Here is a 55,863-nt window from a genome sequence, read left to right on the forward strand (position 1 = left end):
CGATCCTGCATTCTTCCTCCAGACATCTCCGCGCCAGGTCCGGTTCCCGCTGGTCCCGCTCCGTCTCTCGACGGCTCGCGGGGATAGGTCTGGCTTTCCTCCATCTCAGGCATCGGCGACCTTATGACGGCCTTCATGGTTCAAATAGGCGGGTGATGGAACGTCCGGATCAGGATTCGGGAAATCTTCTCGAGTGGCGGCTCGCAATTACAACACAGCGCCCGGACAGCCATTGCCTCCGGGCATAGTCCGTTTCCGGAGCCGTGTGTCAGAACTGAAGAATAAGCTCACGCGTGATGCCGATGCGGACGCGGACCTGGTCTTCGCTCCCCATATCGGTAATCGGCGAGTCTGCGGCAGAGTTCAGGATTCGGTCCGCCCGGATACCCGCTTCAACGCCCCAAAGATCATTGAAACGGTATCGCGCCGTGGCCTCTAGCCCGGCCCCAAGAAGCCCGCCCTCCGCGTTATAGGCAGCCAGGCCGCTCTCGCTGGACTCACTGTCGTCCACGCCGAAATACGCGTCGGTAAACTTGTCATCGCCAAAGACCATGCGCGGGCCGGCCCGCAGTTCCCAGCGATCGTTCGGGAAGGCGATCGCGTCCGCGCCGAGTTCGCCAACAAACCCGTTATGACCGATGGCACCGTAGCGGATATCGCCATAAGCTTCGAAATTCCTCTGGCGATAGACTACGCCGATACCGAGCTCGAGCGAAGCATCGACATCCTCCAGACCTTTGAGTTCTTCGTAGTCGTCCGCTGAACGCTCGCCGATGAAACGCAGCGAGCCGCGCAGGCCAAAGGCACGGGGAGGTCCGGCAGAGCCATCCGGACTGCCATATTGGCCGAGCCCCTTCAGACGGGCATAGTCGAAGTTCAGGCGAAAATCAGGCGAGGTCACCATTTCGTCAGAGCCGAAATAAGCCGGGCGGGTCTGTGCACCAACGCGGACATCATATCTCAGCACAAAGCGCTTGGTCGGATCGATCTGGAAAGGACCATCTGTCAGGATTGGCTGCACCGCTTCAGGCTCCGCAGCGGCGTCCTGCGCAATCGCAAAGCCAGGAACCAAAAGAGCCACGATGGTGGCGATATGTGTAATTCCGGGCAGTTCCATCAATCATCCTCGAATCGGTGCCATATGCAGCCTGTGTCGACGCAGCGTAGCTTCAGTGGGTTAACAATCAAGTAACCACCCCATGGCAACGATCACGTGTCGTTGATTGGCCACAAGTTGCGTCTACTCAACCTGAATCGCCTCAAGGTAGCGCGCGATGGCCAGAACCGGTGGGCTGACCTCGATCTGCCCCTGCGGTGTCTCGACATCGAGCCATCGCTCGCCTTCAAAAAAAGCGCCGTAGATCGGCATCGGGCTGCCATGCGCGATCAACGCGTCACGTCCGTCGATCCGCCGGACAACCCGTTCCAGCGGAAAGGTGCCACCATTTGCAGCGGACAGATCGGCCAGGTCCATCGGTGGAATCGAGATGATGCGGCTGGTCGGCCCGTCCCCCGCGCCCTGTGGCCCGTGACATGTCGCACAGTAGCGTCCGTAGAGAGCGCGCCCTTCCTCGACGCCCCCCGCGCCGAGGGCCGGTCCGGCGAGCGCTCCCAGAATGCAGAGACTGATCGTTCCAAGGTGTCCGATCATGGTGCTATTCCTCCTGGATCGTTTCGAGCCAGTCGACGATGGAAAGGATTGGCGCCGTCGTCGAAATGGGCGAGCCATCCGGCCCGTCGATCACCACCGATGGGCCTGTCAGCAACCCGCCGAACATCGGCATCGGACCACCATGCGCGGCCAGACCATCACGGCCATCGATCATACGGATCACGCGTGCGGGATCGAAGACCCCGTCATTCTGCCGTGCAATCCGCGTAAGATCCGGCACCGGAACGCTCAACAGCGCTGCGGTAGGCCCATCGCCAAGGGCTCCGGGTCCGTGGCAGCCGGCGCAGGTCTCGAAGAAATAGACCTCACCCTGCCGGGGCTCCGCCGCCACTGCCAGGGCGCAGCTTGTGAAAGCGAGTCCGGACAGGGCACCTGCAATCCATCTCATGGCCAACTCCTTTGGAAACAGGATCCCGCGTCTGAGCCGCGCTGTCCATGATCTTCGTCATTCGCAGCCCTTGCCTCGCACACGCCACTCCAGCAGGCTCGCCCAAAGCGCAACAGGAGCTCGGAATGCCAAATCACGTCTATGCATCGATCATGCTGCTGGCCGGGATAGGCATTCCGCTGCTCGCCGCGCTGAACGCAGCCCTTGGGCAGCGCCTGGGCTCGCCGGCGGCGGCGGCAACGATCCTGTTCTGCGTCGCCCTCGCCGTGGCCACGCTGGCAACGCTTGCCACCGGGCCGGGTGCCCTTGCCCGCGCCGCCGGCGCGCCGCCGCATCTCTTCCTCGCAGGCGCGCTCGTGGCTTTCTACATCCTGTCGGTCACAGCCATCGCCCCGCGTTTCGGCGTCGGCAACGCTGTCTTCTTTGTCCTTGTCGGGCAATTGATCTCGGCCGCGATCATCGACCATTTCGGCCTGTTCGGCGCTCCGGTCAAACCATTGACCATTTCACGCGCGGCCGGTCTTGCACTCATGGCGAGCGGCGTCGTGCTGACGCAGCGCGCTTGAGACGAGCCACGGCCAAAACGCCCTCAGGCGGCGGCGATCCGGCCTCCATCGAGGCGCACGACGCGATCCATCCGCTTTGCCAGTTCGAGGTTGTGGGTTGCGATAAGCGCCGCCATGCCGGTCTCGCGCACGAGCTGCATGAGGGCCGCGAAGACCGTCTCGGACGTGCCGGGGTCGAGATTGCCGGTCGGCTCGTCGGCCAGCAGTAGGTGCGGGCTGTTGGCCAGCGCCCGGCAGAAGGCGACGCGCTGTTGCTCGCCGCCAGAGAGCTGGGCCGGACGATGCACTGCGCGTTCCGTCAGCCCGACGGTCGAAAGTAGCTCCGCCGCGCGCGCCTCGGCCTCGGTCGCTGCGATCCCGTTGGCCAGCTGTGGCAGGACGATGTTCTCCGTCGCGCTGAACTCTGGCAGGAGGTGATGGAACTGATAGACGAAGCCCACCTCGCGGCGCCGTGCGATGGTGCGTGCGGCATCGCCCTTCCCGGTCATGACCTGCCCATTCAGCGCCACCTCGCCGGTATCCGGCGTGTCCAGCAGGCCGGCAATATGCAGCAGCGTCGACTTGCCCGCCCCGGAGGGCGCCACCAGCGCCACGATCTCGCCCGCATCCACGCTGAGCTCGCAGGCATCCAGCACCCGGACCTCGCCCGGTTGGCCGGGATTGTAGCTCTTGGCGATGCTGCGGAGTTCCAGGACCTTACTCATAGCGCAGCGCCTCCACGGGGTTCATCCGTGCCGCCCGTCGCGCCGGGAAGATCGTCACACCGAAGGACAACCCCAGCGACAGGATCACGGCCGAGAGCACGTCCCCTGTCTCCAGCTTCGCCGGCAGGTCATAGATCCCCCGGATCGAGGGGTCCCAGACCCCGCCGCCGGCGACATAGTTCACAAAGGAGAAGATCGGATCGATATAGAACGCGAAGAGACAGCCGAGGATGACACCCGCCAGCGTGCCGATGGTTCCCACGGCCGCGCCGCAGATGAAGAAGACCCGCATCACCGAGCCTTCCGTCAGCCCCATCGTGCGCAGGATGCCGATATCGCGGCCCTTGTTCTTCACCAGCATGATCAAGCCGGAGATGATGTTCATCGCCGCGATCAGGACGAGAATGGAGAGGATCACGAACATCACGTTGTCCTCGACCTCCAGCGCCCGGAGAAAGGCGCCCGAGGCGTCGCGCCAGGTCCAGAGCAATACCCGCTCGCCACCAGCGCGCAGCAGCTCCAGTGTCATGGTGTCAACCATGTCCGGTTCTGCGACCATGACTTCCAACTCGTCGGCAACGCCTTCGCGGTTGAAATAGATCTGCGCCTCGTCGAAGGGCATGTAGACCCGCGTGCGGTCGATATCGTATCGCCCGGCCTGGAAGACATAGACGACCTCGAAAACACTTACGCGCGGCGAGGTGCCGAAAGGCGTCCTGGCGCCATCCGGCGAGATCAGCTTGACCCGATCGCCCGCCGAAACGTTGAGCTGTTGAGCCACGCCCCAGCCGATGGCGATCCCGTCTTCGAAACGGGCGATATCGCCGACGCTCTTCTCCGGCGCGGCGATGCGCGGGATGGTCGCGAGATCCGCAGCAGAGATCCCGAAGACCTCGACACCGGCATTGCGGCCCTGAACGCTCGCCATGACCTGTCCCTTGACCAGCGGCGCGACCCGCGTGACACCGTCGACTTCGCGCAAACGTTCGGCCATCGCGTCATAGTCGTCGATCACCCGGCTGGACTGCCCGGCCTCGGTCACCGCGACCGACTGGTAGACCGTCACATGCGCGTTCGCGCCGAGGATCGTGTCGACGAATTCCGCCCGGAAGCCGGAGCGCACGGCCAGCGTCGCCACCAGCGCGAACACAGCCAGCGTTATGCCGATCAGGCTGATCCAGGTCATGACAGAGACGCCGCCTTCGGCCCGCCGCGCCCGCAGGTAGCGCCAGGCGATCATCCATTCGAACGCGGCAAAGGGCGGTGGGCTCTGGGCCAAGATTCTGCTCCTATGATCTTTGGGACTGAATGGCGGGGAACGTCCGAAGGGTCAACTGCAAGAGGCGCCTGCGACGGACCATGTTCCGACCACATTTCGGCAGGTGATTCGTGGCCTCCGCACCGAAAAGATCGAACAATAGGCCGGGTGCCCGGGAATCGTTTTCCGGACGGAAACCCAAATCAAACGCTCGACAAGCTCAACCTGTTGTAATAAAACAGTTTTGAAAATTTATGATGATTAACGGAAGCTTCGCCTAAAAGTCGCGCCTTTTTTGTGGCAAGAATAAGTTCTGGGTTGGGGCGCCTTTGAATGCCGGGGGGCAGGGTGCCGAAAATGATGCTTGATTTGTATTCGTTACTTCGCCGCGTGCGGAAGAGGTCTGTTATGTCTGCACCTATGCGCCGGTTTGCGCGCGAAGAAGATGGCGGTATGATCATCTTCACTCTTTTCATTCTCGTTTGCATGCTTCTGGCCGTCGGTATGGCGATCGATACCGTGCGCACCGAATTTGCCCGCATCAAAATCCAGAACACCATTGATTCCGCTATTCTCGCGGCTGCCGACCTGGACCAGACGCTGGACCCCCAAAGCGTCGTCGAGGATTACCTGGCACGGGCCGGGATCGATCCGGGCGTTGTCGATATCGATGTCACAAGCGCGCTGGATGCGAGCAAGATCTCCGTAACATCAACCGTGAACGTCAAGACCATGTTCATGGACATGATCGGGATCGAGACGTTGGCCGCGCCTGCTACCGGGACCGCCGAGGAATCGGTGACCGAACTGGAAATCGTCCTGGTGCTCGACAATTCCGGCTCCATGGCCAACAACAACAACTTCAGGCTGAACCTGCTCAAGGAGGCGGCGAGCAATTTCGTCGACCAGATCCTCGAGAACGAGAACGCCGACGGAGAGGTCGCGATCTCGATCGTGCCGTTCGCCACCCAGGTGAATGCCGGTCCGGATCTGTTGAGCCATTACACGGTCTCCAATGAGCACAACTATTCCAACTGCATCACCTTCGAGGCAGATGATTTCCTCACCACCGCGATGTCGACGACCCAGCTATACAACCGGACAGCGCATTTCGACCCAAGCCAGAGCCGCCTTCCCCCGCGGGACAAGTACCGCGTTTGCCGCACGGACACGAGCCGCCAGATAACCCCCTGGTCGGATAATGCCGACTATCTCAAGCAGCAGATCAACGACATGGTCGGTTTCGGATGGACGTCGATCGAGCTTGGCACGAAATGGGGTGCCGCCCTGCTCGACCCATCGGCCCAACCCGTGCTGAGCGCGATGATCGATGACGGGCTTGTGGACGAGAAATTCCGCGGCCAACCCTTCGACTATGGCGACTCCGAAGAAGGCATCTCCCGGAAGAAATACCTCATCGTGATGTCGGATGGCGCAAATACCAACCAGTGGGAGATCAAGGATCCCTACCGCTCCGGGCTCTCGCCGATTTTCATTGATGGCGGGCTTCAGAATGTCGATGTCAACAGTGACGCCGACAGCTCGATCATCAACAAGATGTCTTTCTATGACGAGGATCGCGACAGCCCCAACCAGTATTACAGCTTCATCACCGATACGTGGATCCTGAAGCCCGAGGGCGAGGACAGCGCGGTGCAGCTCACCTGGCCCGAGGTCTGGGACATGATGAGCGTGGAGTTCTACACCGACACGATCTATGCCGTGGCTCTCGGTGAAAATGGCTCGACGGAGTTCAACAATATCGTTGAAAGCTGGAGTTCCACGACCAAGAAGAACCGGACCTGGGATATTTGCGGCAAGGCTGCCGAAACCGACGGCGTTCTTGTCTTCACGATCGGTATGGACACCTATGGCGAGGGCGACGAGACATTGTTGAACTGCTCGACCGACCCCGAGAACAGAAAGTATTTCTATGATGTCGAGACCAGCACCGATGTCGATGCGCTGAACCAGGCTTTCACCTCCATCGCCCGGACGATCAACCAGCTTCGCCTGACCAACTGATCCACCGGACAGAAAAGCGTCCCGTGGGGAGCCTCCCCACGGACATCGTCATGATCTCCAGCAAAGGATGATCGCTGACCCTACGGGGGTGCCGCTAGCCGCTTTCCTTTCGCGCCAAAGCGGGTATTGGACAGGCATGAGCCATCCCGACAGCCAAATCCGCCAGATCTTCGAACGGACCCGCGTTATCGCCTGTATCGGGGCCTCGCCGAAGTCGGCGCGACCGAGCCACTACGTGTCGCTCTTTCTCAAGGAATGCGGCTACCGGGTGATCCCCGTAAACCCGGTTCAGGCGGGGAACAGGATCTTCGGGGAAACCACCGTCGCCGCCCTCTCCGAGATAGATGCGCCGGTCGACATGATCGACATCTTCCGCCGTTCCGAGGACGTCCTTCCCGTGGTCGAAGAGGCCATCGCGGCGCTGCCAACCTTGCGAACTATCTGGATGCAGATCGGCATCGCCAATGCGGAAGCCGCGATGCTTGGACAGGGACACGGGCTCGACGTGATCCAGAACCGCTGTCCGAAGGTCGAGATTCCCCGACTGTTCGGCCCGGGCTGGCGGGTCGGCGGACGCGCCTAGCTGCGGGCAGATTTCTCGGCAATCCCGGACGTGCCCTCACGCCGCGCCAGTTCCGCCTCGACATCGGCCAGCGAGACATCCCGCGCCGCCAGCATGACCAGCATGTGATAGAGCACATCGGCGGCCTCGGAAGCGAGCTTCTCGCGGTCGCCCTTCACGGCCTCGATGATCGCCTCCACGGCCTCCTCGCCGAATTTCTCGGCGCATTTCTCCGGCCCCTTGGCAAACAGCTTCGCTGTCCACGAGCTTTCCGGGTCTGCCCCCTTGCGGGCTTCGATAGTTTCGGCGAGCCGGTCCAATGCGCTCATGACACTCTCTCAGTTCAGGCGGACGGGAATACCCGCCGACGCCATGTGTTCCTTGGCCTCACGGATCGTGAAATCGCCGAAATGGAAGATCGAGGCGGCCAGCACCGCGCTCGCGCCGCCTTCCGTCACGCCCTCGACGAGGTGGTCCAGCGTGCCGACGCCGCCCGAGGCGATCACCGGAACGCTCACGGCATCCGAAATCGCACGTGTGAGCGGCAGGTTGAACCCGGCCCGCGTGCCGTCGCGATCCATCGAGGTGAGCAGGATTTCCCCCGCGCCCTTGGCCACAACCGTCTTCGCAAATTCCACCGCGTCGATCCCCGTCGGGCGTCGTCCTCCATGGGTGAAGATTTCCCACTTGCCGAGGCTCACGGTCTTGGCGTCGATGGCGACCACGATGCACTGGCTGCCGAAGCGCTCGGCGGCATGGCCGACGACATCCGGGTTGGCGACGGCGGCCGAGTTGAAGCTGACCTTGTCGGCCCCCGCCAGCAACAGATTGCGAACGTCCTCCGGTGTGCGGACACCGCCACCGATTGTCAGCGGCATGAAGCATTGCTCCGCCGTCCGGGTCGCGAGGTCATACATCGTGCCGCGGTTCTCATGGGTGGCGTTGATGTCGAGAAAGCAAAGCTCGTCCGCGCCGGCGGCGTCATAGGCCTTGGCAGCCTCGACCGGGTCGCCGGCATCTATCAGGTCGACGAAATTGACGCCCTTTACGACGCGGCCTTCCTTGACGTCCAGGCAGGGGATGATGCGGGTCTTGAGCATGGGATACCTCTTCGTCAGTCGAGCGCAGACCTGCCATGAATGCGGAACGAAGGCCAGAGGGGAGATTGACGGCGCCACGCTCAGCGGGCGCGTGCGAGGCTCAGCCACGGCCCGAAGGCGGGTCAGGCTGGCTGCCGCGAGAGGCCCTGCTCACGTCGACGCAGATCAGTTATTGTAGCAATGCTCGTCGTCGCCACTGTCGTTCAGGAACTTCATTTGTCCCGGCATACGCGGTGCGGTGAAGATGGTGTTCTCGAGAATCTGCCCATCCAGCCCGACGTTGAAGGCCGGGTTATACGCCATGAAGGTCTCGGCAACGATCAATTCATCGCCCTTGGGGAAGAGCGGAACAACGTTCGACCTTTCGACCAGCTCATCTGTTGTCAACAGGTCGCGACCGGTCGACGCCTTGGACCAGCAGACCTCCAGCACACGGGCCGCCTCGTTACCGCATTCATCGGTACATTCGATGATGGACAGGCGCATCTGTGTCGCGTGATCCCCGTAGGTCAGGTAGTCGTAGATCGTCTCCATCGCGTCGACATAGTCCTGATCGATGCCGTCCGATTCCCGACTGATCATGTCGGCGATGGTATAGGTGGCCTTGAGATTGATATTCTGAATCCGGAACGCATCGAACCATACAAATGAGCCAACATAGACCATGCAGAGCAGCGGCATGATGATGGCCGTCTCAACCGAAAGCGAGCCGTCGCTGCGGCGCTGGAAGCGGCGCAGGGCGCGTCCGGCATGGCGGTGGAGAGAGGAAATCAAACGCATTGCAAGCTCCTCATCCCGGTTCGTTGACAAAAGCGGACTGGGTCATCAGTGCGTAGTGGTCTTCGCTCACCCGCTCGAGCTGGAGACCAAGCCCGGTCAGCGGGAAGAAGGGTTCCTGCAACACGCAGACCTGCACCAGCATCATCTCGTGCTGGATACCAAGCGTGAAGCTCACCGCAGGCTGGATCTCTTTTTCCTTGTCAACGCAAAGCGCCGCGTCCGTACCAAAATCCCAGGTTTCCTGATCGACCGAGGTCAGGTTGAGGCGAAGATTGTCATAGCAATCTGGCAGGATCAGCGCCTGGTCGCAGATCGCCTCCTTGACCTCGTCATATTCGGGATTGTCCCATTCGCCGATCCTAAGAGCGCGGACGACGACATCGGTGGCGCGATCAAGCATGACCTGGCGAACCATCAGCATGCCGATTTCGAAGGCGGACATGAAGATGACCATGAAGATCGGGAAGAGGATGACGAACTCGATGGTCGAGTTCCCATCCTCTCGGCGTAGACGGCTGAGCCAGCGGCCCAATGTCGAACGCGATTTGCTCTTCATCTTCAAAACCCTCGACAGATCAGGGATGCTTCGATCCCCAAAAGTCCTAATTACACCGACGCTTTCAGGCGCCTTTTTCCCATGGTTAATGAATACGAATTCTGTGGCGGAAATGGGGCATGGTACGGCCGAAGCTGCGGTTTGTCCGCGGATTTCGCACAGTTTCCGGCGCCCCGAGGTATCATTGGGTAAGTCGCAACTGGTTTATCTGCAGCGCAATGGAGGCAAAGGCGTTCGAGATATCCACGCTCTGCACGTCGTAATAGTAAGTCGGGAGCGAAGCGCAATCTTCCAGGGTCATGTCCGCGGTGCTGTCATTGGTGTCCATGCCGATGCTGAAGATCAGGATACCCTTGTCCTTGGCCGCCGAGCAGATATCGGACGTGTTGGGGTTCTTCTCGTTGCCCGACCAGGAGGTGGACCCGGTCTCGCCGATGCCGCGGATGATCTTGTCGTAGTAATAGTCTCCGTAGGACGACGAACCGCTATGCAGGGCGCGGGACATCAGCTCTGACGCGAAATTGTCGACCGTCATGTCGGCCCAGACTTCGGGCCAGGTCAGGCGGCGCGCATTCGATCCGCCAATAGGGCTGGTCTCGCGCTTTTTGTCATACCTGCTATAGCGGTTGTAATACATCGTCTTGCCGTCATCGTCGTACTCGTAGGAGTAATCGCCGTTATAGATGTAGAGCGGCGAATTCCCAGACCGGTATCCAGAAGCAATGTCGCGTTGGTAAGTGTTGGCACCATCCGACATGACCACGAGGATCTTCATCGTATTGTCGCGCGAATAGTCGAAGGGCTGGCCGGCCAGTTCGGCATCGACATCGCCGGACGCGATCAGCTTGGTGAGAACCGGTTGCGAGGAGGGGTCGAGCATGGTCACGCCCCATTTCGTCCCGACATCGATCGACGTCCAGCCGGAGTGATACATATCGTCGATCCGCAGCTTGAGAGCCTCGGCATCGGTCGACCAGGGCGCGATCTCGCGATTGCCCGTCGTGTCGCAGATGCCGGAATCATAGGCCGTCCAGCCGCTATTGTACGGATCGAAATAGGCCATCCGGTTGAGTTCCTGCGTCTGGGTCAGGGTCGTCGAGCGGAAATCGGCATCCTCGAAGGTCACGCAATGGGTTTTGTCATGTTCATCGGATGCATTGTAATGCTGCAGGATAGTCTCGCCCACCGTGACCTGTTCGGCGAAGGGGATGATGGAAATGGATGTGGTGCCGTCATCGGTGCTGTCGCTGCCGTCCCGGGCGACGGATTCGACGAACTCCTTGGCGGCTTCCTGGAGCCGGGCCAGACGCGTCTGGCCATCGGTCACGGTCCGCATCGAACCCGAGTTGTCGAGCACCAGCGCCACTTCGATATCGGCCAGCGTCTCGTTGGCCTCTCCTACGGCCGGGACACTCAGTGTCTCAATACCAACCATGTCCATGAACATTGTGTCGATCTGGGCTTCGGAGACGGCGGAGACAGTGCGGTAGTTCACGCCCTGCGAGACCGTGACGGAAATGAGCTGGTCGCTCAGCCCGGCCTTGGCAAAATAGTCTTCGACCACTTCCTGCGGGTCGAGCACCTGCTCGAGGTTGGCCGCGGCCAATACCGCGCGGTCGAGCGTGTGTTGCAGCTTTGAGCGCGTGTATTCGAACCGGGCCGTGTCCAGAGAGGCGCCGACTGCCAACAACATGCAGACAACGATGAACAGGGAGAAGACGATCATGCCACCATCTTCTTCCCGGCCAAAGGCGCGGATTTCCCGGGATAGGTCTGATCCCGAACGCGGGAAAATCTTGAAAGGCATCGTCGTCACCTCGCGGTTTGCTGCACGTGCGAAGGGCGGAACTGCCCGATCCCTCCAATGGACCCTGCGATGGCGACGATAGTTGGACGACGAAACGGCGTATTTGCGCACGAAATGAGGCGCGCATGTGGCTCTTGCCGCCAATCCGCGTCAATTGCCACTCGAATACGATGATTTCCTTAATGAATCCTTGAGGACCGCCCCGACAAACCTATTGGGTCAGGCGCAATTGGTTGATCTGGAGCGCGATGGACTGAAAGGCATTGGAGATGTCGACGCTCTCCACATCGTAGAAATAGGTTGATTCGGTGGCACAATCCTTCAGCGTAGCGTCGCCGTCGCCATACGTATCCATGCCGATGGTGAAGACGAGGATACCGGCATCCTTGGCGGCCTGGCAGACAGTTGAGGTGCGGGATTGCTTGGTGTCGGAGCCCGTCACGTCAACGATGTCGTAGTAGTAATCCATGTAGTTGCCGCCATACATGTTCCTCAGGAAGTTGTAGGTGTAGTAGGTCACGCTGATGTCTTCCCAGACGTCCGGCCAGGACAATTGGTCGGCTTTGTCGCCGCCATAGGGCGAGTAGCTCCAGTAGCTGTCGCGGGATTTCTTGATGTAGTAATAAGTCTTCGAGCCGCTGGTATATTCATGCGAATAGGTGCCGTCGTAGAGGTAAAGCGGCGAGTCACCGGAGCGATATTCGTCATGGATATCATAGCTCGACGTGTTTTCGCCATCTGACATCACCACCAACACCTTGCGGGTGTTTTCGCGGTCATAGTCGAAGGGTTGTCCGACAAGATCGCTGTCGACGAGACCGTCATCGGCAAGCTCCACCAGCACGTCCTGCATCCCCGGATCGAGCATGGTCAGGCCCCATTTCGTCCCGATCTCGATGGAGGTTGCACCTTCGGCGGTCATGTCCCCGATCTTGCCCTTGAGATCGTCCGCATTGCTGGACCACAGGGTGATTTCCCGGTTCTCATCCGTCGGGCAGACAGGGGTCTTGATGTAGCTGTTGTAGTAATAGGGGTCGAAATGCGCGACCTGCTGTAGCGCGGTCCTGGTGTCCAGCTCGGTTTCGCCATACTGGCTCGTTTCGAAATTCACGCAGTAGGACGATGTGTGATCCTGCGTCGTGGTGAATTGCGCGAACAGGTCCTCGCCCACATTCACCTGGGTGGCAAATGGCACAATGGCAACCATTGTCGATCCGACCGTGTCGTCGCCATCTTCATCCTCGACAATGATCGTGTCGATGAATTCCTGAGCCGCCGGGATCAGCAGGTCCATGCGCTCGTCGTTGTTCTGCCCCATGGAGCCGGAATTATCGAGCACGAGCGCGATTTCCATGTCCCCGAGAGTCTCGTTGGCTTCGCCTGTCGCCGGCACCGAGAAGCGATTGAGGCCGATCATGTTGACCATCATCGTATCGATCGCCGCCTCCGCCTCAGCGGCCACTGTCCGGTAATTCACGCCTTCGCTGACGGTGACGGAGACGAGTTGCTCGCTCAGGCCAGCCTTCTCGAAATAGTCGGTCACCACATCCTCGGGGTCGAGCACCTGGTCGAGGTCGGCGGCGGCCAGCACGGCGCGGTCGAGCGTGGCCTGGAGCTTTGCGCGGGTATATTCGAAGCGTGCCGTGTCCAGCGAGATTCCTATCGCGAGCATCATGCAGACAAGGACGTAGAGGGAGAAGATGATCAAGCTGCCATCTTCGCGGTGCCGGAAGCCGAGAAGTTGCTCCAGGCGCCTCGGCCTGCTGCTGGTTGCGATCCGGTATACCATCTTCTTCACCTTGTTGGGCCGTCCATGCGGTCACCCCCTCGGCAGCCGCGCGACTACCAAAACGTAAGAAGTTGGTTAATTTTCGACGCGGGCCATAGGAAAAGGGGCATTGGCGAGGCATGTTCAGGGAAGTTTTTCGACGGCCAAAAAAAAAACTAACAGTGCGAATGCGATACCCGGCCTCGTTCCAGTCACCCTCTGGTCGGCGGGCTGGCAACCGGCAGTCGTCCCTATCATTTTTTGAGTAAAGACCAGACATCGGGACCAGCCCCGCCTTGTCCCGACAGCAAGTCGGGGACTGTCCGCCCCGGCCCCTTCAAACCTCGAGCGGCAGGGCCGTGGTCGCCTTGATCTCTTCCATCGACAGCAACGCCGTCACGTTGTGAATGCGAACCTCGGATATCAGCGCCTGGTAGAAGCGATCATAGGCACGCGCATTGGCCACCTGCACCTTGAGGATATAGTCGATATCCCCGGCCAGCCGATGTGCCTCCAGCACCTCCGGCCGGGCATTCAGCGCCTCGAGGAAGCGCTGCTGCCAGCCCTCCTCATGCTCGCTGGTCCGGATCAGCACGAAGAAACAGGCCTCGAGCCCGAGCGCCTCCGCATCAAGCAGCGCGATCGTCCGGCGGATCACCCCGGCCTCACGCATCTTGCGAACGCGATTCCAGACCGGCGTCTTCGAAGAGCCGACCGCGCGGGCGATTTCGTCCAACGACTGGTCGGCATCGCGTTGCAGTTCCGAAAGGATCTTCCGATCCAGCGCATCCAGACGGACGGACATTCCGGGATTCCTCCATTTCCACAAAAAACGACTTCCTCAGCCGCGAGGCTTAGAACATATGTCCTTCTTTTTGCCAATCCCTAGCGGAATACCGGGACAAAATTCTATATTGCACTGCAGAAACACGATCACGGAGCTCGTTCATGCAACATTTCCCGATCTTCCTGGATGTCGCCGATAAGGCGATTGTCCTGTCGGGCGGTGGCGAGGCCGCGATCGCGAAACTGCGCCTGCTTCTCAAGACGGAGGCGCAGATCCACGTCTACGCCCCCCACCCCGCTCCGGAGATCGAAGCCTGGGCCGCCGAGGCCCGCCTGACCCTGACCCTGCGCCCCCTCGGCGCCGAGGACCTCTCCGGCGCCACCCTCGTCTATGCCGCCAACGAGGACACCGTCGAAGACGCGCGGGTGGCCGGCATGACTACGGAGGCGGGTATCCTGATCAATGTGGTCGACAATCTGGAGGCCTCTGCCTTCATCACCCCGGCCATTGTCGACCGTGACCCGGTCACCGTCGCCATCGGCACGGAAGGCGCAGCCCCCGTGCTCGCCCGCGCCATCAAACGCGACCTCGAGGAGCGCCTGCCGCAATCGCTGGGCCTGCTGGCGCGGCTCGGCAAGAGGTTCCGGTCTCACGCGGACGCGCTGCCCATGGGGCGCATCCGCCGCGATTTCTGGTCTGCCTTCTATTTCCGCTCCGGCCCGCGCGCCGCGGCCTCCGGCCGGGAGGCGATCAACGCCGCGCTGGAGACCGAGCTTCAGGCCCATCTGGGCGCGGAAGCCCGTCCCGGCCATGTCAGCTTCGTGGGCGCCGGCCCCGGCGATCCCGAACTTCTCACACTCAAGGCCCGTCGCGCGCTGGACGAGGCCGATGTGATCATCCATGACCGTCTCGTTCCCGCCGAGATCCTCGAACTGGCCCGCCGCGAGGCCATCATCCTCGAGGCCGGCAAGGAAGGCTTCGGCCCCTCCACGCCGCAGGAGCGCATCAACGCGATGCTGGTCGAGCATGGTCACTCCGGCGCCCAGGTTGTCCGGCTGAAATCCGGCGATGCCGTCATTTTTGGCCGGCTCGAAGAGGAAATCGGCGCTCTGGACGCCGCTGGCATCGCCCATACGACCGTCCCCGGCATCACCGCCGCCTCGGCTGCCGCCGCCCAGATCGGTCGCAGCCTGACCGCGCGCGGGCGCAATTCCGAGCTACGGCTCATCACCGGACATGACGTCGAAGGTCTCGCCGAGCAGGACTGGCAGGCGCTGGCCCGCCCCGGCGCCGTGACCGGCATCTACATGGGCAAGCGTGCCGCGCGTTTCCTGCAGGGCCGCCTTCTCATGCACGGCGCCAGCCCCGAGACCCCCGTCACGATCGTCGAGAGCGCCGGACGCCCAAACTCCCGGGTCATCCCCAGCCGGCTCTGTCGGTTGGCCGAGGACATGACCGCGCATTCCCCCTCCGGACCAGCGGTCATGCTCCTCGGCCTCGCCCCCTCGCACGAGACGGCCTCCGTCGCCGCCCGGATCGAAACAAAGCTCAAGGAACACGCCTGATGCCCCGCCCTTTCACACCGAAGATCGTCACAGCCAACCACCTGCTCGAGGGAGACGTCGTCTATCTCACCGAGGACGGGCGTTGGTCGCGCCAGATGCAGGATGCCGAACTGATCGACGAAGAAGCCCATGCCACCATTCGCCTGCTCGATGCGGAGAGGCAGGGCAACGTTGTCGTCGGCGCCTATCTGGCCGACGCGAAAGCGGGCGCAAACGGCCCTGAGCCTGTGCATTTTCGCGAGGCCTTCCGGTCGCGCGGCCCGTCCAACTATCACCATGGCAAGCAGGCCGACAGCTTCGCTGTGGCCGCGGAATAACGACGGAAATTGAAAACGTCCCTGGATGGTCCTGAAGCCCCGCTTCAGATTGATCCAGGGCCGTGATCGGAGAGCCAAGATGTATCGCTACGACGAATTCGACACCGCCTTCCTTGCCAAGCGCAATTCCCAGTTCCGCGCCCAGGTCGAGCGCCGGATAGCCGGGAGCCTCACCGAGGACGAGTTCAAGCCGTTGCGGCTCATGAACGGGCTCTACCTGCAATTGCATGCCTATATGCTCCGTGTCGCGATCCCCTATGGCTCTCTGGACGCGCAAAAGATGCGCAAGCTGGCGGAATTGGCCGAGCGGTGGGACAAGGGCTATGGCCACTTCACCACGCGCCAGAACATCCAGTATAACTGGCCCAAGCTGCGCGACGTGCCGGACATGCTGGACGCGCTGGCCGAGGTCGGCATGCATGCGATCCAGACCTCCGGCAACACGATCCGCAACGTGACCTCGGACCATTTCGCCGGTGCCTCCGCCGACGAGATCGCCGATCCGCGCCCCTATGCGGAGCTGATCCGGCAATGGTCCACCGACCACCCGGAATTCCAGTTCCTGCCGCGGAAGTTCAAGATCGCCATCACCGGATCGCCCAATGACCGTGCCGTCACCCGCGCCCATGATATCGGGCTGCGCATGGTCGAACGCGATGGACAGCCGGGCTTCGAGGTGATCGTCGGCGGCGGTCTCGGCCGGACGCCGATGGTTGGCAAGGTGATCCGCGATTTCGTGCCCGAGAACGAGCTGCTGCCCTACCTGGAAGCGGTCGTCCATGTCTACAACCAGCACGGGCGGCGCGATAACAAGTACAAGGCGCGGATCAAGATCACCGTGCATGAAAACGGAATCGACACCATCCGTGACGAGGTCGAGGCCGCATTCCAGCGCACCCGAACTGAGTTCGAGGGCGTGGACGAGCGCGTCATCGCGCGCATCCGTGACCGTTTCCGTGCGCCGGCCCTCGTGGGCGGCGGCGCGGAGGCCTATGAGGCCGCGCGCCAGAATCCGGTTTTCCGCGCCTGGGCCGACACCAACCTCTCCGAGCATCGCGACCCGGATCACGCCATCGTCACCATCTCGATCAAGGCGCATGGCCAGACCCCGGGCGACGCTACGGCGGTTCAGATGCGCGTCATGGCGGATCTGGCCGAGAAATTCGGCTATGACGAGCTGCGCATCAGCCACCAGCAGAACGTGATCCTGCCGCATGTCCGCAAGGCGGATCTCGCGGCGGTGCACGAGGAACTGAAGGCAGCCGGACTTGCGACCGCCAATGTCGGGCTTGCGTCGGACATCATCGCCTGCCCCGGCATGGATTACTGCGCGCTGGCCACGGCCCGCGCGATTCCCGTCGCCCAGCAACTCGCCACCCGGATCGAGGATCTGCGTATCGAGCATGAGGTCGGGCCGCTACAGATCAAGATCTCCGGCTGCATCAATGCCTGCGGACATCACCATGTCGGTCATATCGGCATTCTCGGCCTCGACCGGGGCGGGGTGGAAACCTATCAGATCACGCTCGGCGGCGACGCCACCGAGACCGCCGCGATCGGTCAGCGTACGGGCCCCGGCTTCTCCTACGAGGAGATCGTGCCGGCTATCGAACGGCTCATGCTGGCCTATCTGGAAGCGCGTGAAGACGAGACCGAGATTTTCCTTCAGGCCTATCGCCGCCTTGGCGCAGGCCCGTTCAAGGAGGCTCTCTACGGACCGGAGAAAAATCGCGATGCAGCCTGACCTGATCCAATCCGTCCCGGCCAACCGCGCCGAACTCCTCGCCAGCTCTGTCGAGGGGTTGCAGGGCTCCGAGCGACTCGCGGCACTGCTGGAGCATGATCTGACGGGGAAAGTGGCGATGGTCTCCTCCTTCGGTGCCGACTCGGTGGTGCTGCTGCATCAGCTCTCCCTGGTCGCCCCTGCCCTGCCCGTCCTGTTCATCGACACGCAGATGCTCTTCCCTGAAACGCTGGACTATCAGCGCGACCTTGCCCGCGCGCTCGGCCTGAGCGGCATCCGCGTGATCCGGGCCCGCGCCATGCATCTCGCCCAGGAAGACCCGGCCAACGCGCTGCACTTGCGCGACACGGATGCCTGCTGCGACCTGCGCAAGACCCGGCCGCTGGAGCGCGCCCTGCGCCCCTTCGACAGCTGGATCTCGGGGCGCAAACGTTACCAGTCCGGCACCCGTGCTCAGCTTCCGCTGGCCGAGGAAGAAGACGCCAAGCTGAAGCTCAACCCGATGGCCGACTGGTCCGCCAGCGACATCTCCGACTATATCCGCCGCCACGACCTGCCCCGCCACCCGCTGGTGTCCAAGGGCTACCCGTCCCTCGGCTGCGCCCCCTGCACCTCGCCCGTCGCCGAGGGCGAGGACCCGCGCTCTGGGCGCTGGCGGGGCCAGGACAAGGACGAATGCGGCATCCATTTCGTGAACGGCAAGATGGTCCGCACCGGACCGGCCGCGACAGAACAAGGAGCGTGACAATGACTGTCATCGTGACCGATACGGGGTTTGGCCCCGAAAACTTCGAAGGCCCCTATGCCACGCCCGAAACCCGCACGCCGGAGAGCCGCGCGCTGGATCTGACCTCCGACACGGATGTGAGCACGCTGGAGGGCGGCCTCGACGGGATCGTGCTGATCCGGGTCGACTTCCCCAGCTTCGCTGACGGGCGCGGATTTTCCATCGCCCGCGCGCTGCGCCGACTGGGCTATGCCCGCCGGCTGCGCGCCAAGGGACATGTGCTGGCCGATCAGTATGCGATGGCGCGTCGCTCGGGCTTCGACGAGGTCGAAATCGACGCCGCACTGGCCGCGCGGCAGCCCGAACCGGACTGGCGGGCCCGTGCAGATTGGCGCGAGCATGACTATCGGTCGCGGCTCGCCAGTTGAGCTGCCCCCTTTACATAAATTCAACACCTCGCATACACGCACAGGAACGGCGCTCGTCCGGGCGTCGGAATGGATGACATGACCGAGCAAAGACCCGTGACCGACGCAAACCCGATCAAGGCCGTTCCCACGCTGCCCGACGCGCAGACCGTGACCTATGTGAAGCACTGGACGGACCGGCTGTTCCACTTCCGCTGCACGCGTCCGCAAACGCTGCGCTTCCGGTCGGGCGAATTCGTCATGATCGGGCTGATGGGCGATCCGGACCCGAAGACCGGCAAGGCAAAGCCGATCCTGCGGGCCTATTCCATTGCCTCGCCCAACTGGGACGAGGAACTGGAATTCTACTCGATCAAGGTGCCGGACGGCCCGCTGACCTCGAAGCTGCAGAAAATCGAGGTGGGCGACGAGATCATCCTGCGGCCCAAGCCGGTGGGCACCCTGGTCCATGACGCGATCCTGCCCGGAAAACGGCTGTGGTTCTTCGCCACCGGCACCGGCTTTGCGCCCTTCGCCTCGCTGCTGCGCGAGCCGCAGACCTACGAGGATTACGACGAGATCATCATCACCCATACCTGCCGCGAAGTGGGCGAGCTGGCCTATGGCGCCGAGCTGATCGAGAATATCCGCAAGGACGAGCTGCTCGCCGAGCTGATGGGCGAGGATTTCCACAAGAAGCTGCGCTATTACCCGACGACCACCCGCGAAGAGAGCCCCAAGATGGGCCGCATCACCGACCTGATGCGCAAGGGCGAGGTCTTCGACGACCTCGCAATCCCGCCGCTTTCGCCGGAGACGGACCGGGCCATGGTCTGCGGAAACCTCGCCTTCAACCTCGAACTGAAGGAGATGCTCGAAGAATACGGGCTGCGCGAGGGTGCCAATTCCGACCCAAAGGAATACGTGGTCGAGAAGGCCTTCGTCGACTGAAGGCACACACCCTCATGTTCTTTGAAGCCGCGCCTCGATGAAGCGCGGCTTCGTCGTCTCGACGGCGGTCAGTTGCCCGACGCGGTGCCGTCTGTCGTGGTTTCACTGGCGGCCGGCGCCGGTTCCGCAGCCTCCTCCGATCCGCCGGAAAAGTAGGAATAGCCGACAACGACGAGGATGACGACGAGCGCGATTCCGATCCACTTGCCCATGTTCGATGTTCCTTTTGAAAGTGAGGCGCCGCCGACGCTGGCGGCAGCCCGAGTATGGCACCAGTTTGCGACCGGTATGACTCGCATGCCATACTGACCGGGATTTCGGCGGTTGAGCGCCGGTTTTTCCCATCCCGAGCCGCGCATTCTGAAAACCACGCGGCCTTTGGGACCGCTTCCAAACCGCTTTGAATCGTCTTAGAACAACAAGGCGCCGAGTTGGCGAACTCTTCGAGAATGAGTCGTTTCATGGATATCCACTACGAATCCCGCAAGACCCTCGACCTTGTCCTGTCAGAAACGGACCTGTCCGCACTGCCTGCGCGCCGCCGCGCCGCCTTCATCAATCGGCTGAAAGCGCACTTCCCGGCGCTTTTCGAGAAGTTCCTGCAACTCTATGGCAGCCGATACGATGCGTATGTCCATATCCGCAATCTGGTCGAGACGCTGGCCGCGCATCAGGTCGAGGAGCACCATGCCGGACTGCCGGTCGAGACGGACCGGCCCTGGTATCTCGGCGAGGATCAGGTCGGGATGGCGGTCTATGTCGATCTTTTCGGTGGCGACCTCAAGGGCATGATCGCGCGCATTCCTTATCTCGAGAGCCTGGGAATAACCTATCTGCACCTGATGCCGCTTTACGAGGCGCCGACGGAGAATTCCGACGGCGGCTACGCGGTGTCCGACTACCGCAAGGTCGACAAACGTCTGGGAAGCAACAAGGATCTCAAAGCCCTGGCGGATGCCCTTCACAAGCGCGGTATCCGCCTCGTGCTGGATTTCGTCTTCAACCACACATCGGACGAGCACGCATGGGCCAAGGCCGCGCTTGCGGGTGATCCGCGTTATCGCCAGTTCTACTACCTGCTCGACGAGCCCGAGGCCCGCGCCTATGACGCGACGCTGCGGGAGATCTTCCCCACCGTCCGACGCGGCTCCTTCACCTGGAGTGAAGCGGCTGGCAAATGGGTCTGGACGACCTTCAACTCCTTCCAGTGGGACTTGAACTATTCGAACCCTGACGTGTTTGTGTCCGTCGTCGGTGAAATGCTGCATCTCGTCGCGATGGGCGCCGACGTGCTGCGGCTCGACGCGCTGGCCTTTGTCTGGAAGGAGCTCGGGACCGTCTGCGAGAGCCTACCAAAGGCGCATACTGTCATTCAGACCTTCAACCTCTGCCTGCGCATCGCCGCGCCGCATGTGCATTTCAAATCCGAGGCCATCGTCCATCCGGATCAGGTCAACGCGTATATCGGGCTCGAAGAATGTGAATTATCCTACAATCCGCTGATGATGGCGTTGATGTGGGAAAGCCTTGCCACGCGGCGAACCGAATTGCTCAACGCCTCGTTGGACAAGAGCTTTTCGATCCCCGACGGCACCGTCTGGGTCAACTATATCCGCTGCCATGACGATATTGGCTGGACCTGGGATGACGCGATCTCCGGCCGTCTCGGCATCAGTGGCGGCGATCATCGCGGCTTTCTCAACCGCTTCTACACTGGCCGTTTTGACGGCAGCTTTGCCGATGGAGTCCCCTTCCAGGAAAATCCCAGCACCGGCGATTGCCGTGTCTGTGGCACGTTGGCATCCCTGACCGGGGTCGAAAGCGCGGCGGCGGCGGGCAACACCCTGCTGCTCGATCACGCGCTGCGGCGGGTCAAGCTGCTCCACGGCATCGTGCTCTCGATGCCCGGCCTGCCCCTGCTCTATCAGGGAGACGATCTGGGCGTGGTCAACGATCATTCCTATCTCGACAGGCCGGGCAAGGCCGAGGATTCCCGCTGGGTGCACCGCAAGCAACTCAGCGAGCAGGACTTTGCAAACGCCGCCGACCCGCGCCGGCCTCAAGCGCGCATTGCAACCGAACTGGCGGAGATAATCACGCTTCGAAAGGCGCATGGCATTTTTGCCGCGACCGATTTCGAGCTGCTCCGGCTGGACAGCCCGCATGTGTTCGCTTTCCTTCGGCGGCGCGGAACAGAGCGCCTGCTGGTGCTGGCGAATTTCTCGGAACACGGGTTGCCGCTGAATCTCGACCTGACAGATGTGCTTGGGACAATGGCATTTCGGGACATGCTGGATCCGGAAGTCGCCACAACGCCGGTGCTGTCGGTGCTGGATCCCTATGCTCTGCACTGGTTCCACGCCGCCGGCTGACACTGCCGGCTGATCGGGGCCCCGCAGCACGCGGAGCCCCGGTTGGCATTACAGACCGAGCGCGCCGCGCACCTGTTCCAGCGCCGCTTCCAGCAGGGCCGGGTTGGATTGAGCCTGCTCGATTGCGGTTTTGAGCGTGGTCTTTTGAAGCTCCGAAATCGAGGCCCCGTCGATCAGACCAGACACCGCGTCGAGGTTGAACCCGTCCAGGGTAAGCGCGGAGAGATCGACAGCGTCGCTCGCCCCGTTCACAGCCGCCTGTGCTGCCTCGCCGGCCTCGGTCGCTTCACTGGCCGCCGCGTCGACGGCGTCGCTCGCAGCTTCCCCGCTGGCGTCCATGGCCTCGGTGACCGCCGTTTCCGCGGCCTCCGTGGCCTCTGCCGCCGCCTCCGTCACATCGCCCATCGCTTCGGACACGGCTTCGACCGCCTCATCTGCAACGGTCTCCGCGGCTTCCACGGCCTCGGTCGCCTCGGTCATGGCAGCGTCGCCCAGGTCACTGGCTGTATCCGACACCGCGTCCAGTGCGGTTCCTGCCGCATCGGACGCCGCGTCCACGGCTTCCTTTGCCTCGGTCACGACTGCATCCGTCACCTCTTCGGCGGCTTGCTCGACGGCCTCGACCGCCTCTCCAACAGATTCGGCCGCGGCATCCGCCGCCTCCCCGGCTTCCTCGGCAACGGCCTCAACGGCGTCTTCGACAGCCTCCACGGCCTCGCTCACGGCCGTTTCAGCCGGTTCCGCAGTCGGGGCTTCAGCGACCGGTTCGGCCTCCTGCATCGGCGCCTCGTCGGGTTTCTGCGTCAGGAAGTAGATCGCCCCGGCAATCACCAGAACGCCAATCGCGGCAACGGTTCCCTGTTTCATAACTCTTTCCTCATGATTTACTGATACTGGCGCCCCACCCGGCACGCCGTCAGACGTGACTAATGGCATTTTGCACGCGCAGCAAAAAGATAGTTTGGCTCAATTGCTGCGTCTTTCGTAAAACCCGCAAGGGACCGCTTGAAAATCCGCTCTCAGACGGCTACTTTCCGCGCACTTTTTCGTAATGTCAGAAGGACGCACGTCATAGCCCGCAGACCCCACAACGCGCCGCCCCAGCGTGAAACCGGCCCCCGCGTCAACGGACGCATCCGGGCCAATGAAATCCGCCTCATCGGCCCGGAAGGCCAGAATGTTGGCGTGGTTTCTCCCGCTCGAGCCATGGAATTGGCAGAGCAGGTGGGCCTTGATCTCGTAGAGATCTCGCCGAACGCCAATCCTCCGGTCTGCAAGATCATGGATTTCGGCAAATTCAAATACGAAACGCAGAAACGCGAATCCGAAGCGCGCAAGAAGCAAAAGACGATCGAGGTGAAGGAGGTGAAGTTCCGCCCCAACACCGACACGCATGACTACGACGTCAAGATGCGCAATGTCTTCCGCTTCCTTGAGAATGGCGACAAGGTGAAGGTCACCCTGCGGTTCCGTGGACGGGAAATGGCGCACCAGAATCTCGGTCGCGAGCTTCTGGAACGGGTGGCTGAAGACACCAAGGATGTCGGCAAGGTCGAGAACATGCCGAAGATGGAAGGGCGCCAGATGGTCATGATGATCGGCCCGATCGTCAAGTAACACCGTCCCGCCAGACGTGACCCCGTGACCACCTCTCGGCGATTGCCACGGCAATCGCCTGCCGGTCTCGGTAATTGCAGGCAAACACTGGAGAAAGGCGCCAGATGGTCATGACGATCGGCCCGATCGTTACCTGAGCATGGCGCTGCTCCCGGTTGCTCAGAACCAGGCCGGGACGCATTCCAGATGACCAATACAGGCAAGAGACACACAGCCCGCTACTTCCCCGGCCAGCATGATCTGGCCGGAGACGCCCGGCTGTATTCCGACGTTTTCCAGCGCAATGCCCCGCCGATCATCGCCACGCTGAGCCAGTACCTGCACGGGCAAAGCGGCACGGTGCTCGAGATCGGTGCTGGCACCGGACAGCACGCGGCCGCCTTCGCATTGGCCTTCCCGAGCCTGACCTGGCTGGCCTCGGACCCGTTCCCGGAGCATCTCGCTTCGATCCATGCCTGGCGTCGGCAGCTTCTGCGCGACGACCGCGTGCCGCTGGAACTGGACGCGGCACGCGACTGGGGCACAGACCCCGAGATCCGGTCGCAGGGTCCGCTCACGGCGATCTATGCCGGCAATGTCACACATATTGCTCCCTGGGCCGTGACCGAAGGGCTGCTGGTCGGCGCCGGGCGCTGCCTCGCACCGGGCGGCAAGGTCTTTCTGTATGGTCCCTTCCGACGCGGCACGGAGTTTTTCGGCGAGGGCAATCGCAGCTTCGACACCGACTTGCGCGCCGACAACCCGGATTGGGGCCTGCGCGACATCGACCATCTCGAAGCGGTCGCCCGCCCCCATGGGCTTGCGCTGGAGGACCGGCATGACATGCCGGCCAACAATCACATCCTCGTCTTCGGCCGGGTTCAGTAACTGCGTGTCGGGCGGTCGAGGACCTGGCGGCCGAAGAGGCTCGCGGTCAGGTCGACCATAAGCCGCGCGGTCTTTCCGCGAACATCGAGGAACGGGTTGAGCTCCACGAGGTCAAGCGAACTGACCAGCCCGCTATCATGCAACATCTCCATCACCAGATGCGCCTCTCGGAAGGTTGCGCCACCGGGCACGGTCGTGCCGACGGCCGGCGCGATGTCGGGGTCGAGGAAATCCACGTCCAGGCTGACATGAAGCATGCCATTCGCCGCCGCGACCCGCTCCAGAAAGGGTGCCAGCAAACGAGAGATCCCGATCTCGTCGATGGCGCGCATGTCATGCGCCTCCACGCCCGCCGCCCGGACCAGCGCCCGTTCCTCCGGGTCGACCGAACGCAACCCGAGAATACAGATATTGGCCGGATCGACCGCGGCCTCCAGCGGTCCGCCGAGCAAGGCCCCGCCCTCAGGCAACCCTTTGGTGAAACCCGGCTGGCCGGCGGCGAAGGCAAGAGGGGTGCCGTGCAGGTTGCCGCTCTCGGTGGTCGCGAAGGTGTTGAAATCGGCATGCGCGTCGAGCCAGAGCACAAAGAGCGGCCGGTTGCGCCGGGCCGCGACCATTGCCTGCCCTGCAACGGTTCCCGCCGACAAGCTGTGATCGCCCCCGAGGAAGATCGGGAAGGCCCCGCCCTGCCCGCAATCCAGAGCCGCCGAACAGGCCGCGCGGACCCAGCCCGCCACCTTGGGCAGGTTTTTCAGTGGCGCTGGCGAGTCCGTCACATCCGGCGTCGCCTCCGCTCGCAGGTCGCGCCCGTCATCAACATCGAAGCCGAGCGCTTCCAGTTCCTCGACGATCCCCGCCGTGCGAAACGCAGCCGGCCCCATGGCGCAGCCACGCCGACCGGAGCCTTCCTCGACCGGCAATCCCACCAGTACGATCTTCTTCATCACGATTATCCAGGTTGCCCCTCCTCGCGGCCGTGTCGGCGCGTGGCTACGGGGGCGGTCCAATTGGCGCGTCTCTAGCAAGCGCGCCAGCATCTGGCAAGCATGGCCCCTTCCCCTCATCGCCCATCCGGTCTATTGATTGAACAGAGTTCACGGAGATGACATGAGCGACAAGACAGATGCCCGCCGCGAGGCCCTGCGGCAGAACCTGACCGATATTGCCGAAAGACAGATCGCCAGCGCCGGGCTCTCGTCGCTCAAGGCGCGCGCTCTTGCCGGCGAGGCGGGCTGTTCGGTTGGCGCGATCTACAATGTCTTCGAAGATCTCGACGGGCTGATCATGGATGTGAACGGGCGCACCTTCCGGCGCCTCGGGGACGAGGTCCGCTCGGCTCTTGCCTCTGCCCCCGACGCCACACCGCAGGAGCGCCTTGTGCTCATGTCCTGTGCCTATCTGCATTTCGCAGAGAAGAACGAGTTTCTCTGGCGCTGCCTGTTCGACATTCGCATGAGCAACGATACGGCAATGCCCGACTGGTATCGCGACGCGCTGGAAGCCCTTTTCGCCCTGATCTCCGAACCGCTCATCCGGATTTTCACGTCCCTGGGGGCGGAAGACGTCTCCCTGATGACGCGGGCGCTTTTTTCCTCTGTGCATGGAATCGTTCTGCTCGGACTGGAAGACCGCATCTCCGGCGTGCCGCGTGCACAGATCGAACGGATGATCGAACTCCTCCTATTGAACCTGACTGCGCAACACAGCGTTTCCTGAACGGCGTTCATTTTTTTCTTGAACGACGTTCGGCGACTTGTTACATCCAATTCATGAACACTGTTCAAAACGGTTCACGAGGAGAGAATACGATGTTTGCAACGCTCAAGACCCTGTTTGCCGGCACCAATGCCCGCACCGAAGAAACGCTTCAGGACCAGTTCGCCATCGAGTTGATCGACCAGAAGATCCGCGAGGCTGACGCCAATCTCGCCGCCGCGAAAGGCACGCTGGCCACCCTGATCCAGCGCCAACGTCAGGAGAAGAAACTCTTCGATGCGCTGGAGACCCGTATCGCCGACCTGACCGCCCGCGCTCGCGCGGCCCTCGCCGAGAAGCGCGAGGACCTGGCCGGAGAGGCTGCCACGGCCATCGCCGAGATGGAGAACGAGCACATCCTGCGCCTGCAGACATTGGAGCGGCTGGAGGCCCGTATTCTGCAACTCCAGGGTAGCGTGGAAGCCGCCCATCGTCGGATCGTCGACCTCAAGCAAGGCGCCATTACGGCGCGCGCCATTCGCCGCGAGCAGGACATTCAGAAGCGGATGAGTCGCACTGTGGGCGGCACCAGCGCCGCTGACGAAGCGGAGAAACTGATCCGTCGTGTCAGCGAGCAGGACGACCCCTTCGAACAGAGCCAGATCCTCAAGGACATCGATGACGGCCTGTCCCAGGCGAATATCGCCGAGAAGATGTCCGATGCGGGTTTCGGACCGACACTGAAATCGACCCGGAAGTCGGTACTCGATCGTCTGAACGCCGAACTCTGACCCTCTCCCTTTCCCAAAACTTCATTCCAAGGACCCAGAAAAATGAAAAAATCCGACAACAACCTCATCATCACCTTCAATGCCGCCGGCGTCTTCATTGCCTATGCCATGCTCGCCATTTCGCTCTGGCTCGCCCCGGTCAACATCGCCACCAAGGGCTACTGGGCCATTGGCATCCTGTTCCTCTCGCTGAGCCTGGTGAATTTCGTCAAGTACCGCTTCGACGACCGCCTGCGCGAGGATCGAATCCAGCGTCTGGAAGAGGCGAAGAACGAGAAGCTTCTTGAGGACTATGTGACCGAGAAAGACGCCTGATCGACCAGCGATCTTTCGAACGAGAAAGGCTCCGCTTCGGCGGGGCCTTTTTCGCGTCTGTGACAGCGAGGGGCAAAGAGCCAATAGGAGAGGGCAAGGCTCTGGAGGGCACGGAATCAGGGCCGAGGGCAGGCGCAGGCACGGCTACCGTAATGCTCCTTGCAAACGCCTCGAACGGCAGCGTGGTCCACTCCCCCCCGGTCGCCCCAAAAGAAAAACCCCGCGACACTGTCGCGGGGTTTTCCAATTCTCTGAAAATCCGGGTGAGGGATTATTCGTCGTCGCCCTTGAGCGCCGCACCCAGAATATCGCCGAGAGACGCACCGGAGTCGGAGGAGCCGAACTGCTCGACCGCTTCCCGCTCTTCGGCAATCTCACGCGCCTTGATCGACAGGCCCAGACGACGGGTCTTGCTGTCGATATTGGTGACGCGCACGTCGACCTTGTCGCCGACCTGGAAGCGCTCGGGGCGCTGCTCGGCACGGTCGCGGGAGAGGTCGGAGCGACGGATGAAGGACTTCATGCCCTCGTACTCGACCTCGATGCCACCATCCTCGATGGCGGTGACGCCAACGGTGATGATCGAACCGCGCTTCACGCCGCCAACGGCCTCGGCAAACTTGTCGCCGCCCAGAGCCTTGATGGAGAGCGAGATGCGCTCCTTGTCCACGTCCACCTCGGTGACGATTGCCTTGACGACATCGCCCTTGCGGTATTCCTGGATGGCTTCCTCGCCGCGCTGATCCCAGCTGAGATCGGAGAGGTGAACCATACCGTCGATATCGCCCGGCAGGCCGATGAACAGACCGAACTCGGTGATGTTCTTGACCTCGCCCTCGACCTCGGTGCCTTCCGGATGGCTCTCGTCGAAGAGTTCCCACGGGTTGCGCATGGTCTGCTTGAGACCGAGCGAAACGCGGCGCTTGGCGGTGTCGATTTCCAGAACCATGACTTCCACTTCCTGAGAGGTGGAAACGATCTTGCCCGGATGGACGTTCTTCTTGGTCCAGGACATCTCGGAGACGTGCACTAGGCCCTCGACGCCCGGCTCCAGCTCAACAAACGCACCGTAGTCGGTGATATTCGTAACGCGGCCGGTATGCACCGACTCGAGCGGGAACTTGGCTTCCACGGAGTTCCACGGATCGTCCTGCAGCTGCTTCATGCCGAGGCTGATACGGTGGGTCTCCTTGTTGATCTTGATGACCTGGACCTTGATGGTCTCGCCGATCGACAGGATCTCGGAGGGGTGGTTCACACGGCGCCAGGCCATGTCGGTCACGTGCAGCAGGCCGTCAACGCCGCCGAGATCAACAAACGCACCGTATTCGGTGATGTTCTTGACCACGCCGTCAACCGCATCGCCTTCGGTCAGCTTTCCGATAACCTCGGCGCGCTGCTCGGCGCGGGACTCTTCGAGGATCGCGCGGCGCGAGACAACGATGTTGCCACGGCGACGGTCCATCTTGAGGATCTGGAACGGCTGCTTGAGACCCATGAGCGGGCCGGCATCGCGCACGGGACGGACGTCGACCTGAGAGCCGGGCAGGAAGGCCACGGCGCCGCCGAGATCGACGGTGAAGCCGCCCTTGACGCGGCCGAAGATCGCGCCTTCGACGCGGGCCTCGTCGGCATAGGCTTTTTCGAGACGGTCCCAGGCTTCTTCACGGCGAGCCTTGTCACGCGAGATGACGGCTTCGCCACGGGCATTCTCGACGCGGTCGAGGAAGACCTCGACGCTGTCGCCCACGGCGATCTCCGGAGCTTCGCCCGGATTCGCAAATTCCTTGAGGTCGACACGGCCTTCCATCTTGTAGCCCACGTCGATGATGGCCTGACCAGCCTCGATGGCGATCACGGTGCCTTTGACGACGGAACCTTCGTTGGGGGTGTCGATTTCGAAGCTTTCCTTCAGCAGGGCTTCGAATTCGTCCATGGTTGCTTTAGCGCACATATAGATGTGTTTCCTTTACTTGACGCTTTATCTGGCCGAGCGGTTGTCTCCGCCGGTCTTTGGATTGGTCGGGCAAAGGCGGCAGCGGGAATGCGATCAGGGCCGGAGGTTTCCCCGACCCTGCCTGCATACCAGCGTTACCGCCTTCTGGGTGACGGGCGTCGTATAAGCCCTTCCGGCCTTCTGAGCAACCCTTATAAACAAGGCAATTGCGGTTCAAGCGGGTGCAATCGCCCGCTCCGGCGCAGGATCGCTCAGCTGAAACGCTCCGGACCGCGCCACTGCGTGTCCGAATAGCGGTCGCCATGCGCCCAGCCAACGGGCAGGACCGCTTCAATCCGCGCGAGGTCTCCCTCGGACAGTGACACGGTCGTACCGGCCAGCAATTCATCGAAATGCCCGACCGAGCGGGTGCCGGGGATCGGGATCACGTGCTCGCCGCGCGACAGCAGCCAGGCGATGGCAAGCCCGGCGGCCGGAATTTCCATCTCGGCCGCAAGCCGGCGGAACCCGTCGGAGATCTTCAGATTCGCGCTGTAGGTCTCGCCGAGAAAACGCGGCATGGTCGAAAGGAAGAAGAGATCCGGCACGCGCTCGGCCGGGATCGGATCATCCGTCAGCAGCCCCCGCCCGACCGGCGAGAAAGCAACCAGCGCGGTGCCAAGTTCGGCGCAGGCCTGAAGCAGCCCCAGCTCCGGCGCCCGGGTAGAGAGCGAGTATTCCGATTGGACGGCGGCCACGGGATGCACCTCGGCGGCCCGGCGCAGCGAACTGGGGGCGATCTCGGAGAAGCCGAAGGCGCGGATCTTGCCGGCGCGAACCAACCCGGCCAGCGTCTCGGTCACCTCCTCGATGGGACGCTCCACCTCGCGGCGGTGGACGTAGAACAGGTCGACACACTCGATCCCCATCCGCTTGAGGCTGCCATCGAGTTCACGCTCAAGATGCCCGGCGGAATTGTCGAAGGGGCGGTCCGGGTCGCGGGTGATCCCGGCTTTGGTGGCTATGTGGAAGAACTCCCGTGCCGTCGCGCCCCGGTCGGCGAGGTAACTGCCGATGGCGTTTTCGGACTTGCCGTTGCCGTAGACATTGGAGGTGTCGATATGGGTGACGCCCGCCTCCATGGCCCGGTCGAGAATATGATGCGACGCCGCCTCGTCGGTCGGACCATAGGCATCCGCGAAGGACATGCCGCCAATGCCGATGCAGGAGATTTCCGGGCCGTCCTTGTAGAACTTTCGCAATTTCATCGACGTCACTCCTGTTTCTGCGCGGCGCGGGCCACCGTGTCGATGGCGGCCTGCACTGCTTCCTCGATAGTCATCAAGGAGGTGTCAAGTTGCACCGCATCACCGGCCGCCGTCATCGGCGCGGTTGCGCGGGCGGAATCGCGGCGGTCGCGCTCGCTGAGATCGGCGGAAACCTCGTCGAGAGACACGTCGTGCCCCTTGCCGACCAGTTCCTTGTGGCGCCGTTCGGCGCGGACCGCGTCGGACGCTGTCACGAAGAGCTTTGCTTCGGCATCCGGGCATATCACGGTGCCGATATCGCGCCCGTCCAGCACCGCCCCACCCTGCCGGCGCGCAAAGGCGCGCTGGAAATTGACAAGGGCAGTGCGAATCTCCGGCATCGCGGCGACAACGCTCGCGGCCTGGGCGACATCGGGGCTGCGCAGCGCCTCGGCATCGGCGTAATGCTCTGGCTGGAGCGTCTCGGCGGCCTCCAGCGCGTCCTTGCCTTCGAGCGTACGCTTGCCCACGGCACGATAGAGCAGCCCGGTATCGAGATGGGCAAAACCGAAATGCGCGGCGACCGCGCGGGCAATGGTGCCCTTGCCGGCTGCGGCCGGCCCGTCAATGGCGACTGTCAGACTCACCTGTTCCGCCTCCTCGCTAGGTGGACATTCCTCATAGCCCATTGACGCAGCGGGGGGAAGCTGGCTCAGCGACAGAGCCGAGCGCAGGTGGTTCGGCGGTTTTTGGCGGGTTCGATGCCGCATTGCCGGCCGACGGCACCAGGCGTCACTCCTGTCCGGACCCACCCGCGCGCCGCGCCCTGACAAGCCGCCGTGCCCCGGCCCGCAGCAGCCCGAAGAGCACCCCCAGCATCGCCACCGATGTCAGCGAAGATTTCATCACGCTCGCCCGCGAGGCCGCAACGATATCGGCATCCTCGGGTACGCCGTTCAGCAGCCCCGCCACCCGGATGTTTTCCAGCCAATCGGCCCCCATGCCACCGAGAATGGCGGCGAGAAACAGGGCGCGCCAGATTCGTCCCCGGTAGAGCTGCCAGATCGCTCCGGCAAGCGACAGGGCCAGAAGCGGCGGATAGAAGATGTCCAGCCATCTCTGCGGCCCCGCATAGAGCGCGCGCCCCTCGTCGGAGAGCGCCGAGAGGAAGGCCCGCGCCTCCTCCGGGCCATAGCCCCCCGGGCGCATGTCGAACGGTGCCAACCCGTCAGCGGCGCGCGAGATCGCTGGCAGGGTCCAGCCCAGCATGACTGCATAGACGGCGAGGGTCAGCGCAAGAATGCCCCACCAGGCGTGGCGCATCTGCATCCGCACCTCAGGAATTCGCCAGTGACAGAGAGGCGCCAAGCGTCGTCATGAGCGGCTCGAAGATCGGGAAGGAAGTTGCAATCGGGCCGGCATCGTCCACCGTGACCGGCTTCTTTGCCGCCATCCCGCAGATCAGGAAGGACATGGCGATGCGGTGATCGAGCCGCGCCTCGGTCAGCGCCCCACCGGGGACATTCCCGGCACCGAGCCCGTGGATTGTGAAGCTGTCCTCGCTTTCCTCCACCTCGACCCCGCAGGCGCGCAGGCCCACGGCCATGGCGTCGATCCGGTCGCTCTCCTTGACGCGCAGCTCATGGGTGCCGGGCATATGGGTCACACCGCAGGCGTTTGCGGCGACCACGGACAGGACCGGGTATTCGTCGATCATCGAGGGGGCGCGCTCGGCGGGAACCTCGATGCCCTTCATGTCGGGCGAGTAGCGGGCGCGCAGGTCGGCTACGGGTTCGCCACCCTCTTCGCGCGGGTTCTCGAAACTCAGATCCGCACCCATCTCCTGCAGCGTGGTGAAGAGCCCGGCGCGGGTCGGGTTGAGACCGATATTGGGCACCAGCACATCCGAGCCCGGTACGATCAACGCCGCGCAGACCGGGAAGGCGGCCGAAGACGGGTCGCGCGGCACAGCAATGGTCTGGGGCTTCAGCTCCGGTTGGCCGGTGAGCGTGATGCGATAGCCCGCCTCGGTCTTCTCGGTCACCACCTCGGCGCCGAAGCCGCGCAGCATCCGCTCGGTATGGTCGCGCGTGGCAGCAGCCTCGGTCACGACGGTCTGTCCCGGCGCATTCAGCCCCGCCAGCAGCACCGCCGACTTGACCTGCGCAGAGGCCATCGGCGTGACGTAATCGACCGGCAGCGGCTCGGCGGCGCCGACCAGCGTCATCGGCAGCCTGCCGCCTTCACGGCCAACCGCCTGGGTGCCGAACAGCGCCAGCGGGTCCGTCACACGGCCCATCGGGCGGGAGCGCAGCGAAGCGTCGCCGGTGAAGGTCGCCGTGATCGGCGAAGTCGCCATGGCGCCCATGATCAGGCGCACACCAGTGCCGGAATTGCCGCAATCGATCACGTCCTCAGGCTCGGCAAAGCCACCAACGCCGACCCCATGCACCGACCATTCGCCCGGCCCGTGCTGAACCACCTCGGCGCCGAACGCAGTCATGGCCCGGCCGGTGTCCAGCACATCCTCGCCTTCGAGCAGGCCCGTGATACGGGTCTCGCCGACAGCCATGGCGCCAAAGATCAGCGCGCGGTGGGAGATCGACTTGTCCCCGGGCACATCGGCCTGGCCCTTGAGCGGCAGGCTGGTGCGGGCGGTCATCTTGCGGGCGGGTCCATGTGCCGACATCGGGCTCTCCTTCGCGGGTTTCCCGCGCGGCTTAGCCCAGAGCGGGCGGGCGGTCCAGCCGGCACGCTCACCCGGTGGCCCTGCGCTCCCCGAAGAGGCGCGGCCTGAGGCATCCCAGGACCAGCTCTGTCAGAAGCGGGATGACATTGGACATGCCGACAAGCGCCTCGGTCGCTTCCAGGTCATGGAAGGCCTGCGGCAGCGGGTCGGCCGGAGGCACCGCTTCCGCCATCACCCGCAGCTCCGGCATCATCGGCACGAGAAAGACAACGGCATTGACGCTCAGAAAGGCGATCATCGCCAGCTTGACCTTCATCCAGTTGGCCCGGACTCCGAAGCCAAAATACAGGCTCAGGTCACAGAGCAGCTTCAGCCCCAGCCCCGGCAGGATCAGGATGTAAGCGCTCAGCTCCTTGTAGGTATAGACGATGGCTGCGGTCTGGCCGTCGGGCGACCCGATCGTGGCGCCGATGACGATATGGCTGAGGATCCCGCCGACATACATGATGCCGGCGATCTCATTGAAGAACTCCAAAAGTTTGCGCATCTGGCTCACTCTTCCCGCTGGCCGAACCACATGCGCCTGAACAGCCCGTCGCGACGGACATAGTGGTGCCAGAGCCCGGCGCCCGCATGGCCCAGGATCAGAACGCCAAGCAGAAAGGCCAGCGCCCCATGTGCCGCGCGCGGCGGGAAGGCAGCGAAATCCGCCGGCAGCGGCGCACCGGAGCCACCAAAAACGATCCCCGGAAGCCCCGCCATGGTCGCGGTGGCCAGCCCGGACAGGCAGAGCGCTATGACGACACAATAGAGTGCCCAATGCATCGCCTGTCCGAGCCAGTTGAGAAGCGCATTCCCGATGTCGGAATGGGGTGGTTTGCGGGTGGTTAAGCGTGTGGCCAGGCGCAGGAGCATCAGCGCGAGGATGATCATCCCCATCGACATATGCATGCGCAGGGCGGTGAGTTTGAACGGGTCGTCATTGGCGGTCTCGGCAAGGACGGTGCCGCCCAGGATCAGGCCAAGGATGATCATCGCAGCCAGCAGCCAGTGCAGGGCGACAAGTAGGGGGTGGTAGCGGGTCATGTGCGTGTCTCCGATTCTATATATTAAGGCTACACTTGCAAATGTTATTCTTGCAATTGCAATTATTGCACAGGTAGGGTGCGGAGCGTAATCAGAGAGCATGAATGTGAAAGACGAGACCCGCGCCCTCCGCGAGGCAAGCTTCGGCTGGAAAATCCAGCAGCTTGCGCGGCGGATGGATGACCGGATGACGGCCGAACTGGCAGAACTCGGGCTGAACTTGCCACAATTCCCGGTGATCATGACGGTGCTGGAGCACGGCGGTGTCACGCAGGTCGAGATTGCCAAGCTCTACGACCGTCCGGCCTATGTGATTTCGCGCGCACTGGACGGGCTGGAGGAACAAGGGCTGGTGGAACGCCGGCCGCATCCGACCTCGCGCCGGGCCCATGAAATCCACGCCACGCAAGCCGGCATGGCCCTGTCCGCGCGCCTGCATGCCATCGTGGAAGAGGTCAATGCGGCGACCCTCGCACCGCTCTCGACTGCGGAACGGGAGGCACTTCTGGTGATGTTGCCGAAGCTTCTGGCCCCTTAGTCAGCCGGTCCCGCCCGGCCGCTCTCCAAGCCAGATCCCGGGATTGGTCTCGGCAATCTGGCGGAACCAGTCTTCGCCGAGCGTGTTGCGCAGCCGGAAGCTGATCGCCCGCTCGGAGAGCTTCTCGCGCTTGATCATGTAGTAATCCGACCCGAACAGGACTCGCTCCCGCACCCGTTTTTCGCCCATGAAGACCCGCAGGAAGGGCGCAAAATCGTCGAAATGGAACAGCGTGTAGGAGATGTCTGTCCAAAGCCCCGGCCACTCGCCCGACCGCAACAGGTCGAGGATGGCGGCGAGCCAGTTGCGCTCCCGCGCGCCCGCGTCGAGCGGGTCGATCCCTTGCTCGATATAGCTGCGCCAATCGACCTGCCCGCCGAAATGCGCAAGACACAGGCGCAACTCGGGAAAACGCTCCAGCACCGGCAACACCGCGCGCGGGTCGGTATAGGCATCGGCCAGCGCCATTGGCAGGCCCCGCCCGGCGACCCCGCCGCGCGCGCAATGCGAGATCACCGGCACATTACGCTCAAGCAGCAGCGGGTAGAGCTCTTCCATGAGCACCGGGTGATCGGGGGCGAAGCCGAGCCGGGGATAGATCTTGAGGCCGCGAAAGCCGAGCGTCTCGATTGCCCGCCGCGCCTCGGCGACGGAGTCAGGGGCGTCCGGATAGACTGTCGCGAAGGGGATGATGCGCGGCCCCAGAACCGGGTCGGCAGCAAGTTCCGCCAGTTCGTCATGCTGCATTCCAAGGTCGGCCTGAACCGCGCCGTGGCCGATATGCGCCATGTCCATCGGCAGCACGACAAACCGTGCATCGCCGGGATAGTGCGGCAGCATCTCCCGCAGGACATCGGATTGCAGCGCCTGGTCCCCGGTTGCCCGGAACCGTTCCAGACGGGCAACCACGCCGGCCCAGTGCTCCTGCCCGACCGCCGCCAACCCCCAACGGACCGCGCCGACAAGCCCGGGCACGAGGCGGATCAGGGAAACCAGCGGATGCGGGTAGCGATCCGGCACATGGGCCGTCGTGAAAAGATGCGTATGACAATTGGTGATGCGGATATCCGACATGCGCGCCCTTCGTTCCCAAGGATGGCGCCAGTCTACACCCCCGTCGGGCGATCCGGCAGGGAAATCGCGCTCAGTCGCGCAGGAAGGTCAGGTAGTGCGGCACCCGCCCCTCTCGCAGCGCCTTCTTCTCGTAGCGCGTGGAGATCCAGTCATCCCAGGGCATGCGCCAATCCGCTGGCCCCTCGGCCGTCCAGGTGAAGCCGTGGCGCGGCACCTGTTCCAACGTCTGGCGCACATAGTCGGGAATGTCGGTCGCGACCCGCAAGACAGCACCCGGTTTGAGCACACGCGCGAGCGGCTCAAGATGCTCGGGGGTCACGAACCGGCGCCGGTGATGGCGCGTCTTCGGCCAGGGATCGGGATAGAGCAGGAAGGCACGGGAGATCGACGCTTCGGGCAGCACGTCGAACATATCGCGCGCATCGCCGGGATGGACGGCGACATTCTCCGCCCCCGCCGCACGGATCTTGCCCAGCAGCATGGCAACGCCGTTGATATAGGGCTCGCAGCCGATGATCCCGACCTGCGGATTGCTCGCCGCCTGATGCACCATGTGCTCGCCGCCGCCGAAGCCGATCTCCAGCCAGGTCTCGCGCCCGCCGAACAGGGCCTCGAGGTCGAGCGGATTGCGGTCGGGGTTGACGTCCCAGTCGACCGGCCCCGGCGACAGGCTCGCGAGATCCTCGTCGAGATAGCCCTGCTGACTGGGGCGCAACGACTTGCCATGACGGCGGCCGTAGAAATTGCGCCAGGGGGCGCCAGTGGGGGCGGTATCGGGCTTGTTCTCTGACATGCCGCGTCCCCTCGCAAAAGCACGCGGCCGGGTCAAGAACCGAACCACTTTCAAGGCGCGGGTTTGCGCGCTGAAGGGGCGGGACATGCGACGAGCAGGCATTTCTTCGTGAAGGGTCGCAATTCTCTGCCTGGCAGCCTTGCTGCCGTTCGCTGCAAGCGCAACGGCAGCCGCACCTTGATCCCGGCCCCGTCAACGCTCTGCACCAAGGTCCTCGACCGGCTCACATTCCTTCACGCGACTCCATCGTCCAAGCGCGCAGTCCCGAAAGTGCCTCACCCAGTCTCCACGGGACGCCATCGCGTCATGACATCCGGCCCGACCGCCCGCAGGCGCTCCAACCGAAAGCGCGGCGCCACGGAGAGAGCGTCGATCCCCATCGCGCCAAGACATGGCTGCCCTTCGGCCCCAAGCGCCATCCCGGCGCTGTAGACGACCAGTTCGTCGACCACACCAGCCGTGAGCAGTGCACCGGCCAGCGTTCCGCCACCCTCGCAAAAAACCCGCGTCAACCCGGCCGCCCCAAGCGCCTCGAGTGTCGCCACCGGGTCGAGCTGCCGCCCCTGTTGCCGGTCGATTTCCAGCAGCCGCGCTCCCTGCCCGGTCCAGGCCTCCCGCCGTTCGGGAAGCGCATCCTTGCCATGGCAAAGCCAGACCGGTGCTGCCGTGATCTCCCGAAACAGTTGGCTTTCCTGCGGCAGGTCGAGATGGCGCGAGGTCACGATCCGCACCGGCTTATGCCGCACACCCAGCCCCCGCACCGTCAGTGAAGGGTCATCGGCCCGCGCCGTGCCGCCCCCGACCAGCACTGCGTCGTGACAGGCCCGCAGCCCATGCACATCCCGCCGCGCCGCCGGGCCGGTGATCCACTGGCTCTCGCCGGTCGCCGTCGCGATCCGCCCGTCGAGCGACACCGCCAGCTTCAGGGTCAGATGCGGTCGCCCGGTGGTCACACGGCGCAGGAAGCCCTCATTGGCCCTTCGCGCCTGCTGTTCCAGCACCCCGGTCACGAGCTCGATCCCAGCGGCCCGCAAGATCGCATGGCCACCGCCGGCCACGCGCGGGTCCGGATCGGTCACCGCCGTCACCACCCGCACCACGCCAGCTGCAACCAGCGCCTCCGCGCAGGGCGGCGTCTTTCCATGATGGGCACAGGGTTCCAGCGAAACATAGACAGTTGCGCCATGCGCCGCCGCCCCTGCCTGGGCAAGCGCCTCTGTCTCCGCATGCGGCCGTCCGCCGGGCTGGGTCCAGCCGCGCCCGACGATCCGCCCGCTCTGGACAATCACACAGCCGACCGCCGGATTGGGCCAGACAGCCCCCAACCCACGTCTGCCGAGCGCTATGGCCAGCGCCATGAAGCGCCGGTCGGCCCGCGTCATCTCACTCACTCGGAATTCGTCTCCCCAGGCCGCAACTCACTGACGAACTTGTCGAAATCGTCGGCTGCCTGGAAGTTTTTGTAGACGGACGCAAAGCGGACATAGGCGACGGTGTCGATCCGCGCCAGCGTCTCCATCACGATCTCGCCGATGGTCGTGGACTTGATGTCCGTCTCGCCCATACTCTCCAGCCGCCGCACGATGCCAGAGATCATCTGGTCAATGCGATCCGGCTCCATCGGGCGCTTTTGCAGCGCGATCCGCACCGAACGCTCGAGCTTGTCGCGGTCGAAATCTTCGCGTCGCCCATTGGACTTGATCACCACGAGGTCACGCAGTTGCACGCGCTCATACGTCGTGAACCGACCACCGCAAGACGGACAGAACCGCCGTCGCCGGATCGCGACATGGTCCTCCGCCGGACGGGAATCCTTGACCTGTGTATCTACGTTTCCGCAAAACGGGCACCGCATAGGCGTCCCCTTTCCTACTGCCCTTGGGGGTGGTCCCCCTTCTTGTTACGATGACTATAGGACAGCCTCGAAAGCTTGGGTAGGGAATTTGTCCACATACCCTATCTTGTCCCTCGAACTGTGATTCGGTCGCAATAGGCGGCCATCAAATGCTCCGTCTTCGCTTGTCGTTCCGGACGTCTTTTCCTCCTGCGCCTTGCATGGGCCTTCGTGGACAAATCCGAGGCATGGTTGAAGTTCAAACCTTCGAAGACAGCGTCTGCTTGCCTCACAGGACCGATCCGGACTTTCCCCTGCCGTGCCACGGTGCGATGAGAACAGCATGATAGACTACCTGATCATAGGCGGCGGAATTGCCGGCCTGTCGGTCGCGGCCGAACTGGCCCGGGCCGGGACCTCGGTCTGCCTGCTGGAGGCGGAAACAGCACTTGGCTACCACGCGTCCGGGCGCTCGGCCGCGATGTTTCTCGCCTCCTATGGTAACGCGACGGTGCGGGCGCTGAACGCGGCCAGCGCGGAGACCCATGAGGCTGCGGACGTGCTGTCAAAGCGCGGGTTTCTCATGGTTGCGGATGCGGAACGGGAGGCACAGTTCGAACTGGAACACGCCGAATTCGGCGCAGAAGCGATATCGCCCGAGGATGCCGCTCATGTCTGGCCGATCCTCGATACGGCGTATTGCACTCGGGCGGCATGGCTCGAGGCGGCGTATGATCTCGATACCGACCGGCTCCTGCAACACTATACCCGAAGCGCCCGGCATTTGGGCGCCGAGATCCGGACCGGCCACCCCGTCACCGGGATCCGCAAGCTCGACACGGGCTGGCAGGTGTCGACACCGGGAGACGTGGTCGAGGCGCGACGCCTGGTCAATGCGGCCGGAGCCTGGGCCGATACAGTTGCAAGGATGGCCGGGATTGCGCCCATCGGGATCCGTGCGCTGCGGCGCTCGATGGCGAAACTGCCCGCGCCAGACGGGCTCGACACACGAAGCTGGCCCTTTGTCATCGAAGTTGCCGAGGATTGGTATGGCAAACCCGATGGCGGCGCCTGGCTGGTCTCGCCGGGGGACGAGGACCTCGTCGAGCCACAGGACGCCTGGGCCGATGACATGGTCATCGCCGAGGGGCTCGCACGCTACCAGCCCTTTGCGACGGTCGAGGTGACCCGGGTCGAGACCACCTGGGCGGGCCTGCGCAGCTTCGCCTCCGACCGCTCGCTCGTTCTTGGCCCGGACCCGGCCATGCCGGATTTCCTGTGGTGTGCAGGACAGGGCGGCTACGGGTTCCAAACCGCCCCCGCCGCCGCGCGCCTGCTGGCGGACCTGGCCACCGGCCGCCCACCCGAGCTCGCACCGGATCTCATCGCCACACTCCGGCCGGACCGTCTCCGCCGGTGACGCCAAAATATCTCCTGACGCGGACACAAGCGCTTGCCGCCGAGTGACGGCACGCGGTCTCTCCCCTCACGCTGACGACGGGCAACCGGGCGCTCCCGCCGGTTTCCCTCGCATCACAGATGCTCGGGAAACGGTTGGGGGTGGCGCGCCTTCGGCGCGTCAGCCTGATTTGGCCGCCACCGCCCCCCTGCGACCGTCGTTCATATTGAAAATCTTGCATTCGTGTCCCAAGTCTCGCCCAAGCCACACGGCCCGCGACCTGCACGTCTCCGCGCAGGCCACGAGCCGGCTTCCGGATGCACGTGATAGGCACGCGACACCGGCGAGACTCAAGGATTCTTTCCAATGGACTGGAACAATTTCGTCGACGACATGAACGGCCAGCTCCGCGAGCTGGGCAAGACCATCCCCGAAACCACGAAAGGCTTCGGCGTCCTGACGAAGGCTGCGAAGGAAGGCGGCGTCCTCGACATCAAGAACAAGGAATTCGTCGCCCTCGGCATCGCCATTGCCATGCGCTGCGAGCCTTGCATCGGCTTCCACGTGAAGGCGCTGCACAAGGCCGGCGGCACCCGAGAGGAGCTGTCCGACGTTCTCGGCATGGCGATCCAGATGGGCGGCGGCCCCTCGCTGATGTATGCAGCCAAGACCCTTGCCGCCTGGGACGAGCTGACCGGCGAGTAATCCGCCGCTCGAAAAACGATCTGAGCCGCCTCTCCCGGGGCGGCTCTTCGTTTACCGCCAGCATGGGCATACCGCGCATTCGTGACCTTGCGTGATCTGCATGCGCCATGAGGTTCCGTTGATTTCCCGTGAGAAAACGGCAAAGGTTCACCTTGGACCTTTTCAATTTCTATCCGGAGCTGCGCCCAATGCCGACCCGCCGCAGATTTATCGCCCTCTCTTCCGCGACCGTCGCAAGCGCGGCGCTGATACCCACCCTCGCCCGTCCTCTCCTGGCGCAGACCGCAACCGAGCCAGCACAGCCTGCCGAAGGATTCCAGGTCGACCCGCGCTTCCAGCCTCAGGTCGTTCGGATCAAGAATACCTTCGCGCCCGGACAGCTCCTGATCCTGCCACGCTCGCATTACCTCTACTTCGTCATCGAACCGGGCAAGGCGATCCGCTATGGCGTCGGGGTCGGCAAGGCCGGGTTGGAATTCTCCGGGACCGCGACGATCGACGTCAAGAAGGAATGGCCCACCTGGCGCCCGACCGACGAGATGATCGCCCGCAGCCCGAGCACCTATGCCAAGTTCAATGGCACCGATTACGTCATGCCCGGAGGCCCCGGCAACCCGCTCGGCGCCCGCGCGCTCTATCTTTTCCAGGACGGCAAGGACACATATTTCCGCATCCACGGCACGATCGAGCCCAGCTCCATCGGTCGCTCGGTTTCCAGCGGTTGCATCCGGATGCTGAACTCGCACGTGATCGATCTTTACAAGCGCGTGCCGCTGGGAACGGTGGTGACGGTACTCTGAGGTCATCCGAGCACCCGGGCGAAACGGCAGCGCTGGCCTGACCGGCCAACGCCCGGCACGCAAGGGAAAGGACGTCCTTGGCCGGCCTTCCCCGGCAAGCCGCGCGCATAGCGTGCTGTGGCTTGGCTATCTCCACGAGAGGAGCGCCCCAAGACGGGCTGTCGCGCAGTCAACCGCCCGTCGGGGCGTTATTTCAGCAAGTCTCCGACAATCCCCATGGCATCGAGGACAACCTGTGTGTCTTCCGCGACCTTGAGTACTTCATTGTCGAGCTTGATGTATTTGTTGCCCTTGCCCGGCGGTGGAAGTTTCCAGTCCGACAGGTCCCCGATATCGTCCCAATTGACATCCGTCGGCAGTTTGGCGCCTCGCGTATATCGCTTGATCTGACCGGGAGGCACGGCCTTCGGCCCCTTTCCGGGATTCTTGACCGCGGCGTTGTTCCCCTTGCCGCCCTTCGCATGATCCGGTTTGCCTTTGTCCTTGGCCACGGCCATTTCTGGAGCGGCAAGAACCAAACTCGCGGCGATGAGCCCGATACCAAAAATTCTGAACAAGACGTTTCCTCCCTCGATGCCGGGACAACGCTACTCTGCATCATCGACGCTTGCAATTTCCCGCGTCACATCCGACCCGCGCCCGGCGAGCAGACAGTCCATGGACGCAACCAGCGCAATCGTCCCTTGATCTAGGAGCCTTGCTCAGAATGTCCAGACAGGGCCGCGCCTTGCCATTGCCTCTTTCGTCGCCAACCTCCGAGATTGCTCCCGGTCTGAAGCAGCTTCGTCGCATCACAGCGTGAACTGGCTCGAGCGTCCCGGGTATCTCGGAGTAGGTTCGAACGATTTCTGTCAGAGATCCGCTCCCTGCGGGCCCGATCACCGCGCGAGAATATCGGAAATCTCGTCCCAAAGCGCCGCGACCTCCGCCGCTGCCCTGCCCGAGCGCTGGCGCTCGGTGACGCCAAAGCCCAGCCCGAGCGCCTCGGCGAACACCACGCGGTTGCCGAGAATGGTCCCGGCGACCGGCGCATCCAGATCCTGCATCCCCTCGACCATCTCTGCCGAAAGCCGTGTTCCCGTCCGCGCCCGGTTCAGCACTGTCAGCGCCTGTTTGCGCGTCCGCTCGACCAGTTCCAGAACAGCCTCCGTCGCCCAGAGATCGAGCTGGCTGGCCGACACGGGGACGATCACGAGATCGGCCTCCCGCAAGGCAGGCCGCAGATCGCTGTCGGCCTTGGGCGGGGTATCGATGATGACAAAGTCGTTCTGGCGGCGAAGCTTTTCGCACTCATAGCCCACGCCCCAGGCAGACGCCGTGGAGAATTCCAGCCCCGGCGCCCCCTCGGTCGCTTCCAGCCGGGTCATGAACCAGCGACCGAGCGATCCCTGCGGGTCAGTGTCGAGCACGGCAACCGAATGCCCCTCGGCCACCAGGTGCACCGCGAGATTGACCGCCACCGTCGTCTTGCCGCTGCCACCCTTCTGCTGCGCCACGGTTATTGTCTGTCCGGCCATTGGGTGTCCCCGCTCTCATCGCCTTGCCTGCGCGGGATCGTGACCCAGATGCTGCAGTAGCACAATACTGCGCCACAACCGACAGGTGAGGCAAATGGCCTGCCCCGGCGGGCTCCGGGCTTGTCGCGGAGGTTCCCCCGGTCGGAAGACAGGAGCGGGCCATGCCGGGAGGCGCGCGCCCTGCCCTCGCCCCGATCTGAAGCGCTTCGGTGTTCGTTTTTTGCCTCACCCGCAAGTTCTCCATCCGTTTTTGCAACGCACGCCCTTTCGCTCTTGGCGGTTTTGCCTGCATCAAGGTACAACCTCTGGAAACGGGACCGGGACCGATCCCGCGATTCAAGAAACGGGCCCAAAAGGGCGAGGGATAGTGTCGATGAAATCCACGTACCCCATCATGTCGTGTCTTGGCGCGGCAGCACTGACAGCGCTGTTCGCCCAGCCGGTCTGCGCGCTGGACAGCGTCACCGTCACCGCGCCGGGGGCCGAGGAAGCGCTGGCCGCCAAGCTCGAAAGCGCCTCGATGATCCTGCAGGCGCAGGAAGAAGAACGCACGACACCGGAAGAACTGCTCGGCACGGCGCGCGCCGAATACAAGCGCATGATCTCCGTGCTCTACGGCGAAGGCTACTATAGCGGTGTGATCTCGGTGCGGATCGATGGGCGCGAGGCGGCCGATATCTCGCCCCTGAGCCCGCCCAAAGCGATCTCCAATATCAGCGTGACGGTCGAGCCAGGCCCCCAGTTCCGCTTCTCGGAAGCAACCGTCGCCCCGCTCGCTCCGGAAACCGAGCTGCCAGAGGGCTATGCGACCGGCGAGATCGCGCAATCGGGCCTGATCGGCAAGGCCGCCAGCACAGCAGTCTCGTCCTGGCGCGATGACGGCCATGCCAAGGCCGAACTGACGGGCGAGGATATCACGGCCAATCACCCCAGCTCTACCATCGCCTCGCGGCTGACGGTCGATCCCGGCCCGAAACTGCGCTTCGGGCCGATGACGATACGCGGCAACAAGCGGATGCGCACGGAGCGGATCGTTGCCATCGCCGGCCTGCCCGAGGGCGAGACCTTCAGCCCCGAGGAACTGAATGATGCCGCCGAACGCCTGCGCCGCTCCGGGGCGTTCCGGTCGATCTCGATGAAGGAGGCCGATCAGGTTGGCCCGGGCGACCAGCTCGCCATTGAAACGGATGTGCTGGAGGAGAAGCGCCGCCGCTTCGGCTTCGGCCTCGAGTTCTCCAGCCAGGAAGGCGGCCGGGTCAACGCCTACTGGATGCATCGCAACCTGCTCGGCGGCGCCGAGAACCTGCGGTTCGACCTCGATATCGAGAACCTCGGCACCACGGCCGACGATAACGGCGTCGATTATTATCTCTCCGGCGTTTTCCGCCGCCCCGCCACCTTCCATCCCGATGTGGACGCGCTGCTGCGGGCAAAGATCGAGCACGAGGACGAGCCGGGCTATATCTCGACCCTGGCCGAGGTCGGCGGCGCCTTCGCCTGGCATTACTCGGACGAGCTGGAGCTGCGTGCGGGGCTCGATTACCGCATCTCCGAGGTCGAAGACGCCTTTGGCGATCGGCAGTACCAGCTGGTCTCCTTTCCTTTCGAGATCGATTGGGACAAGCGGGACAACGAGTTCGACGCCACGCGCGGCTTCTTCCTCGGCGCAGAGATGCGCCCCTTTGTCGGCGTGGACAACATGGACAACGGCGTGTTGAGCGAGCTGGATCTGCGCGGGTATCTCGGCTTCGGCGCCAAGCGCAACACGGTGCTCGCAGGCTGGCTGCAACTGGGCAGCCTCTACGGGCCGGAAATCTCCGGCGCCCCGGCCGACTATCTCTTCTTCGCTGGCGGCGGCGGCTCGGTGCGGGGCCAACCCTACCAATCGCTCGGCGCGGGCGAATATGACGACACGATCATTGGCGGCCGCTCCTATGTCGCCAGCTCCGCGGAGTTGCGCTCCTATGTTGCCGGCAATCTCGGCGTCGTTGGCTTCGTCGACGCGGGTTATGTCGGTGCCGAAGAATTCTATGACGGCTCCGGCTCATGGATGTACGGCGCGGGCCTCGGCGTGCGCTACAAGACCGGATTCGGTCCGATCCGGGTCGACATCGCCACACCGGTCGAAGGTGGACCGGATGACGCTGAAAAGGTTCAACTCTATATCGGGATCGGACAGGCTTTCTGATGCAACTTGCCCGCCACGCCGCCCTCGCCTCCTGCCTTCTCCTTCTTGCTCCGCCGGCCCTCGCCCAGGATGACGAGGATGGCGGCGGGATGATCCAGCGCTTCCTGCAGGACAAGCTTTCCACTGGTGGCCGCGAGGTCAAGATCACCGGTTTCGAAGGGTTGCTCTCGGGGGCTGCCCGCCTCGGCGAGCTGACCATCGCCGATGACCAGGGCGTCTGGCTGACCCTGCGAAATGCCGAGTTGGACTGGAGCCGGACCGCCTTGCTGCGCGGCAATCTTTCGGTGGAGACGCTGGTCGCGGGCGAGCTGATTGTGGCGCGCCTGCCGGCCCCCGCTCCCGCCGACAGCGCCCTGCCGGAGCTGCCCGACACGCCAAAGGCCGAGGCCTCGGGCTTCTCCCTGCCCGAACTGCCGGTCTCGATCCGCATCGACCGTCTGGCCATCGAACGCGCCGAGTTGGGCGAGACCGTGCTGGGACAGGAAGCGGTGCTGGGCCTCGAAGGCGGGGTGCAGCTCGCGGGTGGCGAAGGCAAGGTCGACCTCGAGACGCGCCGGCTCGACGGGCCCGAAGACCATATCAGCCTGCATGGCAGTTTCGTCAATGAAAGCAGGACCCTGTCGCTCGATCTTGAGATGGAGGAAGAGGCTGGCGGGCTGGTCACGTCGCTGCTCAAGCTGCCGGGCGAACCCTCCGTCGCGCTGAAGATCGCGGGCGAAGGGCCGCTGACCGATTTCACGGCCGACATCGCGTTGGCCACCGACGGGGCCGAGCGGATCACCGGCTCGGTGAACCTGACCGGCAACGATTCGGGCGAGGCCGGGTTCACGGCCGATATCGGCGGCGATATCACGCCGCTCCTGCCGGCCGAGTTCCATGATTTCTTCGGTACCGATATCCGGCTTCAGGCCGAGGGAAGCCGCGACGCCGAGGGCGCTTTCGAGCTGCCCGGTTTTGAACTGACCGCGCAGGCCCTGTCGTTGGAGGGCAGTGTCAGCCTCGGCGCCGACGGTCTGCCCACCGCCTTCACGCTCGACGGTGACATGGGCCGCGCCGATGGCGCTCCGCTGCGCCTGCCGGTCTCCGGTCCCGGCACCTATCTGGACGCGGTCACGCTCGATGCCAGCTTCGACGCCGCGCAAAGTGACCGCTGGCAGCTAACCGCAGAGATCACCGGCGTCGAGGCCGAGGCCGCGACGCTCGACAGCCTCGCGCTGGACGGCACCGGCCGCATCACCACCGAGGATGGCGCGGCCGTCACCGCTGACCTGCTCTTTGATGTTGCCGGGCTTGCCATGGCCGATCCCGGCCTCGCCGAGGCCATCGGCGACACGCTCACCGGCGGCGCCGGGCTTGACTGGACGCAGGGCGGCGCACTGAACGTCACCCGGCTCTATGCCGAGGGCGAAGATTACGACGCGACATTGCTGGGCGATCTGCGCATTGCCGACCGGTCGCTGAAGCTCTCCGGCCAGGGCCAGGTCAACGCGACCGATCTCGCCCGGTTCTCCACCATCGCGGGCCGTCCCCTGACCGGACAGGTCGAGGCCGCGCTCTCCGGTGCCGGCGATCCTCTGGGCGGGCAATTCGCCGTCACCGCCGATGTCGAAGGCACCGGGCTCTCCATCGGCCAGGAGACCGCCGACCGCCTGCTCGACGGCCCTGTCACCCTCTCCACCGCGCTGCGCCGGGACACCGAAGGCACCGTGCTGGACCATCTCGAACTGCGCAGCCGGGCCATCACCGCGGATGCGAAGGGCAAGATCGGCGGCGGCGCCTCCGATCTCGGCTTCGACGCTGCGCTGAGTGATGTTTCGCTGGTCCTGCCCGGCCATGAAGGCGAGCTGACCCTTGCCGGCACGGCAAAGGAAAGCGCGCCGGGCGACTGGCAAGTCGGACTCGATCTCGCCGGTCCCTATGCGCTCGCGGGCAAGGTTGCGGGCCGGGTCCATCCGGGCGAAAGCGATGTCACGCTTGACCTCTCCCTGCCCGACATTGCCCCGCTGGTCCCCGGCCATGAAGGCCCTGTCCGCATCGCGGGACGGGCCGGCGAAGAGGTTGCCGGCGAATGGGATGTCGATCTCGATGTCGACGGTCCCTATGCGCTGACTGCGGCCGTCGAGGGGCTGATCGCCCCCGGCAAGAGCGACGTTTCGCTCGATATCGCGCTGCCCGATCTCGCCCCGCTTGTCCCGGGTCATAGCGGCGCGGTCGCACTGACCGGCCGGGCGTCGGAGACGGGCACTGGTGGCTGGGACTTCGATCTCGACGGCTCCGCACCCTATGAGGCCACCGTTGCGCTGGACGGGCGCGTCGGCGGTGGACCGGGCGAGGTGACCTTCAACGCCGCCCTGCCCGATCTCGCCCCGCTCGTGCCGAGCGTCCCCGGCCCCGTCCGGGTCAATGGCAAGGCGACGGATGCGGGCGACGGCCTCTGGCAGGTCGATCTCGACGCCTCCGGTCCGCAGGGTACGCAAGCCGCCATCGATGGCGTCGCTGGCGGCGGACAAAGCGATCTCGACCTCGACATTTCCGTCCCCGATCTCGGCGGTTTCGTGCCGCAGATTTCCGGCCCGCTGCGCGCCACGGGCAACGCCGCCGAGACCGGCGACGGCCGCTGGGCGATCGATTTCGACGCCACCGGCCCGCAGAACGCCCAGGCCAATATCGACGGCGCGGTCGGCGCCAGCGGCACTGAACTGGCGGTGATCCTCGACGTGCCGCAGGTCTCCGCCTTCGCCCCCGGCGTGCCCGGCGCGCTCAACGCCACCGCCAAGGCCGCCCAGCAGGAAAACGGCGCCTGGGAGCTGATGCTGGACGCCAATGGCCCCTATGCCAGCACCGTCAATGCGGGCGGCAGCTACGGCGCCGGCGCTTCACAGCTCGCCTTCGAGGCCGCCCTGCCGGATGTCGGCGCTCTGGTCCCGGCCTATTCCGGCCCGCTCACCCTCAAGGGCGACGCCAAGGAGGCCGCCACAGGACGCTGGAATGTCGTCCTTGATGCCGGCCTGCCCTACAAGGGCAGCGCCACCGTCGCCGGCACGGTCGAACAGGGTGCAACCGCGATCGACCTCACACTCGATCTTCCGTCCATTGCCCCCTTCGCCCCGGGCGTCACGGGTGGCTTCTCCGCCAATGGCAACCTGTCCCAGAGCGGTGATGGCTATGCGATCAAGCTCGACACACGCGGCCCGCAAGGCGTGTCCTCCAATGTCTCCGGCACGGTCGCATCGGATTTTGCCACCATGGCCCTCAATGCCAAAGGCACAGCCCCGCTCGCGCTGGCCAATGCCGCCCTCTCGCCGCACTCGACCTCCGGCACTGCCGCCTTCGACATCTCCGTCAACGGCGCGCCCTCGCTGGAGGCCGTTTCCGGCACGGTCACCGTCAGTGACGGTGAACTGGCCATGCCAACCCTGCGCCAGAGCCTCAACGGCATCACCGTCAATCTCGGTCTCAATGGCGCGGCCTTGCAGATCGACGCCTCCGCCAACAGCCCCGCCGGCGGCTCGCTCGGCGCGCGCGGCTCGCTGCAACTGACCGGCATGGTCGCCAATCTCGAAGCCTCCCTGAACAGCTTCACCCTCACGGACCCCACGCTCTTCACCACGGTGCTCGATGGCGGCGCGACGATAAGCGGCCCACTCACCGGCGCGGCTAGCATTGCCGGGCGTATCAATGTCGGCCGCACCGAGATCCGCATTCCCGATGGCGGTCTCGGCTTCGGCGGCGCTATTCCGGACTTGAAACATGTCGGCGAGCCCGCCGGCGTCTTCCTGACCCGCAAGCGTGCGGGGCTGGTGAAGGAAGACAAGGCATCTGGCGGCTCCGGCGGTGGCGGTGGCGGTCCGGCCTATGCCCTGGACATACGTGTCAATGCGCCGGAACAGATCTTCATCCGCGGCCGCGGGTTGGACACGGAGCTGGGCGGCGCGCTCATTGTCGGCGGCACCACGGCGAGCCCGACGCCTGTCGGCGAAATCGAGGTCATTCGCGGTCGGCTCGACATTCTCGGCAAGCGGCTCGACATGGACGAAGGCACTGTCTCCATGGCCGGTGGGCTTAAACCCTATCTCGATCTCACCGCCTCCTCGACCCAGGACGATTTCGAGTTCCTCGCGGTGATCTCCGGGCCGGTGGACGATCCGCAATTCAAGCTGACCTCCGTGCCGGACCTGCCCGAGGACGAGGTGCTCGCCCGCTTCCTCTTCGGCAAGAGCGTCACCGACCTGTCGCCGCTACAGGCGGTGCAGCTGGCCAGCGCCGTGGCAAACCTGACCGGGCGCGGCGGCGGAGGTCTCACCTCCGGCCTGCGCGAGGGTCTGGGGCTGGACGATCTCGACCTGGCCACCACGGATGATGGCGGCACCGAAGTGCGGGCCGGCAAGTATCTCAGCGAGAATATCTACACCGAGTTTGTCGCCGATAGCGAAGGTGACACCGAGATCGATCTCAATATCGACCTGCACAAGAATGTCACCATCAAGGGCACGGCCAGCTCCAGCGGCGACAGCTCCATCGGCGTCTATTTCGAACGCGACTACTGAGCGGGACGCCCCGGTATGGGTCGCGTTCCGGGCGGGCGGGCCGACATGCATAGCATGAGGTCCGCGCGTCCGACCTGTGTTCCTCAGCTGCCGCGATAGGTCGAATACCCGAAAGGCGAAAGCAAAAGCGGCACATGGAAATGCGTCTCCTCCGCCATGGCGAAGCGTATCGGCACGACATCGAGAAAGAGCAGCCCCTCCCCGCCCTGCCTGCTGGCGCGCAGATACCCACCGGCGTGAAAGACCAGCTCATAGATCCCGGTCGCGAAATCCGCCTCCGGCAGGATCGGCCCATCCGTGCGCCCATCCTCGTTGGTGATCCGCCGTCCGAGGAATTCGCGCCCCTCCCCCTCGATCCGGAAAAGCTCGATTTCCAATCCGGATGCCGGTTTTCCCAGCGCCGTGTCCAGAACATGCGTCGTCAGATACCCGGCCATCACTCTCTCCATCTTGCGTCCTCGCCATGAAGGCGGGAAACTCGCGCCCAGACAAGCCCGAACAGACCGGAGCAGAAGATGAACCGCTATCCCCGCGACATGCACGGCCACGGGCCAACACCGCCCAACGCCACCTGGCCCGGCGGCGCCCGGCTCGCGATCCAGATCGTGATGAATTACGAGGAGGGCGGCGAAAACTGTGTCCTGCACGACGACGCCGCCTCCGAGGCCTTCCTCTCCGAGATCGTCGGCGCCGCAGCCTGGGAAGGACAGCGGCACTGGAATATGGAGAGCATCTATGAATACGGCGCCCGCGCCGGCTTCTGGCGCCTGCACCGCCTCTTCACCTCCATGAACATCCCCGTCACGGTCTATGGCGTCGCCACCGCCCTCGCCCGCTCCCCCGAACAGGTGAAGGCGATGCAGCAGGCCGAGTGGGAAATCGCCTCGCACGGGCTGAAATGGATCGAATACAAGGACTTCTCCCCGCAGGAGGAGGAAGCCCATATGAAGGAAGCGATCCGCCTTCATACGGAAGTCACCGGCGCGCCGCCGCGCGGCTGGTACACCGGCCGCTGCTCGGTCAACACGGTCACACTCGCCGCCCATAGCGGCGCCTTCGACTATATCGCCGACAGCTATGCCGACGACCTGCCCTACTGGATCGAGGCCGATGGCCGCGACCAGCTCATCATCCCCTACACGCTCGATTCCAATGATATGCGCTTCGCCACCCCCCAGGGGTTCAACACCGGCGCCGACTTCGAGAGCTACCTGCGCGACAGTTTCGACATGCTCTATGCCGAAGGCGAAGCGGGAGCGCCGAAAATGCTCTCCATCGGTCTGCATTGCCGCCTCATCGGCCGCCCCGGCCGCCTCGCCGGGTTGAAACGCTTCCTCGACTATGCCGCGTCTCGGGAGGGCGTCTGGTTTGCCCGCCGCGTCGACATCGCCGAGCATTGGAAAACCACCCATCCGCCGCACCGTCGCCCCCGCCCAAGCCAGTTGACGCGCGAGGATTTCGTCGACCGGTTCGGCGACATTTTCGAACACTCCCCCTGGATCGCGGAACGCGCCCACGGGCTCGAACTCGGCCCCGCCCATGACAGCGCCACGGGTGTTCACTCTGCCCTCGCCCGCGTTTTCCGGTCTGCCAGCGAGACCGAAAGGCTCGGCGTGCTGCGCGCGCATCCGGACCTCGCCGGCAAACTCGCCCAGGCCGCGCGCCTGACAGAGGACAGCACTTCCGAGCAGGCCAGCGCCGGGCTCGACGCGCTCACCGATGCCGAACGCACCACCTTTACCGAGCTGAACACCGCTTATACCGAGCGCTTCGGTTTCCCCTTCATCATCGCCGTACGCGACCATGACAAGGCAGGCATCCTTGCCGCCTTCCGCCGCCGACTCGAAAATTACCGCCGCGCGGAGTTCGCCGAGGCCTGCCGTCAGGTCGAGCGCATCGCCGAACTGCGGCTGAAGGCAATGGATCTGTGATGCAGGAGATCATCCCTGAACCGCTCACCGCCGAAGCCTTCGCCCCCTTCGGCGACCTCCTTGCGACCAGCGGCGCCCCCGACAAATGGATCAACGAGGGGGCCTGCGGCCGCTACCACGACCGCGCATCGCTCGATTTCGGCAGCGGCCGGGCCGGGATCTCGCTTTTCAAGGCCGATCCGCGCAGCCTGCCCTACAGGTTCGACCTCGTGGAACGGCATCCCGATGGCAGCCAGACCTTCCTGCCGATGAGCGAACACCCTTTTCTCGTCATCGTCGCACCCGATCTCTCGGATCGCCCCGGAATGCCGCGCGCCTTCCTCACCGCGCCCGGAGAAGGCATCAACCTTCATCGCGGCACTTGGCACGGCGTTCTGACACCGCTCCACGCACCCGGCCTCTTCGCCGTGGTCGACCGGATCGGTGATGGCGCAAATCTCGAAGAGTACCGGTTCCCGGAGGGCTTCATCGTCATGTCGGGATAGGCGCTATTTTTCCCCGGGACACCACGGCGTCGAAGAGCTCCCCCGCCCGCTATGCGTGAGCCAAGTGACATCTGCGATGTCTTACACGGATGTCTGGCGTGGATCGACCAGCCGATTGGCTCCACAAAAAAAGCCTGTCGCGAGAAACGCGACAGGCTCATTTGCACCATGTTCGACGCCACGAGCGGTCTCCGCGGGAAGGCCGAGGACGAACCTGCCGGTATCAGGCCCGACGCCGGCGCGCGGTGAGGCCCAACAGACCAAGGCCGCTCACCAGGAGCGGCAACCCGGCCGGAAGTGGCACGGCACTGATCGTGTCCGTGTACTCGATGCTCAAGGTGACCGGATCGTAGCTGCTATTCTCCAGCGCGGCGATCTGCCAGGACGCAAAGCTGTCGGTCTCAAGCCGAACGGTCAGAAGGTCGCCCACCAAAGCTGCACCGAAGGTCGACAGGTCGGTCAGAGAGAAGCTGCGAACATCTCCTCCGCTCCCCCCGGCCGCCGTCGTCGTATCGAGCGCCAGCGTTCCGGACGCGTGATGATCGGAGATATCGACAACCCCGTCACCGAGATAGGTGACGACATCAAGCGCGGCATCTCTCCCACCGACATTGGAAATGAAACGCGTCAGAATCATTGAAATATCGACCGCGTTGATAATCGCACTATCCGGAATCGCCGACAGATCGAATTCGAGGATGGCATTCCGGGTCAAACCACCGGACTGAACCATCGACAGTCTGTCAGCCGTCGTCTGGACGTCGTCCCCGCCGAAAATCTGCACATCACCGTCGACGGTTGGTGTCAGATCAATGATGGCCGCGTGGGCGGTGCCGGCAATAACGACCGCCGCGGCGGCCCCGAGTACAGAAGAAAAAATCGTCATAGCAATACCTTGTTGATACACACAGCTCCCTGAGTGAAGGATCCGATGCATCTGGTCATACCCCAAATGAGGTAGGGCAGCGCCAAGGCTGCACTTTTTTCCGTTTGGAGGCCGCTTCGCGGGCGCGCTCCCGTCCGTTGCGGTGTCGCTGGTTGTCTCTCGACCCCATTCGGGTGAGCGCTGCCGCTCCGGCCAAGGTCATACGAAAGCGGCAGCAGAGAATTGATGCGACGACGTCGGACAGTGTTGATCGGCGTTCAGGCAATCTGCCCCCCATCGGAGATGGTCGGATCACATGTCTGGCCCGCCGCATCGGGGGCCGTCCCCAAGGGCAGCAAACGTGTTTCATTTCCGACATCTGGACCAATCTCCCCCCGCTTCCAGATAGACTTTCCCTCCCCGTCCGAAGATAGTCGCAGCGCGCAGAGCCAAGGAGCCCCACCCCAATGCCCGCACTTGAATCCGGCTTCGTCCCGCTGATCCTGACCGCCGTCCTCGCCTATCTGCTCGGTTCAGTCCCGTTCGGCATCGTCATGGCGCGTCTCTTCGGGCTGGGCGACCTGCGCGCCATCGGATCCGGCAATATCGGCGCCACCAATGTCCTGCGCACCGGCAACAAGGTCGCGGCTTTCCTCACCCTGATCCTCGACGCGGCCAAAGGCGGCATCGCGGTGCTGATCGCCCGCGCGCTGGTCGGCGATGACGCGGCCCAGATCGCCGGTTTCGCGGCCTTCCTTGGACATCTCTACCCCGTCTGGCTCAACTTCAAGGGCGGCAAGGGTGTCGCGACCTTCCTTGGCGTGCTGCTGGCGCTGGATTGGCGCGTGGGCCTGGCCTGTTGCGCCACATGGCTCGCCATGGCGTTGATCTTCCGCATCTCTTCGCTCGCCGCTCTCGTCGCCGCTGCCAGCGCGACCGCCTGGATGCTGGTCTTCGGACAGGCGCAGATGGCGCTGCTCGGCCTGATGCTGACCGCGCTCGTCTATATCCGCCATTCGGCCAATATCGGACGGCTGCTACGGGGCGAAGAGCCCCGCATCGGTGGCGACAAGAAAAACAGCCAATAGCGCTGCACCGCGAATTCCATCCAATTGGCAAAGAATTGCCGCAAAGTCAGGTCAAGCTACCAGCAAAACCGGACCTAAGGGGCAGCAAATTGCGCAAGTTCTTCGCAGCTTTCGACAGCTTCATCTTTAACTTTGTCAACATTCTGGGCCGTTCCTCGCGCGCAGATTACTGGTGCGTCATGCCCGTGCTCTGGGCGGCGATGCTCGGGCTATTCTGGTGGGACCTGCGCGGCTTCGTCTTCAGCCTCGATGCTGGCGAGATGCCGTCGCTGAACCCGCTCGCCTATGGCTCGGTGCTCTTCATCCTGGTCACGGCCATCCCCCGCCTGACCCTCGCCATGCGCCGCTTGCAAGACAGTGGACGCAAGGGAAAATGGGCGTTTCTGCCCTTCTCGGCCGGTTTCTTCGCCCTGATGGGGCTGTTCGGTATTGCCACCAGCGGCATCTCCACCGCCTTCATGGGAATGGGTTCCGGCGCTGGCGGTCTCGGGGTCGATGCAAGCTTCAATCCGGACATGTCCTTCCATCACCTGATGGGACGGTCCAGCGCCGAGGCCGTGGTGCTCGGGCTCTACGAGATTCTGTCAAATATCGAACATCTGCGTCTGACGGGCGCCTTGCCGAGCTTCAGCGAGATGGCGGCCAATTTCACCGCCAATACCGCGAACGATCCGGCCATGGCCCTTCCCTTGATCCTGATGATCTGCTTCTTCTTCTTCTACCCGCCGGTCGCGGTCATGGCCTATATCCTGTTCATGACCATGCCGTCGGACGAAGGCGAGAACCCCTATGGGTTGCCGAGCTCGACCGGGAGGACGCCGGTGCGCGCTGCCAAAGGCGAGCACAACGCCTTCGCCTCCTACGCGATCCTGACCAGACAGGACCACGCGCCCACCGAAGAGGAAGTCGCGGCCCGCAAAGACACCGTGCACAGCCTGTACGAACAGCGCGTGCTTCGACGCCAGCAATAGCGGAAATCAGGGGGCCGCGTGGCGGTCCCCGTGAAATCAGTAGCTGAATTCTGAATAGATCCGTGTGAGATCGCCGGCCCACGCGCCCTCGTAGCGCTCCAACAGCTCGTCGGCCGGTACCTTGCCGGTCTCGATGCTCTCTTGAAGCGCGTTGAGGAAATGGGTCTCGTCCGGGATCATGCCGCCTGCGCCGGGGATCGCCCGTGCCTTGAGCCCGGTTTCGGCAATGTCCACCGCCCGTGCCGCAAGATCGCGCAGCTTCACGCCACCGGACTCGCCCTGAAGCCCGTCCACCGACGCCGCGACCCGCAGCCCTTCGCGTGTCTCCGCGTCGAGGCCCTTCACCAGGTCCCAGGCCGCGTCCATTGCGCCTTCGTCATAGAGCAGCCCGACCCAGAAGGCCGGCAGCGCGCAGAGACGCCGCCACGGCCCGCCATCGGCACCGCGCATCTCCATGTATTTCTTGATCCGCGCCTCGGGGAAGACCGTGGTGAGATGGTCGGCCCAATCCGACAGCGTCGGCGTCTCGCCGGGCAGCGCGGGGAGCTTCCCCTTCAGGAAATCGCGGAAGGACTGGCCGAGCGCGTTGATATATTTGCCGTCGCGATAGACGAAATACATCGGCACATCGAGCGCATATTCGACCCAGGCCTCGAAGCCGAACCCCTCTTCGAAGACGAAGGGCAGCATACCGGTGCGCGCGTCATCCAGGTTGCGCCAGATGCGCGAGCGCCAGGACTTGTGGCCGTTCGGCTTGCCTTCCAGGAAAGGCGAGTTGGCGAAAAGCGCGGTGGCGACCGGCTGCAGCGCAAGGCCGATGCGCAACTTC

57 protein-coding genes (2 of these 57 running past the window's edge) are annotated in these 55,863 nt (G+C 63.7%); 25 read left to right on the plus strand and 32 right to left on the minus strand.

The genetic code is table 11. The features are described 5' to 3' along the window. The 4 genes from R3X27_RS08080 to R3X27_RS08095 all read right to left on the minus strand — a co-directional run. Window positions 1-11, minus strand: the beginning of a protein-coding gene (locus tag R3X27_RS08080; protein ID WP_317708336.1) for an EAL domain-containing protein. 2,653 nt of this gene lie to the left of the window's left edge; the window shows 11 of its 2,664 coding nt (coding positions 1-11); its start codon is at window positions 9-11; the stop codon falls past the left edge of the window. Between the two features lie 257 nt (window positions 12-268). Then, a complete protein-coding gene (locus R3X27_RS08085) occupies window positions 269-1,117 on the minus strand; it encodes a MipA/OmpV family protein (RefSeq protein ID WP_317708337.1) in 849 nt (282 codons plus the stop codon). Between the two features lie 123 nt (window positions 1,118-1,240). Continuing rightward, complete coding sequence (locus R3X27_RS08090) at window positions 1,241-1,651, minus strand: cytochrome c (RefSeq protein WP_317708338.1); 411 nt, start codon at window positions 1,649-1,651, stop codon at window positions 1,241-1,243. 4 nt (window positions 1,652-1,655) lie between these two features. Then, window positions 1,656-2,060, minus strand: coding sequence for a cytochrome c (locus tag R3X27_RS08095; protein ID WP_317708339.1), 405 nt, complete (start codon window positions 2,058-2,060; stop codon window positions 1,656-1,658). A gap of 125 nt (window positions 2,061-2,185) precedes the next feature. On the opposite strand from R3X27_RS08095, the gene R3X27_RS08100 reads away from it, so the two are divergent. After that, a complete protein-coding gene (locus tag R3X27_RS08100; RefSeq protein ID WP_317708340.1) occupies window positions 2,186-2,626 on the plus strand; it encodes a DMT family transporter in 441 nt (146 codons plus the stop codon). Between the two features lie 23 nt (window positions 2,627-2,649). Here R3X27_RS08100 and R3X27_RS08105 read toward each other — a convergent pair whose 3' ends face one another. After that, window positions 2,650-3,330 carry an ABC transporter ATP-binding protein gene (locus R3X27_RS08105; RefSeq protein ID WP_317708341.1) on the minus strand — a complete coding sequence of 227 codons (681 nt, stop codon included), beginning with the start codon at window positions 3,328-3,330 and terminating at the stop codon, window positions 2,650-2,652. Further along, window positions 3,323-4,609 (minus strand): lipoprotein-releasing ABC transporter permease subunit, encoded by a 1,287-nt coding sequence (locus R3X27_RS08110; protein ID WP_317708342.1) that lies wholly within the window; start codon window positions 4,607-4,609, stop codon window positions 3,323-3,325. Before R3X27_RS08110 ends, R3X27_RS08105 begins: the two co-directional genes overlap by 8 nt. Window positions 4,610-4,996: 387 nt before the next feature. Between R3X27_RS08110 and R3X27_RS08115 the strand changes: the two genes are divergently transcribed. After that, window positions 4,997-6,613: a pilus assembly protein TadG-related protein gene (locus R3X27_RS08115; RefSeq protein WP_317708343.1), complete on the plus strand. Its 1,617-nt coding sequence runs from the start codon at window positions 4,997-4,999 to the stop codon at window positions 6,611-6,613. 136 nt (window positions 6,614-6,749) lie between these two features. After that, on the plus strand, window positions 6,750-7,196 hold the full coding sequence (locus R3X27_RS08120) for a CoA-binding protein (protein ID WP_317708344.1): 447 nt from the start codon (window positions 6,750-6,752) through the stop codon (window positions 7,194-7,196). On the opposite strand, the gene R3X27_RS08125 is transcribed toward R3X27_RS08120, so the two are convergent. The 7 genes from R3X27_RS08125 to R3X27_RS08155 all read right to left on the minus strand — a co-directional run bounded on the left by R3X27_RS08125 (window position 7,193) and on the right by R3X27_RS08155 (window position 13,991). Then, a complete protein-coding gene (locus R3X27_RS08125) occupies window positions 7,193-7,504 on the minus strand; it encodes a phosphoribosyl-ATP diphosphatase (protein ID WP_317708345.1) in 312 nt (103 codons plus the stop codon). The two genes, R3X27_RS08120 and R3X27_RS08125, sit on opposite strands and share 4 nt — an antisense overlap. 9 nt (window positions 7,505-7,513) lie before the next feature. Then, window positions 7,514-8,275: an imidazole glycerol phosphate synthase subunit HisF gene (hisF, locus tag R3X27_RS08130; RefSeq protein ID WP_317708346.1), complete on the minus strand. Its 762-nt coding sequence runs from the start codon at window positions 8,273-8,275 to the stop codon at window positions 7,514-7,516. A gap of 165 nt (window positions 8,276-8,440) precedes the next feature. Further along, window positions 8,441-9,055, minus strand: coding sequence for a hypothetical protein (locus tag R3X27_RS08135; protein ID WP_317708347.1), 615 nt, complete (start codon window positions 9,053-9,055; stop codon window positions 8,441-8,443). Window positions 9,056-9,065: 10 nt separating this feature from the next. After that, window positions 9,066-9,611 (minus strand): pilus assembly protein, encoded by a 546-nt coding sequence (locus R3X27_RS08140; RefSeq protein WP_317708348.1) that lies wholly within the window; start codon window positions 9,609-9,611, stop codon window positions 9,066-9,068. Window positions 9,612-9,792: 181 nt separating this feature from the next. Beyond that, complete coding sequence (locus R3X27_RS08145) at window positions 9,793-11,418, minus strand: TadE/TadG family type IV pilus assembly protein (RefSeq protein WP_317708349.1); 1,626 nt, start codon at window positions 11,416-11,418, stop codon at window positions 9,793-9,795. Window positions 11,419-11,629: 211 nt separating this feature from the next. Further along, window positions 11,630-13,126: a Tad domain-containing protein gene (locus tag R3X27_RS08150; RefSeq protein ID WP_317708350.1), complete on the minus strand. Its 1,497-nt coding sequence runs from the start codon at window positions 13,124-13,126 to the stop codon at window positions 11,630-11,632. A gap of 397 nt (window positions 13,127-13,523) precedes the next feature. Then, window positions 13,524-13,991, minus strand: coding sequence for an Lrp/AsnC family transcriptional regulator (locus R3X27_RS08155; RefSeq protein WP_317708351.1), 468 nt, complete (start codon window positions 13,989-13,991; stop codon window positions 13,524-13,526). A gap of 143 nt (window positions 13,992-14,134) precedes the next feature. Here R3X27_RS08155 and cysG point away from each other — a divergent pair, with 143 nt between their 5' ends. The 6 genes from cysG to R3X27_RS08185 all read left to right on the plus strand — a co-directional run bounded on the left by cysG (window position 14,135) and on the right by R3X27_RS08185 (window position 19,684). Next, window positions 14,135-15,538 (plus strand): siroheme synthase CysG, encoded by a 1,404-nt coding sequence (cysG, locus tag R3X27_RS08160; protein WP_317708352.1) that lies wholly within the window; start codon window positions 14,135-14,137, stop codon window positions 15,536-15,538. Further along, the gene (locus R3X27_RS08165) at window positions 15,538-15,855 is read left to right on the plus strand and encodes a DUF2849 domain-containing protein (protein WP_317708353.1); all 318 of its coding nucleotides are present in this window, start codon (window positions 15,538-15,540) and stop codon (window positions 15,853-15,855) included. Before cysG ends, R3X27_RS08165 begins: the two co-directional genes overlap by 1 nt. Before the next feature lie 79 nt (window positions 15,856-15,934). Continuing rightward, the gene (locus R3X27_RS08170; RefSeq protein WP_317708354.1) at window positions 15,935-17,599 is read left to right on the plus strand and encodes a nitrite/sulfite reductase; all 1,665 of its coding nucleotides are present in this window, start codon (window positions 15,935-15,937) and stop codon (window positions 17,597-17,599) included. Then, on the plus strand, window positions 17,589-18,344 hold the full coding sequence (locus tag R3X27_RS08175; protein ID WP_317708355.1) for a phosphoadenylyl-sulfate reductase: 756 nt from the start codon (window positions 17,589-17,591) through the stop codon (window positions 18,342-18,344). Before R3X27_RS08170 ends, R3X27_RS08175 begins: the two co-directional genes overlap by 11 nt. A gap of 2 nt (window positions 18,345-18,346) precedes the next feature. Beyond that, window positions 18,347-18,754, plus strand: a complete 408-nt coding sequence (locus R3X27_RS08180) for a DUF934 domain-containing protein (RefSeq protein ID WP_317708356.1) — start codon at window positions 18,347-18,349, stop codon at window positions 18,752-18,754. Between the two features lie 78 nt (window positions 18,755-18,832). Beyond that, the gene (locus tag R3X27_RS08185; protein WP_317708357.1) at window positions 18,833-19,684 is read left to right on the plus strand and encodes a ferredoxin--NADP reductase; all 852 of its coding nucleotides are present in this window, start codon (window positions 18,833-18,835) and stop codon (window positions 19,682-19,684) included. Window positions 19,685-19,752: 68 nt separating this feature from the next. Here the strand turns inward: R3X27_RS08185 and R3X27_RS08190 are convergent, their stop codons facing one another. Then, window positions 19,753-19,896: a hypothetical protein gene (locus tag R3X27_RS08190; protein ID WP_317708358.1), complete on the minus strand. Its 144-nt coding sequence runs from the start codon at window positions 19,894-19,896 to the stop codon at window positions 19,753-19,755. Between the two features lie 249 nt (window positions 19,897-20,145). Between R3X27_RS08190 and R3X27_RS08195 the strand changes: the two genes are divergently transcribed. Beyond that, window positions 20,146-22,056 carry an alpha-amylase family glycosyl hydrolase gene (locus tag R3X27_RS08195; RefSeq protein ID WP_317708359.1) on the plus strand — a complete coding sequence of 637 codons (1,911 nt, stop codon included), beginning with the start codon at window positions 20,146-20,148 and terminating at the stop codon, window positions 22,054-22,056. A 48-nt stretch (window positions 22,057-22,104) separates the two neighbouring features. On the opposite strand, the gene R3X27_RS08200 is transcribed toward R3X27_RS08195, so the two are convergent. Beyond that, window positions 22,105-22,923 (minus strand): hypothetical protein, encoded by an 819-nt coding sequence (locus R3X27_RS08200; RefSeq protein WP_317708360.1) that lies wholly within the window; start codon window positions 22,921-22,923, stop codon window positions 22,105-22,107. A 204-nt stretch (window positions 22,924-23,127) separates the two neighbouring features. Here R3X27_RS08200 and infC point away from each other — a divergent pair, with 204 nt between their 5' ends. Beyond that, window positions 23,128-23,673 carry a translation initiation factor IF-3 gene (gene infC, locus R3X27_RS08205; protein WP_411572475.1) on the plus strand — a complete coding sequence of 182 codons (546 nt, stop codon included), beginning with the start codon at window positions 23,128-23,130 and terminating at the stop codon, window positions 23,671-23,673. A gap of 186 nt (window positions 23,674-23,859) precedes the next feature. After that, window positions 23,860-24,540, plus strand: a complete 681-nt coding sequence (locus tag R3X27_RS08210; RefSeq protein ID WP_317708361.1) for a DUF938 domain-containing protein — start codon at window positions 23,860-23,862, stop codon at window positions 24,538-24,540. Here R3X27_RS08210 and rocF read toward each other — a convergent pair. Next, window positions 24,534-25,487 carry an arginase gene (gene rocF, locus R3X27_RS08215; protein WP_317708362.1) on the minus strand — a complete coding sequence of 318 codons (954 nt, stop codon included), beginning with the start codon at window positions 25,485-25,487 and terminating at the stop codon, window positions 24,534-24,536. The two genes, R3X27_RS08210 and rocF, sit on opposite strands and share 7 nt — an antisense overlap. Window positions 25,488-25,647: 160 nt before the next feature. On the opposite strand from rocF, the gene R3X27_RS08220 reads away from it, so the two are divergent. The 3 genes from R3X27_RS08220 to R3X27_RS08230 all read left to right on the plus strand — a co-directional run bounded on the left by R3X27_RS08220 (window position 25,648) and on the right by R3X27_RS08230 (window position 27,341). Then, window positions 25,648-26,256, plus strand: coding sequence for a TetR/AcrR family transcriptional regulator (locus tag R3X27_RS08220; RefSeq protein ID WP_317708363.1), 609 nt, complete (start codon window positions 25,648-25,650; stop codon window positions 26,254-26,256). A 92-nt stretch (window positions 26,257-26,348) separates the two neighbouring features. Beyond that, window positions 26,349-27,026 carry a PspA/IM30 family protein gene (locus tag R3X27_RS08225; RefSeq protein WP_317708364.1) on the plus strand — a complete coding sequence of 226 codons (678 nt, stop codon included), beginning with the start codon at window positions 26,349-26,351 and terminating at the stop codon, window positions 27,024-27,026. Window positions 27,027-27,068: 42 nt separating this feature from the next. Then, complete coding sequence (locus R3X27_RS08230; RefSeq protein WP_317708365.1) at window positions 27,069-27,341, plus strand: hypothetical protein; 273 nt, start codon at window positions 27,069-27,071, stop codon at window positions 27,339-27,341. Window positions 27,342-27,612: 271 nt separating this feature from the next. Here R3X27_RS08230 and rpsA read toward each other — a convergent pair whose 3' ends face one another. From rpsA to R3X27_RS08265, 7 genes are all read right to left on the minus strand, one after another. Then, on the minus strand, window positions 27,613-29,295 hold the full coding sequence (gene rpsA / locus R3X27_RS08235; protein ID WP_317708366.1) for a 30S ribosomal protein S1: 1,683 nt from the start codon (window positions 29,293-29,295) through the stop codon (window positions 27,613-27,615). A 254-nt stretch (window positions 29,296-29,549) separates the two neighbouring features. Next, on the minus strand, window positions 29,550-30,545 hold the full coding sequence (locus tag R3X27_RS08240; RefSeq protein ID WP_317708367.1) for an aldo/keto reductase: 996 nt from the start codon (window positions 30,543-30,545) through the stop codon (window positions 29,550-29,552). A gap of 5 nt (window positions 30,546-30,550) precedes the next feature. Further along, window positions 30,551-31,171 (minus strand): (d)CMP kinase, encoded by a 621-nt coding sequence (locus tag R3X27_RS08245; protein WP_317708368.1) that lies wholly within the window; start codon window positions 31,169-31,171, stop codon window positions 30,551-30,553. A gap of 145 nt (window positions 31,172-31,316) precedes the next feature. Continuing rightward, window positions 31,317-31,853, minus strand: coding sequence for a hypothetical protein (locus R3X27_RS08250; protein ID WP_317708369.1), 537 nt, complete (start codon window positions 31,851-31,853; stop codon window positions 31,317-31,319). 7 nt (window positions 31,854-31,860) lie between these two features. Then, window positions 31,861-33,213, minus strand: coding sequence for a 3-phosphoshikimate 1-carboxyvinyltransferase (aroA, locus tag R3X27_RS08255; RefSeq protein ID WP_317708370.1), 1,353 nt, complete (start codon window positions 33,211-33,213; stop codon window positions 31,861-31,863). A 67-nt stretch (window positions 33,214-33,280) separates the two neighbouring features. Beyond that, on the minus strand, window positions 33,281-33,760 hold the full coding sequence (locus tag R3X27_RS08260) for an enoyl-CoA hydratase (protein ID WP_317708371.1): 480 nt from the start codon (window positions 33,758-33,760) through the stop codon (window positions 33,281-33,283). A 5-nt stretch (window positions 33,761-33,765) separates the two neighbouring features. Then, on the minus strand, window positions 33,766-34,299 hold the full coding sequence (locus tag R3X27_RS08265; RefSeq protein ID WP_317708372.1) for a cytochrome b: 534 nt from the start codon (window positions 34,297-34,299) through the stop codon (window positions 33,766-33,768). A gap of 100 nt (window positions 34,300-34,399) precedes the next feature. Between R3X27_RS08265 and R3X27_RS08270 the strand changes: the two genes are divergently transcribed. After that, on the plus strand, window positions 34,400-34,837 hold the full coding sequence (locus tag R3X27_RS08270) for a MarR family transcriptional regulator (RefSeq protein ID WP_317708373.1): 438 nt from the start codon (window positions 34,400-34,402) through the stop codon (window positions 34,835-34,837). Here R3X27_RS08270 and R3X27_RS08275 read toward each other — a convergent pair whose 3' ends face one another. The 4 genes from R3X27_RS08275 to nrdR all read right to left on the minus strand — a co-directional run bounded on the left by R3X27_RS08275 (window position 34,838) and on the right by nrdR (window position 38,559). Beyond that, window positions 34,838-35,911, minus strand: coding sequence for an amidohydrolase family protein (locus tag R3X27_RS08275; protein WP_317708374.1), 1,074 nt, complete (start codon window positions 35,909-35,911; stop codon window positions 34,838-34,840). Window positions 35,912-35,981: 70 nt separating this feature from the next. Next, the gene (trmB, locus tag R3X27_RS08280) at window positions 35,982-36,704 is read right to left on the minus strand and encodes a tRNA (guanine(46)-N(7))-methyltransferase TrmB (RefSeq protein WP_317708375.1); all 723 of its coding nucleotides are present in this window, start codon (window positions 36,702-36,704) and stop codon (window positions 35,982-35,984) included. A 275-nt stretch (window positions 36,705-36,979) separates the two neighbouring features. Then, window positions 36,980-38,086 carry a bifunctional diaminohydroxyphosphoribosylaminopyrimidine deaminase/5-amino-6-(5-phosphoribosylamino)uracil reductase RibD gene (gene ribD, locus R3X27_RS08285; RefSeq protein WP_317708477.1) on the minus strand — a complete coding sequence of 369 codons (1,107 nt, stop codon included), beginning with the start codon at window positions 38,084-38,086 and terminating at the stop codon, window positions 36,980-36,982. Window positions 38,087-38,091: 5 nt separating this feature from the next. Continuing rightward, a complete protein-coding gene (gene nrdR, locus R3X27_RS08290) occupies window positions 38,092-38,559 on the minus strand; it encodes a transcriptional regulator NrdR (protein WP_317708376.1) in 468 nt (155 codons plus the stop codon). A gap of 322 nt (window positions 38,560-38,881) precedes the next feature. Here nrdR and R3X27_RS08295 point away from each other — a divergent pair, with 322 nt between their 5' ends. The 3 genes from R3X27_RS08295 (at window position 38,882) to R3X27_RS08305 (ending at window position 41,442) form a co-directional block, all read left to right on the plus strand. Continuing rightward, window positions 38,882-39,958 (plus strand): FAD-dependent oxidoreductase, encoded by a 1,077-nt coding sequence (locus tag R3X27_RS08295; RefSeq protein ID WP_317708377.1) that lies wholly within the window; start codon window positions 38,882-38,884, stop codon window positions 39,956-39,958. Between the two features lie 345 nt (window positions 39,959-40,303). After that, the gene (locus R3X27_RS08300) at window positions 40,304-40,642 is read left to right on the plus strand and encodes a carboxymuconolactone decarboxylase family protein (protein ID WP_317708378.1); all 339 of its coding nucleotides are present in this window, start codon (window positions 40,304-40,306) and stop codon (window positions 40,640-40,642) included. 188 nt (window positions 40,643-40,830) lie between these two features. Beyond that, window positions 40,831-41,442, plus strand: a complete 612-nt coding sequence (locus R3X27_RS08305) for a L,D-transpeptidase (protein ID WP_317708379.1) — start codon at window positions 40,831-40,833, stop codon at window positions 41,440-41,442. A gap of 188 nt (window positions 41,443-41,630) precedes the next feature. Here R3X27_RS08305 and R3X27_RS08310 read toward each other — a convergent pair whose 3' ends face one another. After that, a complete protein-coding gene (locus R3X27_RS08310; protein WP_317708380.1) occupies window positions 41,631-41,999 on the minus strand; it encodes a hypothetical protein in 369 nt (122 codons plus the stop codon). Window positions 42,000-42,320: 321 nt separating this feature from the next. Then, window positions 42,321-42,959 carry a ParA family partition ATPase gene (parA, locus tag R3X27_RS08315; protein WP_317708381.1) on the minus strand — a complete coding sequence of 213 codons (639 nt, stop codon included), beginning with the start codon at window positions 42,957-42,959 and terminating at the stop codon, window positions 42,321-42,323. Window positions 42,960-43,332: 373 nt separating this feature from the next. Here parA and R3X27_RS08320 point away from each other — a divergent pair, with 373 nt between their 5' ends. Continuing rightward, entirely contained in the window at window positions 43,333-45,147 is a 1,815-nt protein-coding gene (locus tag R3X27_RS08320) for an autotransporter assembly complex family protein (RefSeq protein ID WP_317708382.1), read from the plus strand. Further along, window positions 45,147-49,694 carry a translocation/assembly module TamB domain-containing protein gene (locus R3X27_RS08325; protein ID WP_317708383.1) on the plus strand — a complete coding sequence of 1,516 codons (4,548 nt, stop codon included), beginning with the start codon at window positions 45,147-45,149 and terminating at the stop codon, window positions 49,692-49,694. The genes R3X27_RS08320 and R3X27_RS08325 overlap by 1 nt, the downstream gene beginning before the upstream one ends. Before the next feature lie 83 nt (window positions 49,695-49,777). Here R3X27_RS08325 and uraH read toward each other — a convergent pair whose 3' ends face one another. Then, complete coding sequence (gene uraH / locus R3X27_RS08330; RefSeq protein WP_317708384.1) at window positions 49,778-50,131, minus strand: hydroxyisourate hydrolase; 354 nt, start codon at window positions 50,129-50,131, stop codon at window positions 49,778-49,780. A 78-nt stretch (window positions 50,132-50,209) separates the two neighbouring features. Here uraH and puuE point away from each other — a divergent pair, with 78 nt between their 5' ends. Together puuE and R3X27_RS08340 are read left to right on the plus strand one after the other, a co-directional pair. Further along, the gene (puuE, locus tag R3X27_RS08335; protein WP_317708385.1) at window positions 50,210-51,625 is read left to right on the plus strand and encodes an allantoinase PuuE; all 1,416 of its coding nucleotides are present in this window, start codon (window positions 50,210-50,212) and stop codon (window positions 51,623-51,625) included. Further along, window positions 51,625-52,110 (plus strand): ureidoglycolate lyase, encoded by a 486-nt coding sequence (locus R3X27_RS08340; RefSeq protein ID WP_317708386.1) that lies wholly within the window; start codon window positions 51,625-51,627, stop codon window positions 52,108-52,110. Before puuE ends, R3X27_RS08340 begins: the two co-directional genes overlap by 1 nt. 223 nt (window positions 52,111-52,333) lie before the next feature. On the opposite strand, the gene R3X27_RS08345 is transcribed toward R3X27_RS08340, so the two are convergent. Continuing rightward, on the minus strand, window positions 52,334-52,996 hold the full coding sequence (locus R3X27_RS08345) for a hypothetical protein (protein ID WP_317708387.1): 663 nt from the start codon (window positions 52,994-52,996) through the stop codon (window positions 52,334-52,336). Window positions 52,997-53,442: 446 nt separating this feature from the next. Here R3X27_RS08345 and plsY point away from each other — a divergent pair, with 446 nt between their 5' ends. Together plsY and R3X27_RS08355 are read left to right on the plus strand one after the other, a co-directional pair. After that, window positions 53,443-54,063: a glycerol-3-phosphate 1-O-acyltransferase PlsY gene (plsY, locus tag R3X27_RS08350; RefSeq protein WP_317708388.1), complete on the plus strand. Its 621-nt coding sequence runs from the start codon at window positions 53,443-53,445 to the stop codon at window positions 54,061-54,063. 89 nt (window positions 54,064-54,152) lie between these two features. Further along, the gene (locus tag R3X27_RS08355) at window positions 54,153-55,034 is read left to right on the plus strand and encodes a DUF805 domain-containing protein (RefSeq protein WP_317708389.1); all 882 of its coding nucleotides are present in this window, start codon (window positions 54,153-54,155) and stop codon (window positions 55,032-55,034) included. A 36-nt stretch (window positions 55,035-55,070) separates the two neighbouring features. Here the strand turns inward: R3X27_RS08355 and R3X27_RS08360 are convergent, their stop codons facing one another. Beyond that, window positions 55,071-55,863, minus strand: the 3' portion of a protein-coding gene (locus R3X27_RS08360) for a glutamate--cysteine ligase (protein ID WP_317708390.1). 578 nt of this gene lie beyond the right edge of the window; 793 of the gene's 1,371 nt are visible here — the last part of the coding sequence; its start codon lies off the right edge, out of view; it ends in the stop codon at window positions 55,071-55,073.

The sequence above is a fragment of the Tropicimonas sp. TH_r6 genome, from assembly GCF_033101155.1.
Classification (GTDB): Bacteria; Pseudomonadota; Alphaproteobacteria; order Rhodobacterales; family Rhodobacteraceae; genus Tropicimonas.

Coding starts and splice junctions, on each gene's coding strand:
- R3X27_RS08305 (WP_317708379.1), top strand. CDS start 40,831: ATGCCGACCCGCCGCAGATTTATCGCCCTCTCTTCCGCGACCGTCGCA.
- plsY (WP_317708388.1), top strand. CDS start 53,443: ATGCCCGCACTTGAATCCGGCTTCGTCCCGCTGATCCTGACCGCCGTC.
- R3X27_RS08195 (WP_317708359.1), top strand. CDS start 20,146: ATGGATATCCACTACGAATCCCGCAAGACCCTCGACCTTGTCCTGTCA.
- aroA (WP_317708370.1), bottom strand. CDS start 33,213: ATGTCGGCACATGGACCCGCCCGCAAGATGACCGCCCGCACCAGCCTG.
- R3X27_RS08185 (WP_317708357.1), top strand. CDS start 18,833: ATGACCGAGCAAAGACCCGTGACCGACGCAAACCCGATCAAGGCCGTT.
- R3X27_RS08140 (WP_317708348.1), bottom strand. CDS start 9,611: ATGAAGAGCAAATCGCGTTCGACATTGGGCCGCTGGCTCAGCCGTCTA.
- uraH (WP_317708384.1), bottom strand. CDS start 50,131: ATGGCCGGGTATCTGACGACGCATGTTCTGGACACGGCGCTGGGAAAA.
- R3X27_RS08275 (WP_317708374.1), bottom strand. CDS start 35,911: ATGTCGGATATCCGCATCACCAATTGTCATACGCATCTTTTCACGACG.
- trmB (WP_317708375.1), bottom strand. CDS start 36,704: ATGTCAGAGAACAAGCCCGATACCGCCCCCACTGGCGCCCCCTGGCGC.
- R3X27_RS08270 (WP_317708373.1), top strand. CDS start 34,400: ATGAATGTGAAAGACGAGACCCGCGCCCTCCGCGAGGCAAGCTTCGGC.
- R3X27_RS08340 (WP_317708386.1), top strand. CDS start 51,625: ATGCAGGAGATCATCCCTGAACCGCTCACCGCCGAAGCCTTCGCCCCC.
- parA (WP_317708381.1), bottom strand. CDS start 42,959: ATGGCCGGACAGACAATAACCGTGGCGCAGCAGAAGGGTGGCAGCGGC.
- cysG (WP_317708352.1), top strand. CDS start 14,135: ATGCAACATTTCCCGATCTTCCTGGATGTCGCCGATAAGGCGATTGTC.
- R3X27_RS08115 (WP_317708343.1), top strand. CDS start 4,997: ATGTCTGCACCTATGCGCCGGTTTGCGCGCGAAGAAGATGGCGGTATG.
- R3X27_RS08170 (WP_317708354.1), top strand. CDS start 15,935: ATGTATCGCTACGACGAATTCGACACCGCCTTCCTTGCCAAGCGCAAT.
- R3X27_RS08220 (WP_317708363.1), top strand. CDS start 25,648: ATGAGCGACAAGACAGATGCCCGCCGCGAGGCCCTGCGGCAGAACCTG.
- R3X27_RS08090 (WP_317708338.1), bottom strand. CDS start 1,651: ATGATCGGACACCTTGGAACGATCAGTCTCTGCATTCTGGGAGCGCTC.
- R3X27_RS08175 (WP_317708355.1), top strand. CDS start 17,589: ATGCAGCCTGACCTGATCCAATCCGTCCCGGCCAACCGCGCCGAACTC.
- R3X27_RS08300 (WP_317708378.1), top strand. CDS start 40,304: ATGGACTGGAACAATTTCGTCGACGACATGAACGGCCAGCTCCGCGAG.
- R3X27_RS08155 (WP_317708351.1), bottom strand. CDS start 13,991: ATGTCCGTCCGTCTGGATGCGCTGGATCGGAAGATCCTTTCGGAACTG.
- R3X27_RS08105 (WP_317708341.1), bottom strand. CDS start 3,330: ATGAGTAAGGTCCTGGAACTCCGCAGCATCGCCAAGAGCTACAATCCC.
- R3X27_RS08265 (WP_317708372.1), bottom strand. CDS start 34,299: ATGACCCGCTACCACCCCCTACTTGTCGCCCTGCACTGGCTGCTGGCT.
- R3X27_RS08165 (WP_317708353.1), top strand. CDS start 15,538: ATGCCCCGCCCTTTCACACCGAAGATCGTCACAGCCAACCACCTGCTC.
- R3X27_RS08145 (WP_317708349.1), bottom strand. CDS start 11,418: ATGCCTTTCAAGATTTTCCCGCGTTCGGGATCAGACCTATCCCGGGAA.
- R3X27_RS08190 (WP_317708358.1), bottom strand. CDS start 19,896: ATGGGCAAGTGGATCGGAATCGCGCTCGTCGTCATCCTCGTCGTTGTC.
- R3X27_RS08085 (WP_317708337.1), bottom strand. CDS start 1,117: ATGGAACTGCCCGGAATTACACATATCGCCACCATCGTGGCTCTTTTG.
- puuE (WP_317708385.1), top strand. CDS start 50,210: ATGAACCGCTATCCCCGCGACATGCACGGCCACGGGCCAACACCGCCC.
- R3X27_RS08230 (WP_317708365.1), top strand. CDS start 27,069: ATGAAAAAATCCGACAACAACCTCATCATCACCTTCAATGCCGCCGGC.
- hisF (WP_317708346.1), bottom strand. CDS start 8,275: ATGCTCAAGACCCGCATCATCCCCTGCCTGGACGTCAAGGAAGGCCGC.
- R3X27_RS08240 (WP_317708367.1), bottom strand. CDS start 30,545: ATGAAATTGCGAAAGTTCTACAAGGACGGCCCGGAAATCTCCTGCATC.
- R3X27_RS08250 (WP_317708369.1), bottom strand. CDS start 31,853: ATGCAGATGCGCCACGCCTGGTGGGGCATTCTTGCGCTGACCCTCGCC.
- R3X27_RS08120 (WP_317708344.1), top strand. CDS start 6,750: ATGAGCCATCCCGACAGCCAAATCCGCCAGATCTTCGAACGGACCCGC.
- R3X27_RS08135 (WP_317708347.1), bottom strand. CDS start 9,055: ATGCGTTTGATTTCCTCTCTCCACCGCCATGCCGGACGCGCCCTGCGC.
- R3X27_RS08260 (WP_317708371.1), bottom strand. CDS start 33,760: ATGCGCAAACTTTTGGAGTTCTTCAATGAGATCGCCGGCATCATGTAT.
- R3X27_RS08200 (WP_317708360.1), bottom strand. CDS start 22,923: ATGAAACAGGGAACCGTTGCCGCGATTGGCGTTCTGGTGATTGCCGGG.
- ribD (WP_317708477.1), bottom strand. CDS start 38,086: ATGACGCGGGCCGACCGGCGCTTCATGGCGCTGGCCATAGCGCTCGGC.
- R3X27_RS08180 (WP_317708356.1), top strand. CDS start 18,347: ATGACTGTCATCGTGACCGATACGGGGTTTGGCCCCGAAAACTTCGAA.
- R3X27_RS08325 (WP_317708383.1), top strand. CDS start 45,147: ATGCAACTTGCCCGCCACGCCGCCCTCGCCTCCTGCCTTCTCCTTCTT.
- nrdR (WP_317708376.1), bottom strand. CDS start 38,559: ATGCGGTGCCCGTTTTGCGGAAACGTAGATACACAGGTCAAGGATTCC.
- R3X27_RS08210 (WP_317708361.1), top strand. CDS start 23,860: ATGACCAATACAGGCAAGAGACACACAGCCCGCTACTTCCCCGGCCAG.
- R3X27_RS08345 (WP_317708387.1), bottom strand. CDS start 52,996: ATGACGATTTTTTCTTCTGTACTCGGGGCCGCCGCGGCGGTCGTTATT.
- rpsA (WP_317708366.1), bottom strand. CDS start 29,295: ATGTGCGCTAAAGCAACCATGGACGAATTCGAAGCCCTGCTGAAGGAA.
- R3X27_RS08125 (WP_317708345.1), bottom strand. CDS start 7,504: ATGAGCGCATTGGACCGGCTCGCCGAAACTATCGAAGCCCGCAAGGGG.
- R3X27_RS08320 (WP_317708382.1), top strand. CDS start 43,333: ATGAAATCCACGTACCCCATCATGTCGTGTCTTGGCGCGGCAGCACTG.
- R3X27_RS08225 (WP_317708364.1), top strand. CDS start 26,349: ATGTTTGCAACGCTCAAGACCCTGTTTGCCGGCACCAATGCCCGCACC.
- R3X27_RS08100 (WP_317708340.1), top strand. CDS start 2,186: ATGCCAAATCACGTCTATGCATCGATCATGCTGCTGGCCGGGATAGGC.
- R3X27_RS08095 (WP_317708339.1), bottom strand. CDS start 2,060: ATGAGATGGATTGCAGGTGCCCTGTCCGGACTCGCTTTCACAAGCTGC.
- R3X27_RS08295 (WP_317708377.1), top strand. CDS start 38,882: ATGATAGACTACCTGATCATAGGCGGCGGAATTGCCGGCCTGTCGGTC.